59 protein-coding genes (1 of these 59 running past the window's edge) are annotated in these 56,897 nt (G+C 50.9%); 20 read left to right on the top strand and 39 right to left on the bottom strand.

The features are described 5' to 3' along the window. Positions 1–327 precede the first annotated feature (327 nt). On the bottom strand, positions 328–1,284 hold the full coding sequence (gene ytfQ, locus H9644_RS01670) for a galactofuranose ABC transporter substrate-binding protein YtfQ (protein WP_064525873.1): 957 nt from the start codon (positions 1,282–1,284) through the stop codon (positions 328–330). Positions 1,285–1,592: 308 nt separating this feature from the next. Between ytfQ and ppa the strand changes: the two genes are divergently transcribed. Continuing rightward, complete coding sequence (gene ppa / locus H9644_RS01675; protein WP_064525871.1) at positions 1,593–2,123, top strand: inorganic diphosphatase; 531 nt, start codon at positions 1,593–1,595, stop codon at positions 2,121–2,123. Positions 2,124–2,200: 77 nt separating this feature from the next. Here ppa and chpB read toward each other — a convergent pair whose 3' ends face one another. From chpB to tamA, 5 genes are all read right to left on the bottom strand, one after another. Further along, positions 2,201–2,551: an endoribonuclease toxin ChpB gene (gene chpB, locus H9644_RS01680; RefSeq protein ID WP_064525869.1), complete on the bottom strand. Its 351-nt coding sequence runs from the start codon at positions 2,549–2,551 to the stop codon at positions 2,201–2,203. Beyond that, entirely contained in the window at positions 2,545–2,796 is a 252-nt protein-coding gene (gene chpS, locus H9644_RS01685) for a type II toxin-antitoxin system antitoxin ChpS (protein ID WP_064525867.1), read from the bottom strand. Before chpS ends, chpB begins: the two co-directional genes overlap by 7 nt. A 207-nt stretch (positions 2,797–3,003) precedes the next feature. Further along, positions 3,004–3,348, bottom strand: a complete 345-nt coding sequence (locus H9644_RS01690) for a gamma-glutamylcyclotransferase family protein (RefSeq protein WP_064525865.1) — start codon at positions 3,346–3,348, stop codon at positions 3,004–3,006. Between the two features lie 2 nt (positions 3,349–3,350). Beyond that, a complete protein-coding gene (tamB, locus tag H9644_RS01695; RefSeq protein WP_191772836.1) occupies positions 3,351–7,127 on the bottom strand; it encodes an autotransporter assembly complex protein TamB in 3,777 nt (1,258 codons plus the stop codon). Continuing rightward, positions 7,124–8,857, bottom strand: coding sequence for an autotransporter assembly complex protein TamA (gene tamA / locus H9644_RS01700; RefSeq protein ID WP_191772845.1), 1,734 nt, complete (start codon positions 8,855–8,857; stop codon positions 7,124–7,126). Before tamA ends, tamB begins: the two co-directional genes overlap by 4 nt. Before the next feature lie 205 nt (positions 8,858–9,062). On the opposite strand from tamA, the gene msrA reads away from it, so the two are divergent. Further along, on the top strand, positions 9,063–9,701 hold the full coding sequence (msrA, locus tag H9644_RS01705; protein WP_064525858.1) for a peptide-methionine (S)-S-oxide reductase MsrA: 639 nt from the start codon (positions 9,063–9,065) through the stop codon (positions 9,699–9,701). 187 nt (positions 9,702–9,888) lie between these two features. Then, entirely contained in the window at positions 9,889–11,232 is a 1,344-nt protein-coding gene (locus tag H9644_RS01710) for a hemolysin family protein (RefSeq protein WP_064525856.1), read from the top strand. Positions 11,233–11,292: 60 nt separating this feature from the next. Here H9644_RS01710 and H9644_RS01715 read toward each other — a convergent pair whose 3' ends face one another. Next, positions 11,293–11,499 carry a DUF1107 domain-containing protein gene (locus H9644_RS01715; protein ID WP_064525854.1) on the bottom strand — a complete coding sequence of 69 codons (207 nt, stop codon included), beginning with the start codon at positions 11,497–11,499 and terminating at the stop codon, positions 11,293–11,295. A 324-nt stretch (positions 11,500–11,823) separates the two neighbouring features. On the opposite strand from H9644_RS01715, the gene H9644_RS01720 reads away from it, so the two are divergent. After that, positions 11,824–12,381 carry a YtfJ family protein gene (locus H9644_RS01720; RefSeq protein WP_064525852.1) on the top strand — a complete coding sequence of 186 codons (558 nt, stop codon included), beginning with the start codon at positions 11,824–11,826 and terminating at the stop codon, positions 12,379–12,381. Here the strand turns inward: H9644_RS01720 and cysQ are convergent. Beyond that, a complete protein-coding gene (gene cysQ, locus H9644_RS01725) occupies positions 12,371–13,111 on the bottom strand; it encodes a 3'(2'),5'-bisphosphate nucleotidase CysQ (protein WP_064525851.1) in 741 nt (246 codons plus the stop codon). The genes H9644_RS01720 and cysQ overlap by 11 nt on opposite strands. 171 nt (positions 13,112–13,282) lie before the next feature. Here cysQ and cpdB point away from each other — a divergent pair, with 171 nt between their 5' ends. Further along, positions 13,283–15,226 (top strand): 2',3'-cyclic-nucleotide 2'-phosphodiesterase, encoded by a 1,944-nt coding sequence (gene cpdB, locus H9644_RS01730; protein ID WP_191772847.1) that lies wholly within the window; start codon positions 13,283–13,285, stop codon positions 15,224–15,226. Positions 15,227–15,355: 129 nt separating this feature from the next. Here the strand turns inward: cpdB and H9644_RS01735 are convergent, their stop codons facing one another. After that, positions 15,356–15,736, bottom strand: coding sequence for a winged helix-turn-helix transcriptional regulator (locus H9644_RS01735; RefSeq protein ID WP_191772849.1), 381 nt, complete (start codon positions 15,734–15,736; stop codon positions 15,356–15,358). An 88-nt stretch (positions 15,737–15,824) separates the two neighbouring features. Between H9644_RS01735 and qorB the strand changes: the two genes are divergently transcribed. The 3 genes from qorB to ytfE all read left to right on the top strand — a co-directional run bounded on the left by qorB (position 15,825) and on the right by ytfE (position 18,529). Beyond that, entirely contained in the window at positions 15,825–16,685 is an 861-nt protein-coding gene (gene qorB, locus H9644_RS01740) for an NAD(P)H:quinone oxidoreductase (protein ID WP_191772851.1), read from the top strand. Between the two features lie 108 nt (positions 16,686–16,793). Further along, positions 16,794–17,759, top strand: a complete 966-nt coding sequence (locus H9644_RS01745) for a DMT family transporter (RefSeq protein ID WP_191773007.1) — start codon at positions 16,794–16,796, stop codon at positions 17,757–17,759. Positions 17,760–17,866: 107 nt separating this feature from the next. Further along, entirely contained in the window at positions 17,867–18,529 is a 663-nt protein-coding gene (ytfE, locus tag H9644_RS01750) for an iron-sulfur cluster repair protein YtfE (protein ID WP_046082059.1), read from the top strand. 58 nt (positions 18,530–18,587) lie between these two features. On the opposite strand, the gene H9644_RS01755 is transcribed toward ytfE, so the two are convergent. From H9644_RS01755 to fklB, 4 genes are all read right to left on the bottom strand, one after another. Next, on the bottom strand, positions 18,588–20,108 hold the full coding sequence (locus H9644_RS01755; protein WP_191772853.1) for a hypothetical protein: 1,521 nt from the start codon (positions 20,106–20,108) through the stop codon (positions 18,588–18,590). Between the two features lie 32 nt (positions 20,109–20,140). Further along, the gene (locus H9644_RS01760) at positions 20,141–21,298 is read right to left on the bottom strand and encodes a hypothetical protein (protein ID WP_191773009.1); all 1,158 of its coding nucleotides are present in this window, start codon (positions 21,296–21,298) and stop codon (positions 20,141–20,143) included. Positions 21,299–21,554: 256 nt separating this feature from the next. Next, the gene (gene cycA / locus H9644_RS01765; RefSeq protein WP_191772855.1) at positions 21,555–22,958 is read right to left on the bottom strand and encodes a D-serine/D-alanine/glycine transporter; all 1,404 of its coding nucleotides are present in this window, start codon (positions 22,956–22,958) and stop codon (positions 21,555–21,557) included. A 301-nt stretch (positions 22,959–23,259) separates the two neighbouring features. Then, positions 23,260–23,880 (bottom strand): FKBP-type peptidyl-prolyl cis-trans isomerase, encoded by a 621-nt coding sequence (gene fklB / locus H9644_RS01770; RefSeq protein WP_064525832.1) that lies wholly within the window; start codon positions 23,878–23,880, stop codon positions 23,260–23,262. Positions 23,881–24,097: 217 nt separating this feature from the next. Here fklB and ytfB point away from each other — a divergent pair, with 217 nt between their 5' ends. Further along, a complete protein-coding gene (gene ytfB / locus H9644_RS01775; RefSeq protein ID WP_064525830.1) occupies positions 24,098–24,736 on the top strand; it encodes a cell division protein YtfB in 639 nt (212 codons plus the stop codon). Here the strand turns inward: ytfB and H9644_RS01780 are convergent. Beyond that, a complete protein-coding gene (locus H9644_RS01780) occupies positions 24,720–25,367 on the bottom strand; it encodes a TetR/AcrR family transcriptional regulator (protein WP_191773011.1) in 648 nt (215 codons plus the stop codon). The genes ytfB and H9644_RS01780 overlap by 17 nt on opposite strands. Positions 25,368–25,577: 210 nt before the next feature. Between H9644_RS01780 and H9644_RS01785 the strand changes: the two genes are divergently transcribed. The 6 genes from H9644_RS01785 (at position 25,578) to H9644_RS01810 (ending at position 32,997) form a co-directional block, all read left to right on the top strand. Beyond that, on the top strand, positions 25,578–26,369 hold the full coding sequence (locus H9644_RS01785; protein ID WP_064525826.1) for a 3-ketoacyl-ACP reductase: 792 nt from the start codon (positions 25,578–25,580) through the stop codon (positions 26,367–26,369). A 9-nt stretch (positions 26,370–26,378) separates the two neighbouring features. Continuing rightward, positions 26,379–27,221 carry a sugar phosphate isomerase/epimerase family protein gene (locus H9644_RS01790; RefSeq protein ID WP_191772857.1) on the top strand — a complete coding sequence of 281 codons (843 nt, stop codon included), beginning with the start codon at positions 26,379–26,381 and terminating at the stop codon, positions 27,219–27,221. Positions 27,222–27,230: 9 nt separating this feature from the next. Next, positions 27,231–28,007: an enoyl-CoA hydratase/isomerase family protein gene (locus H9644_RS01795; protein ID WP_105289493.1), complete on the top strand. Its 777-nt coding sequence runs from the start codon at positions 27,231–27,233 to the stop codon at positions 28,005–28,007. A 9-nt stretch (positions 28,008–28,016) separates the two neighbouring features. Further along, positions 28,017–29,558, top strand: a complete 1,542-nt coding sequence (locus H9644_RS01800; RefSeq protein WP_191772859.1) for an acyl CoA:acetate/3-ketoacid CoA transferase — start codon at positions 28,017–28,019, stop codon at positions 29,556–29,558. After that, on the top strand, positions 29,555–31,627 hold the full coding sequence (locus tag H9644_RS01805; RefSeq protein ID WP_191772861.1) for an FAD-dependent oxidoreductase: 2,073 nt from the start codon (positions 29,555–29,557) through the stop codon (positions 31,625–31,627). The genes H9644_RS01800 and H9644_RS01805 overlap by 4 nt, the downstream gene beginning before the upstream one ends. A 92-nt stretch (positions 31,628–31,719) precedes the next feature. Then, positions 31,720–32,997: an MFS transporter gene (locus H9644_RS01810; protein ID WP_191772863.1), complete on the top strand. Its 1,278-nt coding sequence runs from the start codon at positions 31,720–31,722 to the stop codon at positions 32,995–32,997. 102 nt (positions 32,998–33,099) lie between these two features. On the opposite strand, the gene rplI is transcribed toward H9644_RS01810, so the two are convergent. The 4 genes from rplI to rpsF are packed head-to-tail and all read right to left on the bottom strand — an operon-like array spanning position 33,100 to position 34,539. Beyond that, the gene (rplI, locus tag H9644_RS01815) at positions 33,100–33,549 is read right to left on the bottom strand and encodes a 50S ribosomal protein L9 (RefSeq protein WP_001196062.1); all 450 of its coding nucleotides are present in this window, start codon (positions 33,547–33,549) and stop codon (positions 33,100–33,102) included. 41 nt (positions 33,550–33,590) lie between these two features. Beyond that, positions 33,591–33,818: a 30S ribosomal protein S18 gene (gene rpsR / locus H9644_RS01820; protein WP_000135199.1), complete on the bottom strand. Its 228-nt coding sequence runs from the start codon at positions 33,816–33,818 to the stop codon at positions 33,591–33,593. A gap of 4 nt (positions 33,819–33,822) precedes the next feature. Continuing rightward, the gene (priB, locus tag H9644_RS01825; RefSeq protein ID WP_064525818.1) at positions 33,823–34,137 is read right to left on the bottom strand and encodes a primosomal replication protein N; all 315 of its coding nucleotides are present in this window, start codon (positions 34,135–34,137) and stop codon (positions 33,823–33,825) included. 6 nt (positions 34,138–34,143) lie between these two features. After that, positions 34,144–34,539: a 30S ribosomal protein S6 gene (gene rpsF / locus H9644_RS01830; RefSeq protein WP_001216676.1), complete on the bottom strand. Its 396-nt coding sequence runs from the start codon at positions 34,537–34,539 to the stop codon at positions 34,144–34,146. 326 nt (positions 34,540–34,865) lie between these two features. On the opposite strand from rpsF, the gene yjfY reads away from it, so the two are divergent. Further along, positions 34,866–35,141 carry a DUF1471 family protein YjfY gene (gene yjfY / locus H9644_RS01835; RefSeq protein ID WP_000492914.1) on the top strand — a complete coding sequence of 92 codons (276 nt, stop codon included), beginning with the start codon at positions 34,866–34,868 and terminating at the stop codon, positions 35,139–35,141. A 73-nt stretch (positions 35,142–35,214) separates the two neighbouring features. On the opposite strand, the gene H9644_RS01840 is transcribed toward yjfY, so the two are convergent. From H9644_RS01840 to ulaA, 7 genes are all read right to left on the bottom strand, one after another. Continuing rightward, positions 35,215–35,766: a YagU family protein gene (locus tag H9644_RS01840; RefSeq protein WP_191772865.1), complete on the bottom strand. Its 552-nt coding sequence runs from the start codon at positions 35,764–35,766 to the stop codon at positions 35,215–35,217. 96 nt (positions 35,767–35,862) lie between these two features. Further along, complete coding sequence (gene ulaF / locus H9644_RS01845) at positions 35,863–36,549, bottom strand: L-ribulose-5-phosphate 4-epimerase UlaF (RefSeq protein ID WP_064525814.1); 687 nt, start codon at positions 36,547–36,549, stop codon at positions 35,863–35,865. After that, complete coding sequence (ulaE, locus tag H9644_RS01850) at positions 36,549–37,403, bottom strand: L-ribulose-5-phosphate 3-epimerase UlaE (RefSeq protein WP_064525813.1); 855 nt, start codon at positions 37,401–37,403, stop codon at positions 36,549–36,551. Before ulaE ends, ulaF begins: the two co-directional genes overlap by 1 nt. Positions 37,404–37,412: 9 nt before the next feature. Then, positions 37,413–38,063 carry a 3-keto-L-gulonate-6-phosphate decarboxylase UlaD gene (gene ulaD, locus H9644_RS01855; RefSeq protein ID WP_064525811.1) on the bottom strand — a complete coding sequence of 217 codons (651 nt, stop codon included), beginning with the start codon at positions 38,061–38,063 and terminating at the stop codon, positions 37,413–37,415. A gap of 13 nt (positions 38,064–38,076) precedes the next feature. Next, positions 38,077–38,541, bottom strand: coding sequence for a PTS ascorbate transporter subunit IIA (gene ulaC, locus H9644_RS01860; RefSeq protein WP_191772867.1), 465 nt, complete (start codon positions 38,539–38,541; stop codon positions 38,077–38,079). A gap of 9 nt (positions 38,542–38,550) precedes the next feature. Continuing rightward, positions 38,551–38,856: a PTS ascorbate transporter subunit IIB gene (gene ulaB, locus H9644_RS01865; protein WP_000218362.1), complete on the bottom strand. Its 306-nt coding sequence runs from the start codon at positions 38,854–38,856 to the stop codon at positions 38,551–38,553. A 15-nt stretch (positions 38,857–38,871) separates the two neighbouring features. Then, on the bottom strand, positions 38,872–40,269 hold the full coding sequence (gene ulaA, locus H9644_RS01870; RefSeq protein WP_001355100.1) for a PTS ascorbate transporter subunit IIC: 1,398 nt from the start codon (positions 40,267–40,269) through the stop codon (positions 38,872–38,874). A gap of 354 nt (positions 40,270–40,623) precedes the next feature. Here ulaA and ulaG point away from each other — a divergent pair, with 354 nt between their 5' ends. Together ulaG and ulaR are read left to right on the top strand one after the other, a co-directional pair. Further along, positions 40,624–41,688 carry an L-ascorbate 6-phosphate lactonase gene (ulaG, locus tag H9644_RS01875; protein ID WP_001295191.1) on the top strand — a complete coding sequence of 355 codons (1,065 nt, stop codon included), beginning with the start codon at positions 40,624–40,626 and terminating at the stop codon, positions 41,686–41,688. A 107-nt stretch (positions 41,689–41,795) separates the two neighbouring features. Then, complete coding sequence (ulaR, locus tag H9644_RS01880; protein ID WP_000133631.1) at positions 41,796–42,551, top strand: HTH-type transcriptional regulator UlaR; 756 nt, start codon at positions 41,796–41,798, stop codon at positions 42,549–42,551. On the opposite strand, the gene yjfP is transcribed toward ulaR, so the two are convergent. Continuing rightward, a complete protein-coding gene (yjfP, locus tag H9644_RS01885; RefSeq protein ID WP_191772869.1) occupies positions 42,548–43,297 on the bottom strand; it encodes an esterase in 750 nt (249 codons plus the stop codon). The two genes, ulaR and yjfP, sit on opposite strands and share 4 nt — an antisense overlap. Positions 43,298–43,478: 181 nt before the next feature. Here yjfP and bsmA point away from each other — a divergent pair, with 181 nt between their 5' ends. Together bsmA and yjfN are read left to right on the top strand one after the other, a co-directional pair. Then, positions 43,479–43,808 (top strand): biofilm peroxide resistance protein BsmA, encoded by a 330-nt coding sequence (bsmA, locus tag H9644_RS01890; RefSeq protein ID WP_064525807.1) that lies wholly within the window; start codon positions 43,479–43,481, stop codon positions 43,806–43,808. A 341-nt stretch (positions 43,809–44,149) separates the two neighbouring features. Continuing rightward, a complete protein-coding gene (gene yjfN / locus H9644_RS01895) occupies positions 44,150–44,425 on the top strand; it encodes a DUF1471 family protease activator YjfN (protein WP_001517630.1) in 276 nt (91 codons plus the stop codon). Between the two features lie 116 nt (positions 44,426–44,541). Here the strand turns inward: yjfN and H9644_RS01900 are convergent, their stop codons facing one another. The 13 genes from H9644_RS01900 to hflC all read right to left on the bottom strand — a co-directional run. Then, positions 44,542–46,167, bottom strand: a complete 1,626-nt coding sequence (locus tag H9644_RS01900) for an isovaleryl-CoA dehydrogenase (protein WP_191772872.1) — start codon at positions 46,165–46,167, stop codon at positions 44,542–44,544. An 83-nt stretch (positions 46,168–46,250) separates the two neighbouring features. Then, positions 46,251–47,414: a glutathionylspermidine synthase family protein gene (locus tag H9644_RS01905; protein WP_191772874.1), complete on the bottom strand. Its 1,164-nt coding sequence runs from the start codon at positions 47,412–47,414 to the stop codon at positions 46,251–46,253. Positions 47,415–47,416: 2 nt separating this feature from the next. Then, entirely contained in the window at positions 47,417–48,055 is a 639-nt protein-coding gene (locus H9644_RS01910; protein ID WP_064525802.1) for a DUF1190 domain-containing protein, read from the bottom strand. Between the two features lie 9 nt (positions 48,056–48,064). Then, entirely contained in the window at positions 48,065–48,463 is a 399-nt protein-coding gene (locus tag H9644_RS01915) for a DUF350 domain-containing protein (RefSeq protein WP_064525800.1), read from the bottom strand. Positions 48,464–48,480: 17 nt separating this feature from the next. Further along, positions 48,481–49,140, bottom strand: coding sequence for a YjfK family protein (locus H9644_RS01920; protein ID WP_191772875.1), 660 nt, complete (start codon positions 49,138–49,140; stop codon positions 48,481–48,483). 50 nt (positions 49,141–49,190) lie between these two features. After that, complete coding sequence (locus H9644_RS01925) at positions 49,191–49,889, bottom strand: PspA/IM30 family protein (RefSeq protein ID WP_064525796.1); 699 nt, start codon at positions 49,887–49,889, stop codon at positions 49,191–49,193. A gap of 18 nt (positions 49,890–49,907) precedes the next feature. After that, positions 49,908–50,309: a YjfI family protein gene (locus tag H9644_RS01930; RefSeq protein ID WP_064525794.1), complete on the bottom strand. Its 402-nt coding sequence runs from the start codon at positions 50,307–50,309 to the stop codon at positions 49,908–49,910. A gap of 126 nt (positions 50,310–50,435) precedes the next feature. Then, complete coding sequence (rlmB, locus tag H9644_RS01935) at positions 50,436–51,167, bottom strand: 23S rRNA (guanosine(2251)-2'-O)-methyltransferase RlmB (RefSeq protein WP_001293282.1); 732 nt, start codon at positions 51,165–51,167, stop codon at positions 50,436–50,438. Between the two features lie 180 nt (positions 51,168–51,347). Continuing rightward, positions 51,348–53,789, bottom strand: coding sequence for a ribonuclease R (gene rnr, locus H9644_RS01940; RefSeq protein ID WP_064525793.1), 2,442 nt, complete (start codon positions 53,787–53,789; stop codon positions 51,348–51,350). A 38-nt stretch (positions 53,790–53,827) separates the two neighbouring features. Further along, the gene (nsrR, locus tag H9644_RS01945) at positions 53,828–54,253 is read right to left on the bottom strand and encodes a nitric oxide-sensing transcriptional repressor NsrR (protein WP_001177639.1); all 426 of its coding nucleotides are present in this window, start codon (positions 54,251–54,253) and stop codon (positions 53,828–53,830) included. 206 nt (positions 54,254–54,459) lie between these two features. Then, positions 54,460–55,758 carry an adenylosuccinate synthase gene (gene purA, locus H9644_RS01950; protein WP_064525791.1) on the bottom strand — a complete coding sequence of 433 codons (1,299 nt, stop codon included), beginning with the start codon at positions 55,756–55,758 and terminating at the stop codon, positions 54,460–54,462. A gap of 103 nt (positions 55,759–55,861) precedes the next feature. After that, entirely contained in the window at positions 55,862–56,059 is a 198-nt protein-coding gene (locus H9644_RS01955) for a DUF2065 domain-containing protein (RefSeq protein ID WP_001089300.1), read from the bottom strand. Positions 56,060–56,140: 81 nt separating this feature from the next. Further along, a protein-coding gene (gene hflC / locus H9644_RS01960; RefSeq protein WP_064525789.1) for a protease modulator HflC crosses the window boundary here: on the bottom strand, positions 56,141–56,897 show its 3' portion. The gene runs 248 nt beyond the window's last position; only the last 757 of its 1,005 coding nucleotides appear in the window; its start codon lies beyond the right edge, outside the window — the gene reads right to left on this strand; it ends in the stop codon at positions 56,141–56,143.

Raw genomic sequence — 56,897 nt, forward strand, 5'->3', positions numbered from 1 at the left:
TCAGCATCGGTTTGTAGGCCTGATAAGACGCGCCAGCGTCGCATCAGGCATCAGCACACAATCGCCGGATGCGGCGTGAACGCCTTATCCGGCCTACACAAATCAGCATCGGTTTGTAGGCCTGATAAGACGCGCCAGCGTCGCATCAGGCATCAGCACACAATCGCCGGATGCGGCGTGAACGCCTTATCCGGCCTACACAAATCAGCATCGGTTTGTAGGCCTGATAAGACGCGCCAGCGTCGCATCAGGCATCAGCACACAATCGCCGGATGCGGCGTAAACGCCTTATCCGGCCCACGAATCGGAATCAGACATTGGTATCCCTCAATACCCCATGTTTTTCTTCTTCTCTAACTCTTCTTTTGCGGTATCAGGCAGGTAAAGGGTGGACTTGGTCAGCGTCAGCTTTTCAGGCATGGTGCCGTCTTTTTTATATTTCTCCAGCGCGTCAAATGCCGGACCGGCCATGTTTGGCGTCAGTTCAACGCTGGCATTCGCTTCGCCATCAATCATTGCTTTATAGATGTCCGGCACGCCGTCGATAGAGCCTGTCAGGATGTCCTTACCCGGTTTCAGACCCGCTTCTTTAATTGCCTGAATCGCGCCAATGACCATGTCGTCGTTATGGGCGTATACCATGCAGATGTTTTTGCCGTTGTTTTCCGCTTTGATAAAGCTCTCCATCACTTCTTTGCCTTTACTACGGGTGAAGTCACCGGACTGTGAGCGGATAATTTTGATATTTGGCGCATTCTTAATGGCTTCGGCAAAGCCTTTCTTACGGTCTATGGCAACGCTGGCCCCAACGGTACCCTGTAACTCAACCACGTTACATGGTTTGCCGTTAACCTCTTTCACCAACCAATCACCAATCAACTTACCTTCAAGAATATTGTCGGCTGTGACGGTGGTCATATAGAGAGATTTGTCTTTCACGTCGATGGAACGGTCAAGCAAAAAGACCGGAATTTCGGCTTCCTTTGCCTCTTTCAAAACGGGTTCCCAACCAGTTGCAACCACCGGGGCGATAAAGATGGCATCTACCCCCTGCGCGACAAAGGAACGTACTGCTTTAATCTGGTTTTCCTGCTTTTGCTGACCATCAGCAATTTTCAGTGTGATACCGCGTTTTTCGGCCTCACTTTTCGCCACATTAGTTTCTGCTGCGCGCCAGCCGGATTCGGAGCCGACCTGCGAAAATCCTACGGTTAAAGGAGCGGCCAACGCCATAGACGACATGGCTGCCGAGACTGCAGAGACTACAAGTAAGCGTTTCCACATAGGGTTGTCCTCGTCGGGGTGATTATTATTGGTGAAAAGATGTTCGCGAAAAAACTATAGACAATTGGTTATGTAACAGATTGCGTTACATCACACTTCAAAAAAGTAAATACATCGTTAATCACAAGTTTGTAATCGCTTTCATATCACTATGAAAAATGCAGCTACGGTTATGGATTTTCCGGCTCTGTGAACCGTCTTAAAACTGGCGAAAAAGGAAAATGAGGGCGAAAACAAGCGAAGACATTCGGCGCGAGTTGGCTATAATACTCGGCACTTGTTTGCCACATATTTTAAAGGAAACAGACATGAGCTTACTCAACGTCCCTGCGGGTAAAGATCTGCCGGAAGACATCTACGTTGTTATCGAAATCCCGGCTAACGCTGATCCGATCAAATACGAAATCGACAAAGAAAGCGGCGCACTGTTCGTTGACCGCTTCATGTCCACCGCGATGTTCTATCCGTGCAACTACGGCTACATCAACCACACCCTGTCTCTGGACGGTGACCCGGTTGACGTACTGGTCCCGACTCCGTACCCGCTGCAGCCAGGTTCTGTGATCCGCTGCCGTCCGGTTGGCGTTCTGAAAATGACCGACGAAGCCGGTGAAGATGCGAAACTGGTTGCTGTTCCGCATACCAAACTGAGCAAAGAATACGATCACATCAAAGACGTTAACGATCTGCCGGAGCTGCTGAAAGCTCAGATCGCTCACTTCTTCGAACACTACAAAGACCTCGAAAAAGGCAAGTGGGTGAAAGTTGAAGGTTGGGAAAACGCTGAAGCCGCTAAAGCTGAAATCGTTGCTTCCTTCGAGCGCGCAAAGAATAAATAAGTTCTTCTAGCGCAAAACCCTGAACGCCGGGCTTCGGTTAGTAGGGGTTTTTTATGCCCGCGATAAATAAACACGCCTTATTCCACCACCGCCTGCAAACGTAATAACGCCTCTTCCACGACCTCGTCCGCAGCCAGACCAATACGCTTTGCCTGACAGGCGCGTAAATCCATCATTCGTACCTGATTCACCAATACCACGCCATACACATCGCCTTCTTCGCAATGCAACGGAACGCTAAATCCGGCATAACGGGCAAAATTTCCGCCCTGGGTAATGGGGGCCACCAACGTCATTCCCAGTTGATTAAAGGCTTGAACGGAGAGCACAAGCGCAGGTCGACCAGCACCTTGCTGTTCATGGCCGCTTGCTGGATCAAAGCCGACCAGCACAATGTCTCCCCGTTCAAATTCACTTTTCTTTACCATATTTCGTTACCCGCAGGGGTGGATTTACCCCAGACATCCTGCTCGCTCAATTCCGGTGCGTTCATGTCGCATTGCGCCAACAGTTCATCAAGCGAGTAGCGTCTGGAGATAGGTGTAAGAATCAGTTGATTGTTGCTCACCTGTGCCTCAACGCTCTGCCCCGGCTGTAAGTTAAGTTCTTTCATTACGATATTGGGAATGACCATACCTGCACTGTTCCCCCATCTTTTTATGGTAATACGCATCTGCACCTCCTCAAGTTATACAAAGTATAACTCACGGTGCTACAGGAAACGTTTTACCCCTGCGCATTTGTGAACGCCAGCAGAGTTTTTTATGCGTTAATAGATATGGAAAGCGGCTCGGAAGGAAAAGCAAAAGGAGGGGAAGTTACAAAAAAGAATGCGTGTCGTCTCGCAAAAACAACGCCACCCGAAGGTGGCGTGTTTATATTATGACTTATCCCTGTCTAACCAGTCGCCGCTTGCAATCAGCTTTAATCCATCGACGGGTCGTTGATATACGTACATCCATGCACTCCCATACGGCGTCTGAATCAACTGGCGCGCGTATTCACCGCCCCTGGTGCGCAAGGCATCAAGTTCGGCCAGCGTGGCGTTGTCAATACGATAAACTTCACCGTGTACCGTTCCGTTCCCCGGAACTGCGCCTGGATAGTGGCCCAGGCTATACAGTTGATAGTTATCGATACTGAAATCGCCCAGCAACTGGGCATTAGTCATCCAGTGGCTGTTGCCTTGTTTGTGACGTAAACTGCCGTAGACAAATATTCGCATCGCTAAAACTCGAACTGATAGAGCAAATCCAGTGCCTGATCTACACCAGACACGGCTTCCAGATATAGCTTTGGCATCAGGCGATAACGTAACGTGAGTGTTGCTATAGAGTCAAATATCCCCACGCCGTATTTCACTTGCAGACCTGGTAGTACATAGCCGCTGACCACCACCTGGGAGGAGTCGCCTACCCCCTCGGTGTCGAGAGCTAAATTACTTACGCCAAATGTCTCGCCGATTTTACCCACAATCTGACCACTTTGTGCAACCCCCAGACCAATCAGCATCGAGGTCATCGCTGCGCTGTCGCTCTGATCGCTCTCCAGCCCTTGTCCACGCAACAAGTAAGACAATGCAGCCTGTTGTGACATCGCCGGGTCAGAGAAGATCTCCGCTTTCGGCTCATCCGCCAGTCCGGTTACGCGAACACCGGCGATCACGTCGTCTTCTGTTGCATCCGGGTTACGAATAGCTTCGATATTGAGATACGGTTGATCCGGTGGACCAGAGAACAGCAACTCGCCCTTACGCACAATCAGATCCTGGCCATAAGCATGGAAGCGCCCTTCAGGGATGTTGATCTGCCCGTTCAGGCCCAGACCTTGTTTGTCCTGTACGACGTTGAGATCGCCCGTCAGCCGTGCTTTCAGGCCAAAGGCATCAATGCGCACGTTGTTGCCGACGTGGACAATCAGGTTGCTGTTAATCGGAATCGACGCAGTTTTCTGCTCTTCCGGTTGCAGATTATCGTTGAGCATCACGACATCGCTGGAAACACCCACCGCACTTTCCGGCAGATCGTGCACCACAATGCGCGCCCACGGTACATCCACGCGACCATCGAGGGTAAACAGGCTTGGTGTCGCTTCGAACACCACGTCAGGCGACACGTCCATTCGCACCATCGGCGGTACGGTTATCCGTACCTTACTGCCTTTCGCCGTTACCCGCGCCCGCCAGTTTTCAATCTGACTCCAGTCAGCATCTCCGTTCAGGTAGATGTCACCCTGCTGCGTCCTCACGGTCCCCGCAAGCGTCGAGCGCATACCGTTAAAATTGACCGCAAGCTGGCTTGGCTGCATATCAAATGGCATAAAGTTGCCGTCGATATCCACGCCCGTGACCTGTAGCTGACCAAACAATTGTGGGCTTTGCACATCACCGCCCAGACGTAGGTTAGCGCTCACCATCCCCGCCGCTTTTTCACCACGCGTAAAGACAGGGTTCACCATCGCGAGGTTAAAGTTACGGATGTTGACGTTGCCGCCAAGATTACGGCGGCCCTGCGGATCGGTCACCTGCACCTGGCCATCAAACTGGCCGTTATTGGTCAGACGGATGGTCCAGCCCAACTCAGCGCGGTTGTTACGCAGCTCTGCCGATAGATTCAGTGTCTGAAACGCCACCGGTAGCGCCGCATCGTTGACGGTTTGCGTCACCTGAACGTTACGCCCAGAAAGGGTGATACTGCCCTGTGGCAGCCCCTCTTTAGTGGTGTCCCAGGCAACGTCCGCTTTACCCGTGAAGATACCGCTTGCCTGGGTCGTTTCCGGCATAAACGGTTTCAGCATTGCAAGGTCGAAGCGGTTGAGATTGACCACCGCACGCCCTTCTGCCCCGGCATCAATGGTTTGCGGCACGCACAGTTCCGCATTCGGGTTAAGCCAACAGTGTGGCCCGATGCTGATTTTTTGCTCCTGATTGCGGTAGTCCAGTGCGATATCGCGCGTCAGCGACCACGGTCCGACCGGCGTCTGGAAGCGCGTATTGCTAAGTGTTCCCTTCCAGCGTTCTTCTTTGCGATCAAAGCTACCCGCCAGGTTCAGTTGACCGGAAACCGGCTCGCCCTGAATCCGCAGTTGCAACTCGTGCTGCTTTTCGCTGCCTTTCGCATTCAGAGTGACAAGGTTGATATTCACATCTGGTTGCGAGATTTGCTCAACGCGCACGTCGAGTTTACCCGCAATCTGATCGGTGGATTTGATGTCGCCTTCCACGCGAACCTGCGACACAGAGAGCTCCTGCCAGCGCAAGCCGCGCGCGGTGATATCCGCCAGCAACTGCGGCGCTTCCACCGTACCGCGAACTTTCACCAGCCCTTTCGCTGTACCGCCAAGCCCTGGCAGCGCGTTATCCAGCCCCGGTGCGTTGATAGTGGCGTCAAGATTGAGATCTTTCACCCCAAGCTCGCCTTTCACTTCGGCACTGTTTGGTCCCAGTTCCAGATGCAGACCCGGGATCATCCACTGCATATAACTGTTGCCCTTCAGCGTTCCCTCAACGTTCACTTTGTTCTGTTTGACGTTGCCGGTCAGCTTCAACTCCGGCACATCCATCTGCCAGGTGCCGCCGTACAGGCTACCGCGCGTTTTGATCAAACCATTAAGTTTCGATGGCCAATCCGGGAACTCTTTCGCCGTATTAATGCCGTTGAACGTCAATTCGCCGCGCCAGCTAATGGCCTGCTGCCAGTCGAGCAGCGCCTTCAGCTCGGTTTTCCCTTCCAGCGCTGCGACGGTGAGTTTGTCGAGATTTACCTGCTGTTCATTACCTTTGGCATCAAGGGTAATGGTCGCTGGCGGGATCTCCTGCCCTTTCACCGCCGTACGCATAGACAGCGTGTAATCGGTCATTTTGCCGGTGAGTTTCAGTTTCAGGTCATCCGCCTGATATTGCTTCTCGCCAGTGAACGGCCAGTAAAGCTGTTTGCTGTTCACTTCCACGTTGAGCGGTAATCCAGCTTCCGCCAGCCGCGTCTGGGCGCGTAAATCCATATCCACCGGACCGGAAAGGTTAACGCCTATCTCCAGTTGTTCGCGCAGCGCACCGCCCACTTTCAGCTTCACTTTTTCACCTTTCAACGGCTCCACGTTCAGCGTGCTGTTGAGAGTGATATCCACCGGCCAGTTGTTGGACAGTTGTGCCGTACCGCTGGCATTGACGATCCCCTGGTTAGAATCAATATCCAGTGCATCCAGTTTGGTATTGCCGTCAATGCTGCTCACTTTCAGCAACATGGTGCTCACGGTAATATCCGTATCGCCTGTCACGCGCAGTTGCTCGCCTTTAAACTCTTCAATGTTCAGGTTGAGCGGCAAATGCACGTCGGTCATTTCCGGCAACACCGGGCGAGAAAAGAGATCTTTCAGCGTTTCGCCGAGTGGTTTTTCATCAGGCTGCGGATTTTCAATCTTCGGTTCGACCACTTCTTCCTGCGCCACGTCCGCCACTTTCGGCAAGGCAATCAGCAAACCTTTCAGCAACGTCGGTTTCAGGGTCAGGGTTTTCTCCTGCCAGTTCAGGCCGGAAGCGAAGTCCAATACCGACACAGTAGTGTCATCAATCTTGATGTTGACGTTATCCAGCGCCACGCGCGTCAGGGTGATGGGATACGGCGTGGAGAGATCCAGCGGCCCATTGTCCTCTTCTTCTACCTGTTCAGAAGGGGGCATTTTTTTACTGTCGATATTGACCTGAATGTCTTTCAACGCCAGATCGTTGATGCAAACGCTGCTGTTCCACAGACAATCCAGCCCAACAGCCAGGTGTAGATTGCCCGCTTTTACCGCCACGCCTGGCTGCTCATAACGAACGTCAGACAGGGTAAGATCGCGCCAGCCGCCAGTGACCTTGCCAATGTCCAGCCCTGGCACCCAGCGGTCCGCCGCTTTAAATACCAGATGCAGGCCGCTGGTGGTGCCAACCAGAAATGCCACCGAGCCCAGCAGTAGCAAGATGACGATAACCGCGCCGAGGCTGATTTTTTTCCATAAACTCATAATTCTGGCCCCAGACCGATGTAAAACTGTAACCCATGCTCGTCTTTATCCCCGACCGGTACGGCGAAATCGAGCTTGATCGGCCCGACCGGAGATTCCCAGCGCACGCCGACCCCGGTGCCGGTTTTGAAGTCACTGCGGCGGATATCACTCACCGCTTCACCGCTATCAACAAACACCGCGCCCCACCATTTTCCGGTCACGTTGTACTGGTACTCCAGTGACCCGGTTATCAGTTTTGATGCCCCTTTCAGGTCACCATTGTCATATTTCGGCGCAATAGATTTGTATTTATAGCCGCGAATACTGCGGTCGCCCCCGGCGAAGAAACGCAGATCCGGCGGTACTTTGTCGAAGTCACCGGTTTCAATCCAGCCCAGCGTGCCGCGCGTAACAAAGCGATGGCGATCGTACAGTGTGCGGATCCAGACGTTCTGCGCCTGGAAAACGGAGAAATCGACATCCGATCCCCAGGCCGTGTTGGAATAGTCGATAGAGTAACGTTGCGAGTCGCCCCAGGTCGGCATCAGGCCGCCACGTGATCGCGTCCGGCTAATCATCACACCTGGATAAAACAGCATTGTGGTGTTAGTAATTTCACCCTGAGTAAAGTGGTCGAGACTCCAACGCAGGTTAATAGCGCGCTGCCAGCCGCTGGAGAGATCCCAGTACCGGGAAGCGACCAGAGTAGTGGAATCCGATTCGGTATCGTTCAGGTCAGTACGCTTAAAGCCACCCTGCACCAGATAATATTGCTCCAGCGGGTTTTTCAGCAGCGGCATTTTATAGCTGAAGTCGAGGGTTTGTTCTGGCGCAGAAATACTGGTACTGGTGGTCAGGCTGTGGCCATACGAGTTCATCCACGGCTTTTTCCACGTTGCTTTAACGCGTGGCCCAACGTCCGTTGAGTACCCCACACCTGTTTCAATGGTGTTTTCCGTGCGTGGCGAAACGCCCCCCGTCAGCGGCAATACTTTTGTTTCTCGCGCTTTATCAAATTGCGGCGCCACCACCACCGAATTAAACCAGCCGGTGGCGGAAAGGCGACGGTTTAGTTCCGCCAGATCTTTTGACTCGTATTCATCGCCTTCTTTGAACGGTACCAGGTTTTGCAGGTACTCGTCGCGAATTTGCGAACCTTCAAAAGTGACATGCCCAAAGCGGTAACGTTCGCCACTGTTGTAATCAATATCCCAGTAAGCTTTATGCAGGCCGAGCGCAATGCCTAACTGGGCTTTGGTAAATTCGCTATCGAAATAGCCTTTACGCAGCGCAATACTGGTTAAGGACTTTTTGAAATTTTCATAATCGCCCTGGTTTAGCACCGTACCTATAGCCGGACGAGTATCCAGCAACTTCAAATAGTCTTTATCGGTTCGCGCACCGCCGCGCAAGACGACATCGGTGCCGCCAATCAACACGGGTACACCCGGTGTAACTTTAGCAACCAGCACCTGCCGTCCTTTCTTTGGCGGTGGCTGGAGATCAAATTCAATTGTTGGCTGGTAATAGCCCAGTGCTTTTAGACCTTCCCGGATGGCATCATCAACACGTGCGCGAAAGCGCCGGTCTGGCGTTACTTCATCACTTTGAATCGTAGAAAGCTGTGCACGAACGTTTTTTTCCAGCTGTCCCGATAACCCTTCCACCTGTAGACGGACATTCGCGGCGATGGCAGAACCACTAAAGCAGAGTAAGCTTACACAGCATAACTGTCGGATATAGCGCACATTTTCTCCTGAATATCCTTTATTCCTGCCCCTGGAACTCCGTTAAACGGCTTAACAATAATCCAGCAATATGGATTAAAAAGCAGACTAAACCCAAAATATTACTTATGTTTTACTTTAGACCCATTCACGGTGGTTATTGTGTGCAAATACGTCTCTTGTTACAACCTAAACCCCTATGACCGATTTTCGGGAGAGCGACACCATGAGTTTATTTGATAAAAAGCATCTGGTTTCCCCCGCCGATGCCCTTCCTGGACGTAATACCCCGATGCCCGTAGCTACGCTGCATGCGGTCAATGGTCACTCAATGACAAATGTGCCTGACGGAATGGAGATCGCCATTTTTGCGATGGGCTGTTTCTGGGGCGTTGAACGCCTTTTCTGGCAACTTCCCGGTGTTTACAGTACTGCCGCAGGCTACACCGGCGGTTACACGCCAAACCCGACTTATCGGGAAGTGTGTTCCGGTGATACTGGCCACGCCGAAGCGGTGCGCGTGGTTTACGATCCGTCGGTAATCAGCTATGAACAACTGTTGCAGGTTTTCTGGGAAAACCACGATCCGGCACAAGGGATGCGTCAAGGTAATGATCACGGCACACAGTACCGTTCCGCGATATACCCGCTGACGCCAGAACAGGATGCCGCCGCCCGCGCCAGTCTGGAACGTTTTCAGGCCGCAATGCTCACCGCCGATGACGATCGCCAGATAACCACCGAGATTGCTAACGCCACACCGTTCTATTATGCCGAAGATGACCACCAACAGTATCTACATAAAAACCCTTATGGCTACTGCGGAATTGGCGGAATAGGCGTTTGTCTGCCGCCTGAAGTGTAGTATTAAAAGGTAGAGCCAAAGTGAAATGAGACAAAAATTTAACCCTCTGGCGACTTTACAGTGCCTTACGCTATACTAGCCACTGAAAATGCCGGTTCACTCTCTTCGAATCGGCTTTCAATGTGTATTTCACACAAATTAATCAACTTCCCCTTCCGAGGATCTGACCTGAACGGTTAGATAAGATATGTTAAACAGTATTTTAGTCATACTCTGCTTGATCGCTGTAAGTGCGTTCTTCTCGATGTCCGAGATCTCGCTTGCCGCTTCACGCAAAATCAAACTTAAACTGCTGGCTGATGAAGGCAATATCAATGCCCAACGCGTTCTGAATATGCAGGAAAATCCCGGCATGTTCTTTACCGTGGTGCAAATTGGTCTGAACGCGGTGGCGATTCTCGGCGGTATCGTCGGTGATGCAGCGTTCTCCCCGGCTTTTAACAGCCTGTTCTCCCGCTATATGTCGGCAGAACTCTCTGAGCAACTGAGCTTTATTCTCTCTTTCTCGTTAGTGACTGGCATGTTTATCCTGTTTGCGGATTTAACCCCGAAACGCATCGGTATGATTGCGCCAGAAGCTGTGGCTTTGCGTATCATCAACCCGATGCGCTTCTGCCTGTATGTTTGCACCCCGTTGGTGTGGTTCTTCAACGGCCTGGCAAATATGATTTTCCGCCTCTTTAAACTGCCGATGGTGCGCAAGGATGACATCACTTCCGATGATATTTACGCGGTAGTAGAAGCAGGGGCGCTGGCGGGAGTATTACGTAAACAAGAGCATGAACTGATTGAAAACGTGTTCGAGCTTGAATCCCGTACTGTCCCGTCTTCTATGACTCCGCGTGAAAACGTCATCTGGTTCGATCTCCACGAAGACGAGCAAAGTCTGAAGAATAAAGTGGCGGAACATCCGCACTCAAAATTCCTCGTTTGTACTGAAGATATCGACCACATCATCGGCTATGTGGATTCGAAAGATCTGCTTAACCGCGTCCTGGCCAATCAAAGCCTGGCGCTGAACAGTGGCGTACAAATTCGCAACACGCTGATCGTGCCAGATACGCTGACCCTTTCTGAGGCGCTGGAAAGTTTTAAAACTGCGGGTGAAGACTTTGCAGTAATCATGAATGAATACGCGCTGGTTGTAGGGATCATCACCCTCAACGACGTGATGACCACACTGATGGGCGATCTGGTTGGTCAGGGTCTGGAAGAGCAGATTGTGGCGCGTGATGAGAACTCATGGTTAATCGATGGTGGAACACCGATTGATGACGTGATGCGTGTACTGGATATTGACGAGTTCCCGCAGTCAGGCAATTACGAAACCATTGGCGGCTTTATGATGTTTATGTTGCGTAAGATCCCCAAACGCACTGATTCGGTGAAGTTCTCCGGCTACAAATTTGAAGTGGTGGATATTGATAACTACCGTATCGACCAGTTACTGGTAACGCGGATCGATAGCAAAGCCACCATCCTTTCACCAAAGTTATCTGACACTAAAGATAAAGAAGAAAGCGTCGCATAACCTCGGAAACATCAACGGCTCCTGAATCAGGAGCCGTCTTATTACTGCATAGCACTTTGGTTAAGCCATATCTGTTTGCAGACGCATAACCTGACGGTTAACTTCGGACATCACTGACAAATGCAGTTTATCCTTCACTTTTGGGATAAGAATCTTACCCTTATCAAATTCAAAAGCGCCAACGTCCTTGATGTATAACCGTCCACGGAACAGGATCTTCACGTACTTCGCCACTTGCAGTGGGTTGTACCGTTGGAAAATTTTCATTGTTGTCTCCTGCTGAGTATTACGCCTTTGCGGTACCACAATCGGTCCAACTATTATGAGGCGCAAATTTTAATGCCTAATGACTATAGACTACTGCGGTAATGTTTCCAGTCTGTATGAGTTTTTTTACCGTAACGTTACAATTATTCAGAATTATCTTTTCGCATAATCAGAATCTTTAGTATAAGCATTCATTTTTCATATGATTTGTGCGCTTGTCCGCAAACTGGCATCACACTTGCGGGATTTTCGATAAATAGCACATATGATTAAAAGTCAGACCCAAGTGGTCGGATCACCTGCATATCATAAGAAGGAAACACCATGACTCTACGCAAGATTCTGGCCCTCACCTGCCTGCTGCTGCCGATGATGGCCTCCGCACATCAGTTCGAAACCGGCCAGCGAGTACCGCCGATTGGCATTACCGATCGTGGCGAGTTGGTGCTTGATAAAGATCAGTTTAGCTACAAAACCTGGAACAGCGCGCAGTTAGCGGGAAAAGTACGAGTGCTACAACATATTGCCGGTCGCACGTCAGCCAAAGAGAAAAACGCGACGCTGATAGAAGCGATTAAATCGGCGAAGTTGCCGCACGATCGCTACCAGACCACCACCATTGTCAATACTGATGACGCCATTCCGGGTTCCGGCATGTTTGTACGCAGCAGTCTGGAAAGCAATAAAAAGCTTTATCCATGGTCACAGTTTATTGTCGATAGCAACGGCGTCGCGCGCGGCGCCTGGCAGTTGGATGAAGAGAGTTCTGCCATAGCAGTGCTCGATAAAGACGGCCGCGTGCAATGGGCGAAGGACGGGGCGCTCACCCAGGAAGAGGTGCAGCAAGTAATGGACTTGCTGCATAAGTTGCTCAATAAATAGAAACTCTGAATCCTGGATTCAGGAACGATTCACGCGGGGTATAATCCAGCGGTTTACCCTGCCAATCGTGAACGTGCGCTCCGGCTGCGGCAGCAACAGCGTGGCCGGCGGCAGTGTCCCAAATATTGGTGGGTCCGAAACGCGGGTAGAGCTGCGCCTGCCCTTCCGCCACCAGACAGAATTTCAGCGAAGAGCCAATGGACGTCGTCTGATGTTCGCCAAGCTGTTGCAGATACTCTTTCAGCTCTGCATCCGCATGGGAACGGCTGATAACCACCAGTGGCGGGCGAGCATCGCGAACCTGAATCTGCTTGCGCACGCCGTACTCTTCTTTCCAGGCTTTGCCTTCTGCCGCGCTGTACATTACGTTCATGACTGGCGCATACACCACACCTAAAATCGGTTTGCCGTGGTCAATAAGCGCAATATTAACGGTGAATTCGCCGTTACGTTTAATAAACTCTTTAGTGCCATCCAGCGGGTCCACCAGCCAGTAACGCTGCCAGTGTTGACGGATTTCCCAGCCGGGAGGATCTTCTTCAGACAGAACCGGAATATCCGGCGTCAGCGTACGTAAACCGTCCATGATGACGGTATGCGCGGCAATGTCCGCCGCCGTCACCGGTGAGTTATCCGCTTTGTTGACGACGTCCATCGGCTTTGTCCCGTCGTAGACCTGCATAATGGCATCGCCCGCAATCCGAGCGAGTTGACATACTTGTTCTAACATTCTCCACCTCTTTTGTTTCAGTGGTGTTAACTCGTTGTTTTACTTATACCCTATCGTTAAAGAATCCGCCAACTGTGATGGCGTCATCGTTTCCTGATTTATTATTTATGGCATCCTTCAACGCTCTGTATGAAAGACGTTTCATCTACTCGTTCATAAAAGGATGCCCAGATGGTTAAGTTTAGTGCAACGCTCCTTGCTACGCTGATTGCCGCCAGCGTGAATGCGGCGACAGTCGATCTCCGCATAATGGAAACCTCTGATTTGCATAGCAATATGATGGATTTCGATTACTACAAAGATTCCGCCACAGAAAAATTCGGACTGGTTCGTACTGCAAGTTTGATTAACGATGCTCGCAATGAAGTAAAAAACAGCGTGCTGGTCGATAACGGCGATTTGATTCAGGGGAGTCCGCTGGCAGATTACATGTCAGCGAAAGGCTTAAAAGCAGGTGAAATCCATCCGGTCTATAAGGCGTTGAATACGCTGGATTATACGGTTGGCACGCTTGGCAACCATGAATTTAACTATGGCCTGGATTACCTGAAAAATGCGCTGGCAGGGGCGAAATTCCCTTATATAAACGCCAACGTCATTGATGCTAAAACCAAACAGCCGATGCTTACGCCGTATTTAATTAAAGACACCGAAGTGGTCGATAAAGACGGGAACAAACAGACGCTGAAGATTGGCTACATCGGCGTCGTGCCTCCGCAGATTATGAGCTGGGATAAAGCCAATTTATCCGGCAAAGTCACCGTTAACGATATTACTGAAACAGTGCGCAAGTACGTTCCAGAAATGCACGAGAAAGGGGCCGATGTTGTTGTCGTTCTGGCTCATTCTGGTTTGTCTGCCGATCCGTATAAAGTGATGGCGGAAAACTCGGTTTATTATCTCAGTGAAATTCCGGGCGTTGACGCCATTATGTTTGGCCATGCTCACGCTGTCTTCCCGAGTAAAGATTTTGCCGATATTAAAGGCGCGGATATTACCAAAGGTACGCTGAACGGCGTTCCGGCGGTAATGCCTGGCATGTGGGGCGATCATCTCGGCGTGGTCGATCTGCAACTCAATAATGACAGCGGGAAATGGCAGGTAACGCAGGCGAAAGCGGAAGCACGGCCTATTTACGATATCGCCAATAAAAAATCCCTCGCAGCGGAAGACAGCAAGCTGGTAGAAACGCTAAAGGCCGATCACGATGCCACACGCCAGTTTGTCAGCAAACCGATCGGGAAATCTGCCGACAACATGTATAGCTATCTGGCGCTGGTACAGGACGATCCGACCGTGCAGGTGGTGAACAACGCACAAAAAGCGTATGTCGAACATTACATCCAGGGCGATCCGAATCTGGTAAAACTGCCCGTGCTCTCTGCTGCCGCACCGTTTAAAGTCGGAGGGCGTAAGAACGACCCTGCCAGCTATGTCGAAGTGGAAAAAGGCCAGTTGACCTTCCGCAATGCCGCCGATCTCTATCTCTATCCCAATACGCTTATCGTGGTGAAAGCCAGCGGTAAAGAGGTGAAAGAGTGGCTGGAGTGCTCCGCCGGGCAGTTTAATCAGATAGACCCCAATAGCACTCAACCACAGTCGTTGATCAACTGGGATGGTTTCCGCACCTATAACTTTGACGTTATTGATGGTGTGAGTTATCAGATTGATGTTACCCAGCCAGCCCGCTATGACGGCGAATGTCAGGTGGTTAATGCCAATGCGGAAAGGATTAAGAACCTGACCTTTAACGGTAAACCGATTGATCCGAACGCGATGTTCCTCGTTGCCACCAATAACTATCGTGCCTACGGTGGCAAATTTGCCGGTACGGGCGACAGCCATATCGCTTTTGCTTCACCGGATGAGAACCGCTCGGTACTGGCAGCGTGGATTGCTGAAGAGTCGAAGCGTGCGGGGGAAATCCACCCGGCGGCAGATAACAACTGGCGTTTAGCACCGATTGCTGGCGATAAGAAACTGGATATCCGTTTCGAAACATCTCCGTCAGATAAAGCCGCTACGTTTATTAAAGAGAAAGGGCAGTATCCGATGAATAAAGTCGCGACCGATGATATCGGGTTTGCGATTTATCAGGTGGATTTGAGTAAGTAATATATTTCTTTTTCAGCCTACAAATCATCAACCGCGTCCGGCACTTATTGTCGGATGCGATGCTGTCGCATCTTATCCGACCTACAGGCCATAAACCGTAGGTCGGATAAGCGCAGCGCATCCGGCAAGTTACGCCGCACGTTCATCCCGCACCGCCAGCACCTCTGGCAAATTCAACTCAATCCAGTCCGCCAGTGCAGCAACCTTTTCGCTCACCTGCTCACCCAGCGGGGTAAGACTATATTCCACATGCGGCGGCACCACCGGATACGCGATACGGTTAACAAAACCATCCTGCTCCAGCGCCTGTAATGACTGCGCAAGCATCTTTTCGCTCACTCCGCCCATTTTACGCCGTAGGTCGCTAAAGCGATGAGTGCCTTCGCGCAGCGCCACCAAAATCAATACTCCCCAACGGCTGGTGACGTGTTTCAACACCTCGCGCGACGGACACTGTTCAGCGAAGAGATTTCCCTCTTTCAGCTGTTGCGACAGACTTACCTGACTCATTTCATACTTACCTTTTTGTGCGTACTTACTAAAAGTAAGTTTAGGTGGTAGCGTATTTAAACACAAGACAAATCGATGGAGACTTCCCATGATCGCTATTACCGGCGCAACCGGCCAACTTGGTCACTATGTAATTGAATCCCTGGTGAAAACCGTTCCTGCCAGCCAAATAGTGGCTATCGCACGTAATCCGGAAAAAGCCCATGCTTTGAGCGCACAAGGCATTAACGTGCGTCAGGCTGACTACGGCGATGAAGCCGCACTGACATCTGCGCTACAGGGCGTGGAAAAACTGCTGCTGATCTCTTCCAGCGAAGTGGGACAGCGTGCCCCACAGCATCGTAATGTGATTAATGCAGCAAAGGCGGCTGGCGTGAAATTTATCGCCTACACCAGCCTGTTACATGCGGACACCTCCCCGCTCGGCCTGGCTGCTGAACATATCGAGACGGAGAAAATGCTGGCTGATTCTGGCATCGCTTACACCCTGCTGCGCAACGGCTGGTACACCGAAAACTACCTCGCCAGCGCCCCGGCAGCACTGGAGCACGGTGTATTTATTGGTGCGGCGGGCGATGGCAAAATTGCCTCAGCGACACGTGCAGATTATGCCGCCGCTGCCGCGCGCGTGATTAGCGAGGCAGGCCACGAAGGTAAAGTCTATGAGCTGGCGGGCGACAACGCCTGGACGCTGACACATTTAGCGGCAGAGCTGACCAAACAGAGCGGCAAACCAGTTACCTATCAAAACCTGAGCGAAGCCGATTTCGCCGCAGCGCTGAAAAGCGTCGGACTGCCTGCCGGGCTGGCGGAAATGTTGGCTGATTCTGACGTTGGCGCCTCGAAAGGCGGTCTGTTTGATGACAGCAAAACACTCAGTACGCTTATTGGTCGCCCAACAACAACGTTAGCCGAAAGCGTAAGCAATCTTTTTAATGTTAATAACTAGTTAATTAAAGTGGCATCCTCCCGCATCCTCTCTGATAATGACGGGATGCCGGGAGCAACCATGTCTGCTTCCTGAATATTTCTTCTGACAGACCAATGGATGCCAGTGATGATTAGCGGCGTGCTGTACGCCCTGTTAGCAGGGTTGATGTGGGGGCTTATTTTTGTCGGGCCGTTGATCGTCCCGGAATACCCGGCAATGTTGCAGTCGATGGGGCGCTATCTGGCGTTAGGTCTAATCGCTCTGCCAATTGCATGGCTGGGACGTGTGCGTCTGCGTCAGTTGGCACGCCGCGACTGGTATACCGCCTTGATACTCACCATGATGGGCAACCTGATTTATTATTTTTGCCTTGCCAGTGCCATTCAGCGTACCGGCGCGCCTGTTTCCACGATGATTATCGGCACCCTGCCAGTGGTTATCCCCGTCTTCGCCAATCTGCTGTATAGCCAGCGTGACGGCAAACTCGCATGGGGAAAACTCGCCCCGGCGCTGGTTTGTATTGGCATCGGCCTGGCGTGTGTGAATATTGCTGAGTTAAACCACGGACTCCCCAACTTTGACTGGGCGCATTACACCTCGGGGATCGTGCTGGCATTAGTTTCCGTAGTCTGCTGGGCGTGGTATGCCCTGCGCAACGCCCGCTGGCTGCGGGAAAACCCAGACAAACATCCAATGATGTGGGCGACGGCCCAGGCGCTGGTCACGCTGCCGGTTTCGCTTCTCGGCTATCTCGTCGCTTGTTACTGGCTGAATACGCAAACGGCGGACTTCTCTCTACCTTTTGGCCCCCGTCCGCTGGTATTTATTAGCCTGATGATTGCTATCGCCGTGCTTTGCTCATGGGTCGGCGCACTTTGCTGGAACATCGCCAGCCAGCGATTACCGACGGTGATTCTCGGGCCACTGATTGTTTTCGAAACGCTGGCAGGTTTGCTGTACACCTTTTTACTCCGCCAGCAAATGCCGCCGTTGATGACGCTGGGCGGTATCGCACTGTTAGTGGTCGGCGTGGTCATTGCGGTCAGAGCAAAACCGGAAAAACCTTTAATTGAACCTGTCTCTGAAAGTTGACACGCTGGCAGTGAATTAAATAATCCTCTGCTACGTAAGGGTTATAGCTTTTGCCTTAAAGATGCATTTAAAATACATCTTATCTTATTAAGAATGAGGTATCAGCTATGGCTTATCGCGACCAACCTTTAGGTGAACTGGCGCTCTCTATTCCTCGCGCTTCGGCTCTGTTTCGTCAATATGATATGGATTACTGCTGCGGCGGTAAGCAGACGCTGGCGCGCGCAGCGGCACGTAAAGAGCTGGATGTTGAGGTCATTGAAGCCGAACTGGCAAAGCTTGCTGAACAGCCGATTGAGAAAGACTGGCGTAGCGCGCCGCTGGCAGAAATCATCGACCATATCATCGTGCGCTACCACGATCGTCACCGCGAACAACTGCCGGAACTGATTCTGCAAGCCACCAAAGTCGAGCGCGTTCACGCCGACAAACCGAGCGTGCCAAAAGGGCTGACAAAATACCTGACCATGCTGCATGAAGAGCTTTCCAGCCACATGATGAAAGAAGAGCAAATTCTCTTCCCGATGATTAAACAAGGCATGGGTAGCCAGGCAATGGGGCCAATCAGCGTGATGGAAAGCGAGCACGATGAAGCGGGCGAACTATTGGAAGTGATTAAACACACTACCAATAATGTCACACCGCCGCCGGAAGCCTGCACCACCTGGAAAGCGATGTATAACGGCATTAATGAACTGATTGATGACCTGATGGAGCACATCAGTCTGGAAAACAATGTACTATTCCCGCGCGCGCTGGCGGGTGAGTGATTTGTTCGACCAACGCACCTGGTTTACACAATCAGGTGCGTTTTCATATTACATTGCGTTATTCACCACTCTGGAGCAATCTTTTATATCTACTGGTCTGGAAAAATTCATTATTCAGCCAATAATAAGTTCCTTCAACGGTCATTAAGTCGCCATGCTCACTAATATAAGCCTTATTCATATCCCGGGTTTCATTACGCCGCCGCCCACCATTTACCAAAGCATCATCAAGAAAATAGATATATTTATCATCATGTGCAAAAGTATCAGATACCTTCCCTCCGGGCGTTTTAAACCATGTTAATTTTCCTTTAAGTTCAAAGGTTGTAATCGTACCACCACCGATAAAATACATATATTTATCGTCATACGCTAAACGTTTCGACAATTCACCGTCAGCATTTTTAAACCACATCCAATGTCCATTAATATCAAAAATAGTCACATCATCGCGCGCGATGAAATAAACTTTATTACCTATAATATTAACGCCTTCCTGTAATTCTTGTTGCGGGTCCGGTAAATGAATAACCGACAGTGTTTTTTCGACTGCAGAAACATACTTCACCAGATAGAGCGAATCTTGATATTGCGCCACATTCCCCGTCAGCGGGCGAAAATATTCCGGATCAACATCAGGAATGGTCGCTACCCGGCAGTCATTGCCGCGCCGGGAAGCATCTCGCGTCAACCATGTTACTTTATCCCGCTGTAGGTCAAACGTACTCCGGCAATCTTTACCGAACGCATAACGTTTCTCCCCGTCTTTATCGCGATAAATCAGCAGTGATCCGGCTATCCAGCGCACAATATGAAAGGTATCCGGATCGGCGTTAATGGCATCTCCGTTCACAAAGACCTGCGATTTTGTCCGCCAGATTGTATCCCAGGGTCCCGGACTACTTTCGCTTTCGCAGCTATTAGGTGAATAAATAATGGGACGACGGGTCCAGGGTTTAATGTCAAGAATAGAATACCCTTGCGCACTACCTAACCAGCGCCCCTGAAAGTAAAGATTGCGACGATCTTTCAGCACATCCGCGGAATCAATTGAATTCATCCTCCCCCCCACCTGTTGCAGCGAATCCATATCGACCTGCTTTTCGCCGTAATTATCATCCGTGCGTTCGCCATCAAAATAGAGGCTGTCTTTATCGGCAGCAAAACGCCCCCATGCGCGGAATGTTGCGGCATCGACTTTCGGTGTTCCCTGCGGGTTCTGAACTATTTTCCCTGCCCATAAAATATGGCGGCCATCAGTCAACCAGTCGAAACGCCAGCCACCGTTGGTTCTGATATAAGCGCCACCATCCACCCGCACAAAATCATTATTGATATCATCAGGAGAATCATATTCATCATCAGTGCCGTTGGGTACGCGGCGAAGTTGCTTAAACTTCACCTGCGGTAAATGAATATCCGGGAAATAGAGTCCGTAACCGTCACTATCTTCAACGATATATTTTGTTCCTTGCCCCCACGGTTGGTAGTAAAACGCAGCAGTAGGCACACCAGAGCAGGCTAGTGAGGTGGTTGAAAATAAAGCCAGTGCGAGACAAACGGGTTTAATTGGCAACATAGCGTCATCCTGAAGCTGTTAGTGTGAAGAGGTTATTTAAATAAGGGTTTAAGCCCGCTCGGGGGTTGCTTCACCGATGACCATCCTCCCACACCCAGGTTATAACGCAGCCATTCACCTTGTTGGGTATGCTTTTCCTCTCTTTCCATCGATTGTTGAGCGTAAAGCTGCCCGTCTGGAGATATATACGTTTTATTTAATCTCCAGCTGCCACCTGCTTCAAGTGAGTCGGAGAGGTCCTCCGGCTTGAGATGAATCAACTCCCCTTCTCCCAGGGCGTTGGCTGTGACTTTATAAATTTGGTTTTTATATAAACCGATATTCCGAACAAACAGATAAAAATATTCCGGATCAACTCCCGCCAGTGTTTCATAAATACACTCACTGCCCGCTGGAGTGGCTTCATGTTTGAGCCAGGAAACGTTATTCAGACCAATATTAAAAGGTGCACAGCGATAGCCAACATCTTCAAGCTCATAGTCATGCTCGCCGCTTTTATCGCGATAAATCAACCGTTCGCCAGGCATCCAACGTTTAATCTGAAAGGTTTTGCGATCGGCAGACAGTGGCTTGCCATTAACAATCACCTGCGAATTTGTCAGCACAACAAATTGCAGGGCTGAATCATGCCGCAGGATTTGAAATCCATCGGCATGGCCCAGCCAGCGACCTTTATGCCAGAGGCTATTTTTATCACGCAGTAAATTCCAGATTTCTGTCTCTTCCAGCGTAGACATATCCACCTGCTTATCACCGCTATTATCATCGGTACGCTGGCCATCAAAATAGATACTGCGTTTATCGGCAGCGAAAGCGCCAAATGCCTGAAAAGTGGCGGCATCGACATTAGGTTTACCGGATGGATTTTTCAGGACTTTGCCAGCCCAAAGAACAGAGCGTCCATCGGTGAGCCAGGTATGCTGGCAATCCCCCTCATCATCGCAGTCGAACTTATCGGGATTAAAATCGGACAGTAACCGGGTTTCGTTTTTATTAGCTAAATTGGCAATGCGCCAAAGGCGGGAAAAATTAATATCCGGTAATTTGGAGAGGATCTCATCTTTTTTCCCCTTCTGTTCGGCAACGTAAACCGTGCCTTTATTCTGCTGGCGGTAATAAAAATCTGCGCCCCAGGAAGGTGAAATGGAGAGCGGTAATGCGGCGATTAATAACCAACTGCGCTTAACCATAGTGAACTCTGCAATAAGCGGCAAAGATTCACAGTAAGCCCGCGCCTGAAGGCTGTCTATGACGGTAGGTTTTTTTAGGAATGTATAAAGACAAAGGAGATGCTGACAACGTGGGCTTTGTTCATGCCGGATGCGGCGTAAACGCCTTATCCGGCCTACAAAAACACGCAAATTCAATATATTGCAGAGCTCCCGTAGGCCTGATAAGCATAGCACATCAGGCAATTTTGCAGCCTGAAAGGCCCCCGTAGGTGCCTTACTTCGCCATGCGTTTTTTACCAATAAACAACCAGCCCAGCCCCAGTACAATAAACCACAACGGGGTAACCAGCAGCGCCTGGCGGGTGTCATCTTCCAGCGTCAACAACACCAGAACAAACACAAAGAACGCCATACATACCCAGCACATCAGCTTGCCGAGCGGCATCTTATAGATCGATTTTTCATGCAGGTGCGGACGCTGTTTGCGGTACACCAGGTACGAACAAAGGATAATCGTCCAGACGAACATAAACAGAATCGCGGAAACAGTCGTGATCATCGTGAACGCGCCAATCACGCTTGGATTCACATACAACATCACCACGCCGCCGAGCAGACAGATACAAGAGAAGGTCAGTCCTTTCGCCGGAACCGCGCGCTTAGAGAGTTTAGCGAACGCTTTCGGCGCCACACCTTCCTGCGCCAGACCAAACAGCATACGGCTGGTAGAGAAGACGCCACTGTTAGCGGAAGAAGCGGCAGAGGTCAGTACCACAAAGTTAATCACGCTTGCCGCCGCAGGCAGCCCCACCAGCACAAACAGTTCAACAAATGGGCTTTTCTCCGCAACCACCGAACTCCACGGCGTCACGGACATAATCACAATCAGCGCAAAGACATAGAACATAATGATGCGGATCGGAATGGAGTTAATTGCGCGCGGCAGTGATTTCTCCGGATCTTTCGTTTCCGCAGCAGTAGTACCTACCAGCTCAATCCCCACGAAAGCGAAAACCGCTATCTGGAATCCGGCAAAGAAGCCGCTTAAGCCTTTCGGGAACCAGCCGCCGTCATTCCACAAATGGGCAAATGACGCTTCAACACCAGTCGGTGACTGGAAGTGCATCATCACCATGATCAGACCGACAACAATCAGCGACACGATGGCGACGATTTTGATCATCGCGAACCAGAACTCCATCTCACCGAACATTTTCACGGTAGCGAGGTTTAGAACCAGCAACAGTATGATCACCGACAGCGACGCCACCCAGTCGGAAAGCCCCGGGAACCAGAACTGCGCGTAAGCGGTAATAGCGACAACATCCGCCATACCGGTAACTACCCAACAGAACCAATAAGTCCAGCCGGTGAAATATCCTGCCCACGGACCCAGCAGATCGGAAGCGAAGTCACTAAAAGATTTGTATTCCAGATTCGAAAGCAGCAATTCCCCCATTGCCCGCATCACGAAAAAGAGCATAAAACCGATGATCATATAAACGAAAATGATCGACGGCCCAGCAAGACTGATTGTTTTACCGGATCCCATAAACAACCCTGTACCAATGGCGCCGCCAATGGCAATAAGCTGAATATGTCGGTTTGTGAGATTGCGCCGTAGCGACTGTTCAGCCGGAGCCTGATCATCGGCAACGACTTTTACCTGATCTACCATGTTTTTTCTTCCTGTCTGTGTTGTTCAGGCTCTGCGGCCTTTTGTCAGTCTATGATACGACGAATCCGTATCGGGACTCATCGATATTAGGTAACAATACGCGGGATGAATACTAAGATTTAGATCTAATGTTAATTTTATGTTTAAACTGAGTGTCATATCACGGTGATAACGCGAAACAGTTCACAAAAATACACGCTTACGGGGTGTTTGCAACACAAAATATCGCCGATTGGCAAACTGAAGGGTTTATTGCTAAATGCCTGCTCCCCTCTGGCTCGAGGGGAACAGAATACGCTGCTTAGAGGATTTCCAGCAGCTCGACTTCAAACACCAGGGTGCTGAACGGAGGAATGGACGCGCCAGCGCCGCGCTCGCCATAGGCCAGTTCCTGCGGGATAGTCAGTTCCCACTTAGAACCTACCGGCATCAGAGTCAGTGCTTCAATCCAGCCTGGGATCACGCCGTTCACCGGGAATTCAGCCGGTTCGCCACGGGCAACAGAGCTGTCAAATACAGTGCCGTCGATCAATTTACCGGTGTAATGGACGCGAACGCGGTCGGTACGGGCAGGAATTGCGCCTTCGCCCTGGTTAATCACGCGGAATTGCAGGCCGGACTCGGTGCTGTTCACGCCCTCTTTTTTAGCGTTTTCTTCAAGATATTTAACACCTTCAGCAGCCATCGACTGGAAACGCTGACGACGAACAGCATCGGCACGTTCATGGATTTCACGCAGCGCGCGGTGCACCACATCAACCGGAACAGCCGGATGTTTGCCTTCCAGCGCGTCGGCAATACCTGCAACCAGCGCTTCTGGCAGCAGTCCTTCCAGGCCAGATTCACTCAGTTGCTGCCCTACCTGCAAACCAATGCCGTAGCTAGCTTGCGCTTCGATGGTGTCAAAAGTTGGGGTGGTCATCTTATTTCCTTCCTCAGGGTATAAAGTAACGGGCAGCATATCAGCCACACTTCCTTGGGTAAAACTTTGTCGCGAGAGTGATGACAAATCCCGGGGAAAAAGAAACAATAGCAATATCCCGTATGAATATAATAAAGGCGGGTTTACCACGGACATCATAGCGTTAGCTTATTCATAGGCTATGATTGAGGAACAAGACGCGGAGCAGGAGGAAACCATGCCCGGGCGCTTTGAACTAAAACCAACCCTGGAGAAGGTCTGGCACGCGCCGGACAACTTTCGCTTCATGGATCCGCTACCGCCGATGCATCGTCGGGGGATTATTATTGCCGCCATTATTTTGGTGGTCGGTTTTCTGCTTCCGTCTGAGGATGCTACCGACTCCCCCGTCGTGACGCGTGAAGCGCAGCTGGATATTCAGTCGCAATCTCAGCCGCCAACGGAAGAACAACTGCGGGCGCAATTAGTTACCCCACAAAATGATCCTGATCAGGTGGCTCCGGTCGCCCCTGAACCGATACAGGAAGGCCAGCCGGAAGATCAGCCACAAACTTCTCAAACGCAACCTTTCCAGCCAGATAGCGGAATTGATAATCAGTGGCGCTCTTATCGTGTCGAACCGGGTAAAACGATGGCGCAGCTGTTCCGCGACCACGGACTCCCCGCTACCGATGTCTATGCGATGGCGCAGGTAGAAGGCGCGGGCAAGCCGCTAAGTAATTTGCAAAATGGGCAATTAGTACAAATCCGCCAGAACGCCAGCGGCGTAGTGACGGGCTTAACCATTGATACGGGGAATAACCAACAGGTTCTGTTTACCCGCCAGCCAGATGGCAGTTTTATCCGCGCGCGGTAGATGAAGGGTCAACGAGAAGCCAGCTAAGGATCGTCTCTTTGATGACCTTACGTCTGGCTTCCAGCGCCTGCGGTGAAACCATACTGATGTGATAAACCAGGCCAAGCGTATGCTGGTTAATCAAATAATATCCTCCAAGCGCGGCAATATTGATATTCACCTGCAACGGGTCGATATCTGGCTTAAAAATATTACGTTTCTTCCCTTCAGCCAATAACGATTCCATTAACTGCAAGTGCGCGTGGTTAATTTCCTGAAGATGCTGTGATTTTGCATAGTGCACACCTTTGCTTTGGTTTTCACTATGCACAACTTTTAAAAACCAGGGGTTAGAAATATAATAATCCCAGGTAAAGTCGATGATTTTTTCAATTGCTTTTTGTGGAGGAAGACCTGAAACATCAAGGGATTTTTCTTTTTGTCGAATATCGTTCCAGGTGTATTCTAGCACTTCGATAAATAAATTTTCTTTATTACCAAAATGGTGATAAACCGTCTGTTTACTACACCCCGCAGCCTTCACAATATTATCGACTCTGGCCCCTTCATAACCATATTCGGCAAATTCATTAACCGCGCATAATAATAGTTTTTCCTTCAGGCTTTGTACGTTGCTGGTATCAAGATACATAACGCTTCCCCATCTCCTCTTCATGAGGTCTATCATAACCTGATTTGATTTCAGCTCCAGAAAAAAGGGCAAAAACTCGTACTTTCATCAGGTTATCAAATGTCCTGTGATCATTATCGCAAATCAACCAACCAGATGGTTGATCTTTCTTTCCGCACGTCGCAAGCTAATCGTCACTTAGGGAAATAATATTCAAAAGAGGGTTATTGTATGAAGTCCACTCGTTCTGTTGCCGTCATCACCGGAGCCGCACGTGGTATTGGAAAGGGCTGTGCGCTGGAGCTTGCTCGTAGTGGGTTTAACCTGCTGATTAACGATCGCCCCGATGCCGACAGCGTAGAAAAATTACATGCCACGCAACAGGAATGTATGGCGGAAGGCGTGGAAGTCATTTGCTTCCCTGCCGATGTTGGCGATCTATCCCTGCATGAAGAGATGCTCGATGCAGCGCAAAACCAGTGGGGACGTCTGGACTGCCTGCTCAATAACGCCGGAATTTCGGTGAAAAAGCGTGGTGATATTCTCGACCTGGAGCCAGACAGCTTCGACGACAACATTGCCATCAATACCCGCGCGCCATTCTTCCTCGCCCAGGCATTCAGTAAACGTCTGCTCGCACAACCAAAACCGGAAGCGGAGCTACCACACCGCTCGATTATTTTTGTCAGCTCAATCAACGCCATCATGCTGGCGATGAATCGCGGCGAATACACCATTGCCAAAACGGCAGTATCTGCTGCCGCCCGTCTGTTTGCCGCTCGCCTGTGCAACGAACAAATTGGCGTTTATGAAATCCGCCCAGGTTTAATCAAAACCGATATGACTATTCCGGCAACCGCCTATTACGATGAATTGATTGCCAAAGGGTTGGTACCGTGGGGCCGTTGGGGCTTTCCACAGGATATCGCCTCCACCGTACGCGCAATGGCGGAAGGTAAGCTGATTTATACCTGTGGTCAGGCGGTCGCTATCGACGGCGGCTTAAGTATGCCGCGCTTCTGAGGCTGAACCATGAGAGATCTGTTACAACGCCCTGATTTATTAAGCATTAATACCGCGACGCTAGGTTATAAAACGCCGCTGCCCGCCATTATTGATGCCTGTGCCGCACGCGGTATCGGCGCGATCGCCCCCTGGCGCAGAGAGTTGCAGGGCGAAGATCTCCAGCAGATCGCCCGCCAACTCACCGCCAGTAACATGCGTGTTTCGGGTTTGTGCCGCAGTACGTACTACACCGCGCCAACACTGGCGGAGCGCAAGCTGGCGGTTGACGATAACCGCCGGGCGCTGGACGGTGCCGCCGAGCTTAACGCCGCCTGTTATATGCAGGTGGTCGGCGGACTGCCAACGGGTACAAAAGATCTGTATGAGGCGCGAGAACAGGTGAAACAAGGGATCCGCCAGTTGCTGCCACATTCGAAAGAAGTTGGCGTGCCGATTGCACTGGAGCCGCTGCACCCGATGACCGCCGCCGATCGATCCTGTCTGTGCACGTTACGCCAGGCGCTGGACTGGTGCGATGAACTCGATCCCGATGGCGAATTTGGCCTCGGCGTCGCGGTAGATGTCTACCATGTCTGGTGGGATCCGGATCTGGCCAGCCAGATCCTGCGCGCCGGAAAACGTATTCTCGCGTTTCATGTTTCCGACTGGCTGGTGCCGACCACCGATTTAGTCAATGACCGGGGAATGCCGGGAGATGGTGTAATCAATATTCCGTCAATTCGTCGACTGGTTGAAAACGCCGGATTTAATGGTGCTATTGAACTGGAAATATTCTCACCGTACTGGTGGCAGCAAGATATTAACAGCACGCTGGATATTAGCGTCGATCGCATTGCGCATTATTGTTAAGGAATAATCATGAGTGACCAACCCGTTCTGTTCAGCAGAGCGGCGGCTTCTTGCCGCCTGACATTGAACCGTGAAGATAAATGTCATGCTATTAACGAAGAGATGATTGAATCTCTCGACCATTATTTAAATGAAATTGAAAACGACACGGCATTACGATTAGTCGAATTAACCGCTACTGGTGATAAATTCTTTTGTGCAGGCGGCGATATTAAATCGTGGTCAGCCTATTCGCCATTAGATATGGGCAGAAAATGGATTAAACGCGGTAACGAGGTTTTTAATCGTCTGCGCAACTTACCCCAATTAACGGTTGCGAATCTCAACGGTCATACCATCGGCGGCGGTATTGAACTTGCCTTGTGCTGCGATATTCGTATCGCTCGCCCCCACGCGAAATTCTCTAATCCTGAAGTAATCCTCGGCATGGTGCCTGGCTGGATGGGCATTGAACGCGTGCTTAATCAGGTTGGCCCGGTGGTCGGTCGTCAGATGCTGATGCTGGGTAAACGCCTGACGGCGCAGGAAGCTCAGGCAGCGAATTTAATTGATGAAGTGGTGGAAAAAGAACAGGTGGAAAGCTGGATGGCGAACCAGTTCACCCAGCTGGAAAAATGTGGTCCAGTGGCGCTGGCGCACATTAAACAACTGATTCTGGCGCTGGAAAATAAACACGCCGATTACTCACACCAGTTACTGGCAGGGTTAATGTCTGCTACTCAGGATTGCCAGCAGGCGACACGCGCATTTGCCGAAAAAGGTAGTGTTAGCTTTCATAATCAATAAGGAAATTGTATGCGTAAGATATCAACCGCCGAGGCACTGGCGGCGCAAATTCAGGACGGGGCAACCATTGCTATTAGCGGTAACGGCGGCGGAATGGTGGAAGCCGACCATATTATGGCTGCCATTGAAGCGCGTTTCCTGCAAACCGGACACCCTCGCGACCTGACGCTAATCCACTCTCTGGGCATTGGCGATCGCGACAGTAAAGGCACAAACCGCTTCGCTCATGCAGATATGCTCAAACGCATAATTGCCGGACACTTTACCTGGTCGCCCAAAATGCAGGCGCTGGTAAAAAATAACACTATTGAAGCCTACTGCTTTCCTGGTGGCGTAATTCAGGCATTGCTGCGGGAAATCGGTGCCGGACGTCCGGGGCTTTTTACCCACGTTGGGCTGGGATCGTTTGTTGATCCACGCAATGGCGGCGGTAAGTCGAACGAATGCACCACCGAGGATCTGGTAGAACTGATTGAAATTGATGGCGAAACCAAACTCCGCTATCGCCCTTTCAAAGTGGACTATGCCATTTTGCGCGGCACCTATGCCGATCCGCGTGGCAACGTCAGCCTCGAAGAAGAAGCGATTGATATGGATAGCTATTCGATGGCGCTGGCAGCACACAACAGCGGCGGCAAAGTGTTTGTACAGGTGCGCGATGTACTGGAAGCTGGCGCCATTGAACCTCGCAAGGTCAAGCTGCCGGGGATTCTGGTCGATGGTATCGTTGAACACCGCGAACAACCACAAACCTATCTTGGCGGTTACGACCTGACCATCAGCGGTCAGCATCGCCGTCTGAGTTCTAACGACGCTATTGAACTGGTTAGCCATCCGGTACGTCGCCTGATTGCTCGCCGGGCAGCACGCGAACTGGTTGCCGGAGCTTCAACCAACTTTGGCTTTGGTATTCCGGGCGGTATTCCTGGAGTTGCGCTGCGCGAAGGCGTGCCTTACCAAAGTTTATGGCTAAGTGTTGAACAAGGCGTACATAACGGAATGATGCTGGATGATGCGTTTTTCGGCTGCGCCCGCAACGCCGATGCCATTATTCCATCACTCGATCAATTTGAGTTCTACAGTGGCGGTGGCATCGATATTACCTTCCTCGGCATGGGTGAGATGGATCAGCACGGCAACGTCAACGTTTCGCATCTCAACGGAAATCTGATCGGCCCCGGCGGCTTCCTCGAAATTGCACAAAACGCCCGTAAAGTGGTGTTCTGCGGTACGTTTGATGCCAAAGGCAGCAAGATTGATGTAACGCCAGATGGCTTGCATATCGCCCAGTCAGGTCAAATCCCTAAACTGGTTACCCAAGTGGAAAAAATCACTTTTAGCGCCGCCTACGCACAGCAAAGCGGTCAGGAAGTGCTGTACATCACCGAACGTGCGGTATTCCAGTTAACGGCAGAAGGCGTTGAATTAATTGAGATTGCTCCGGGCGTGGAGATTGACCGCGACATTCTGCCATATATGGCCTTCCGTCCGATTATCAGGCAACCACGTCTGATGGAAAGCAGCCTGTTTACGCCGATGGAGGGTGCATGAGCCAGCTTGATGACGCCATCCTCGAGGCGCTAACGCACGTCACTTTCCCGAAGGGTTTTGCGCAGGCAGAGCCAACCGTGGTTGTTGCGGTGGACGGTGTAGATTATCCACTCTGGCAAGTTGATGCACTGGTCGTTGGTAGCGGCGCGGCTGGACTGCGCGCTGCAGTAGAACTAAAGCGTCGTCAGCAAAATGTGCTGATTGCGACCGCCGGGTTATATATGGGAACGTCAGCGTGTTCTGGTTCCGATAAACAAACACTGTTTACCGCCGCTACTGCGGGCAACGGCGACAACTTCGCCAAACTGGCGGAAGCACTGGCGAGCGGCGGCGCGATGGATCACGACACCGCTTATGTCGAGGCGGTCGGTTCCCTGCACACCCTTGGCGGTCTGCAATATCTTGGTCTGGAATTACCAGAGGACCGCTATGGCGCAATTCTCCGTTATCAGACCGATCATGACGAAGCCGGACGCGCAACCTCGTGTGGGCCGCGTACTTCTCGTCTGATGGTGAAAGTATTGCTGGAGGAAGTGCAGCGTCTTGCAATTCCACTACTGACCAGTGCAACAGTAATTAAGCTGCTGCATCAACGCGGTGAGAATGGCGAAGATCGCGTTGCGGGGGCTATCCTCGCAACCGGTTCCCGCGCCCATAACCCGTGGGGGCTGGCAATTGTGACTGCGCCCAATGTAGTACTGGCAACGGGCGGACCGGGCGAGCTTTATCGCGACAGTGTTTATCCGCATAAATGCTTTGGCTCGCTGGGGCTGGCGCTGGAAGAAGGTTTGACGCTAACCAATCTGACCGAAAGCCAGTTTGGTATTGGCACGCCGCGCAGCACCTTTCCGTGGAATTTATCCGGCACCTATGTGCAGGTGATCCCGTATATCTATTCTGTGGATACAGAAGGCAACGAGTATAACTTCCTTGCGGATTACTATCGCACTACCCAGGAACTGGCTTCAAACATCTTCCGTAAGGGCTATCAGTGGCCGTTCCATGCCACGCGGGTGATGGATTTTGGCTCCAGCTTGTTAGATATGGCGGTGGCGCAGGAACAACAAGGTGGTCGCCAGGTTTTTATGGATTTCAAACGCAATCCTGAAGCAGTGCCTGGTGATTTGCCGTTCTCATTAGAGCGACTGGATGCCGACGTTCACGCGTATCTGGAAAATAACAGCGCCCTGGCGCCATCGCCCATCGAACGCCTGCAACGGATGAATCCGCTGTCTATCTCGCTGTATAAGATGCACGGTTACGATCTCACTGCGCAGCCTCTGCAGTTCGCCATGAACAATCAGCATATGAATGGCGGTATTGAAGTGGATGTCTGGGGGCAAACCTCCCTGCCCGGTTGCTTTGCGGTGGGAGAAGTAGCCGGAACTCACGGCGTTACCCGACCTGGCGGCGCGGCACTGAATGCCGGACAGGTTTTTGCAGTGCGTCTGGCGCGTTTTATTGGCTGCACACAAAAGCGGTCTGTTGATGGAGATATTGCAAAGCTGGCAGCCTCGCCGTTGTCTACCGTCAGAGAGATCATCACTCAGGCGCTGGCAAACGAAAATGGAATGGCGCTGGTAACGGTGAAAGAAAAAATTCAGGCGCGAATGTCTGATTACGCCGGATTTATTTGTCATGCCGATAAAGTTCGTCACGCCGCCCGTGACGCCCTGCTGTTAAGTGAGTTTGTGCAACAACACGGTTTGACCATCAACCATGTTGGCGAAATTGCCGAGCTATTTATGTGGCGGCATATGGCGCTAACGTCTGCAGCCGTTTTAACTCAACTCACACATTATATTGACGCAGGCGGTGGTAGCCGTGGGGCGCGGATGGTTATTGATCCACAAGGCGAATATCTACCACAAACTCGTCGCGGCGCAAAAGAAGAATGGCGTTTTCGCTCTGAACTCGCTGACGATAAAAATCACAAATTAACGATTCATTATTCACAAGACTCTTTTATTACTGAAGTGAAGTCTTTACGTGTGCTACCGCGTATTAATGGTATTTACTTTGAAAAAAACTGGCCAGATTTTCTAAAGGGAGAGATTTACACACAATAATTTTTAATATGTTCTCTGTGCCTAATTTTTATTAACTATTACACGGAATTACCAACAACCAGGGTTTATTAATATAATTAAAAGGTTTAAACATGAATAAAATAAAGAATTACCGGTGGCATATGATTGCCCTCGTATGCTTTATCACTGTAATCAATTATCTGGACAGAACGGCGTTAGGTATTGCGGCTCCAACTATTATGGAGACAACCGGAATAACTAAAGAGCAATATTCATGGATTGTCAGTGCATTCCAGTTGGCCTATACATTGGGTCAACCGATAATGGGTTTCTTTATTGATACCGTGGGTCTGAAGTTAAGTTTTGCGATATGTGCAGCAATCTGGGGCCTGGCGACAATGGGTCATGCACTTACCGGAACATGGTCAGGTCTGGCATTTATGCGCGCCCTGATGGGTTTCAGCGAAGCGTCGGCGATTCCGGCGGGTGTAAAAACCGCATCAACATGGTTCCCAGCAAAAGAACGTGGCGTGGCGACAGGTGTTTTCAATATGGGCACCTCACTTGGCGCGATGCTTGCACCACCGCTGATTGCCTGGTGCATTATGTTTCATAGCTGGCAATTTGCGTTTATTGTCTCTGGTAGCCTTGCTATGCTCGCGGCTTTATTTTGGTTCTTTTGTTATAAAGATCCAAAAGATGCCAAACGCCTTTCTGATGAAGAGCGCCACTATATTGAATCAGGACAAGAACAGCATCTTAAAACAGATAAGAAAGAAAAAACGTCAATCAAGCATATCCTCAGCCAACGTAATTTCTGGGGGATTGGCATCGCGCGTTTTCTCGCTGACCCGGCATGGGGAACAATTAACTTCTGGGTGCCGATTTTCTTTGTTGAAACGCTGCATTTTAGCCTGAAAGAAATCGCCATGTTCGTCTGGCTACCTTTCCTGCTGGGCGACCTTGGCTGTTTAGCCAGCGGTTTTGTGGCGAAGTTCTTCCACGATCGCGGCGTGAGTTTAATTAACTCGCGAAGAATTACCTTCACTATCGCTGCCGTCATTATGATGACGATTGGTCTGGTGAGTATTGTCGAAAATCCCTACATTGCCGTGTTACTGATTAGTATTGGCGCGTTCTCGCATCAATGCCTTTCTACTGTGGCAGCAACTCTGGGCGGCGATCTGTTCAAAAAAGACGAAGTGGCTACCGCAGTGGGTATGGCAGGGGCATGTGCGTGGAGCGGTCAGTTGATTTTCAACCTGTTCATCGGGGCATTCGTTCACATTATCGGCTTCGCGCCGTTCTTTATTGCCCTGGCTTTCTTTGACATTATTGGCGCCATTGCGTTGTGGACGCTTATCAAAGTAAAAGATGAAGAACCGCAAGTACAGTTAGCGACAAGCTAATTAATAGATATCAGAGCGTTATACTACCAGTTGTAACGCTTTCGCTATAAAAGCAAAACGCCGACCAATGGTCGGCGTTTTTACGTCTCGTTGAATAACGAATTATTCAGCTACTACGTTTACGATCACTTTCGCGAATACTTCGCTGTGAACCTGGAAGCTCACTTCGTGTTCGCCAGTGGTACGCAGAACGCCGTTCGGCAGACGAACTTCGCTCTTAGCCACTTCAACGCCAGCTGCAGTTACAGCGTCAGCGATGTCGCGAGTACCGATGGAACCGAACAGTTTACCTTCGTCGCCAGCTTTGGACGCGATGGTAACAGTTTCCAGTGCATTGATTTTCTCAGCGCGAGCGTTAGCTGCTGCCAGAACTTCAGCCAGTTTAGCTTCCAGTTCGGCGCGACGTGCTTCGAAGAATTCAATGTTTTTCTTGGTAGCTGGAACAGCTTTACCCTGCGGTACCAGGAAGTTACGAGCATAGCCCGCTTTAACGTTTACCTGATCACCCAGGCTACCCAGGTTTGCTACTTTATCAAGCAGAATAACTTGCATTACCTTATCCTCTCAAAGTCGTATTAATGGACCGTGACCGATTACTGATGGCGATCAGTGTACGGCAGCAGGGACAGGTAGCGAGCGCGTTTGATAGCGCGAGCCAGCTGACGCTGGTATTTTGCACGGGTACCGGTGATACGGCTTGGGACAATCTTACCGCTTTCGGTGATGTAGTTTTTCAGCGTAGCGATATCTTTATAGTCGATCTCTTGAACGCCTTCCGCGGTGAAACGGCAGAACTTGCGACGACGGAAATAACGTGCCATATGGCTAGTCTCCAGAATCTATCAATTCAATCTGCTCGGCATGCAAAACCATTTTGCTCAGACCGTTCTTTGCCTTGTGGCATGAAATGAACCCCTGAACGGTTATGCGACTGCCGACCGTTATACTGTGAGTAATGGCCTGGTTTTCGTGTCCGCTAACAATAACGGGCATTTGGCACCACGCCTGCCGGTGAAAACCGGCTTCCTCCTGCACAGAACGATGCTCAAGCACGAACTGGCAGTGAGGAATTCCTGATGGACTGACCTTTCGAAGGGGCATCCTGCACACGGTGCCGGACAACACCAGACGGTTGGTCATCAGAAATTACTCTTCAGAATCCCCAGCTTCAGCATCATCAGCGGTTTCGTTTGCGAAATCATCGCGACGCTCACGGCGCTCGTCTTTCGCTTTAACCATCGGAGATGCTTCGGTAACGGCGTGCTTAGTACGCATTACCATGCTACGGATAACGGCGTCGTTGAAGCGGAAGGTAGTTTCCAGCTCATCGATCACTTCCTGCGGCGCTTCAACGTTCATCAGAACGTAGTGAGCTTTGTGCAGTTTGTTGATCGGGTAAGCCAGCTGACGGCGGCCCCAGTCTTCCAGACGGTGGATCTTGCCTTCTGCACCAGTGATGGCAGCAGTGTAGCGCTCGATCATGCCCGGAACCTGTTCGCTCTGGTCAGGATGGACCATAAAAACGATTTCGTAATGACGCATCGAATTGCTCCTTACGGATTATTCAGCCTCCTGTCTGGGTCAACCGCAGCCCATGGAGGCAAGGAACGTGTTAAAGGGCGGCTGAAAAATGACGCGTTATAGTACTGGTATACCCCGCTAAACTCAAGGCCAGCCGACAAATAAATCTCATTTTTCGCCAAATCGTACTAACCCGCTGATTTGAAGTTCATCACATTCCATCACGATGTTTTTTTGAACAACTGCATCAGAAATGGTCACCATCAACTTCTTTATCATTGATTAAAATTAAAGCAGAAGATCATCACAGAGGAGAGCACACAAAGTCAGCCGTTGAGGAGGTATCTATGTTCAGCCGTGTTTTAGCCCTTCTGGCTGTGCTTTTGCTAAGTGCAAATACATGGGCAGCCATTGAAATTAATAACCACCAGGCCAGAAATATGGACGACGTACAGAGCTTAGGCGTGATTTATATCAATCATAACTTCGCCACCGAAAGTGAAGCTCGTCAGGCATTAAATGAAGAGACTGATGCGCAGGGCGCAACGTACTATCACGTGATTCTGATGCGGGAACCAGGGAGTAACGGCAACATGCACGCCAGCGCGGATATTTATCGCTAGCACCAGTATAACCAACGAAACATTGCCATAGTTAGCTTTGCCCCCTTCGCAGGGGGCTTTTTTACGCGGACATTCAACGAATAGCGACTTCCGGGTCCGGCTCATGAGTAATGCGATTACGTAAGTCGCGGCGCATTATTTCTATTATCCAGAACCAGAAAATATGCCCAAGAATTTCAGAGGCATATTCGTCAAAAGGCAATTGAGTGAGCGGCGGCGTTAAATTCAGCGTCGGACAAAATATGCCGTGAACTGCCACTGTCACAATAAGCCCTGCTAATATTCCCTGCCATAATTTCACTTTCGGGAAAATTTCCGCGACAACACAATACCCTATCGCAAAAACCAGTGAGAAGATGATGTGCGTTACCATTACCGGGTTGATGATATGTTCCGAAAATGTATACACCGTTTGTGTTGGGTCGATGCCTAAATAATCCCGTAAAAAGATATACGGCGGATTAAATTCATCACGACCACCGGAAAATGTGCGTGGCGGCAACGGAACTTCCGCACCCCATTTAACAAATGCTGAAATAATTCCTGAAAGTACACCCACAAGTAACGCCACGCCATAGCGGCGACGTTGCGGATCCGTTCTGAAAAACAATCCGTTGATAGCCATAAAAACACCTGCTGTTTATACGATTTTTTAACTGAAGCGGCCCCGGAATCAGACCAATTACATCCCGCAGGAGGTAATAATTCCGGGGCGCACTGCTTACTTCTGCCCGTAATAGGCGTTGGGCCCGTGCTTACGCATGAAGTGTTTATTCATCAGGTAGCTGTCGATGGGATTTAGCTGCGGGTTAATGCCGCGAGCAATCCACGCCATTTTCGCCACTTCTTCCATCACCACCGCGTTATGCACCGCGTCGTGGGCATCTTTACCCCAGGCAAATGGCCCGTGCTGGTACACCACAATACCCGGTGTATGTAGCGGCTCGGCATCACCCAGCGTTTCGATAATCACTTTGCCAGTGTTCAGTTCATACTCGCCCTGTACCTCTTCTTCGCTTAATCCGCGAGTACACGGAATATCGCCAAAGAAGTAGTCGGCGTGCGTGGTGCCTAACGCCGGGATCGCCAGCCCCGCCTGCGCCCATGCGGTGGCATGAGTAGAGTGGGTATGGACAATGCCGCCAAGCGACGGGTAACGACGGTAGAGTTCGAGATGCGTCGCAGTGTCGGAAGACGGACGATACTCCCCTTCCACCACCTTGCCGCTCATATCGACCACCACCATATCGTCTGCTTTCATGGTTTCGTAGGCGACGCCGCTGGGCTTGATCACCACCAGCCCGCGTTCGCGGTCAATGGCGCTGACGTTGCCCCAGGTAAAGGTCACCAGCCCGTAGCGCGGCAGATCCATGTTGGCTTCAAATACCTGCTGTTTCAGCTTTTGCATTATGCCGCCTCCACCATGCCTGCTTTAGCCATGCGCGCTTTCACCCAATCACGCGCTTTCGCCACTTCCGCCGCCGGGTCTTCCGCCGTTTCGCTCCACATCTCAATCAGGTAAGGCCCGCAATAGCCACTCTGTTTGAGCGTTTCGAAGCAACGTTCGAAATCCACCACACCTTCGCCAAACGGTACGTTTTTGAAGACGCCCGGTTTGGTGTCTTTCACATGCACCGCGACGATGTGCCCTATTCCGGCCTGCAATTCCATCTGCACGTCGTTGTCCCACGCCGACAGGTTGCCAATATCCGGGTAGAGCTGGAACCACGGGTTGTTGAGATAGTGCGCGTAACCCAGCGCCTTGCTGATAGAGTTCATCAACGGATAGTCCATGATCTCCATCGCCAGCGTGACCTGCGCCCGGCTTGCCATCTCAACGCTCTCTTTCAGCCCGTCACGGAAACGACGACGCGTTTCGTTATTGGCTTCCTGATAGTAAACGTCATAGCCCGCCAGTTGGATCACGCGAATGCCGACGTCCTGCGCGAACTGGATAGCTTTACGCATGATCTCCAGCCCCTGCGCCCGCACTGCGTCATCTTCACTCCCCAGAGGAAAACGACGATGAGCTGAAAGGCACATGGACGGCACGCGCACACCCGTTTCAACAATCGCGTTGACCAGCGCCAGACGTTGTTCACGGCTCCAGTCAAGGCGCGACAGGCGAGCGTCCGTTTCATCCACCGACATCTCGACAAAATCAAAACCCAACTCTTTCGCCAGTTGCAGCCGTTTCAACCAGCACTCCCCGGCAGGGAGTGCTTTTTCATAAATGCCGAGCGGGATCTGTTTGGACAGCATATCCGCTCCTTAGCCCCACAGTTGGGCGATGGAACGTTTGAACTGACGCGCGGCTTCAACCGGAGACGCGGCGTCACGGATGCTGCGGCCAGCGATGAAGACATGAATCGGAATGCCTTTGAACAGCGGCAGATCTTCCAGCGCCAGGCCCCCGGTTACGGTCACTTTGAAGCCCATATCGGAAAGACGTTTAATTGCGGTGATATCCGCGTCGCCCCACGCCACGCCAGCGGCCTGCGCGTCACGGCTGCGGTGATAAACCACCTGCCCAATGCCTGCGTCACGCCACTGCTGCGCCTGTTCCCAGGTCCAGTAACCGGTCAGTTCGATCTGCACGTCGCCGTTAAACTCTTTTGCCACGTCCAGCGCACCTTTGGCGGTGTTGATATCCGCACAGCAAATCACGGTCACCCAGTCAGCGTTGGCTTCGAAGCACATACGAGAAAGGATTTTGCCCGCATCGGCAATTTTGGCGTCTGCCAGCACGATTTTGTGCGGGTAAAGCGCTTTCAGGTCACGAACCGCACGCACGCCTTCGCCCACGCACAGAATGGTACCCACTTCGATAATGTCGACTTCTTCGGCAATCAGGCGAGTGGTTTCGTAGGCGCTATCCATAGTCTGGTTGTCCAGCGCGACCTGCAACATCGGTAATGACATGTTCAATTCCTTCTTAAGCTGCCGCGTTGGTGCGGTCAATTAAATCCAGTACTTCCTGCTCGGTACGGCAGGCGCGTAAACGGTCGAAATTCTCTTCATCTTCAAACAGGTTGACTATCTGCATGATGCCCACTTCCTGGTGAGTGTTGGCATCGACCGCCGCCATGGTGATGAGGATATCCACCGGATCGTTGTCGTCGTGGTTAAATTCCAGCGGCTTTTTCAGCGTTACCAGAGAGAAACCTGTTTTCTTAACGCCCTCTTCCGGCCGCCCGTGCAGCATCGCCAGCCCCGGAGCGATAACGAAATAGGGGCCAAACTGTTCAACGCCATCCAGAATCGCCTGGTAGTAACGCGGTTCGACAACGTCCGCCGCCACCAGCAGGTCAACGCCGATTTTCACCGCTTCCTGCCAGGTATTTGCTTCGGCCTGCAGACGGATGGATTTATTTTCAGCCAGCGAATCACGTAATTTCATGGCGCGCCCTTACTTCACGTCCTGCGGGAAATGCTCTTTGATCACTTCCAGCAGTTTCGGGCCAAAGTCGGCAGGTGAGAGCATGTTGCGCACGCCAACCACATATTTGTTGCCGGTTACGGTGATTTCGCCCGCGATATGGGTAGAAGCGATGATGATATCCGCGCCGCTCAACTCACTTTTGTACTCGCCAACCGCGCAGCTGTTTACCGTGTGGTCGATGTTCGACTGGGTTAAAAACTGGTCCACTTTCATTTTCATGATCATGGAACTGCCTTGTCCGTTGCCACACACAGCCAGAATACGTACGGTCATAATCAAAACTCCTTATTAAGCAGACTGTTCTGCCAGTTGTTTTTCTGCATCTTCTTCTGCGCGCAGCGCGCGGCCAGCGAAGAACATATAAGCCAGTGCAATTACAATGATGACGGCCATAAAGGCGATACCGATGGAGAAGAAGCCCTGCATCATCGGCGGTGCCAGAATCGACCAGTCCGCCATGCCCATCCAGGCACTCATACCGGTGAGTTTCACCGCCCAGACGCAGCCGAAGATTTCAATCATCCCCATCACCAGACAAATTTTGAGTGCCGCACGCCAGCCGCCGAAGTGGTTAGCGAATACGCCAATAGTGGCGTTGGAGAAGAACATCGGAATAAAGCCTGGAATAATCAGAATGGAAGAGCCGCAGGCGACCAGAATGCCAACCGCAATCAGCTGACCGATGGTGCCCCACATAAAGCCCCAGACCACGGCGTTCGGCGCGAAGCTATAGATAGCCGCACAGTCAATCGCCAGAACCGCACCCGGGATCAGGCGCTGGGAGATACCGTTAAACGCTTCAGAGAGTTCCGCCACAAACATGCGCACGCCCTGAGTGATGATGAAAATCGCCACCGCAAAGGAGAAACCGGTTTGCAGGATGTAGACCGTCCAGTGCACTTTGCCCGCCATCGCCTGCACGGTGTCGATACCGAAGGAGAGCAGAATGGCGCCAAAGAAGATGGTCATTACAATCGCCGTGGAGACGATGTTGTCGTGGAAAATGTTCAGCCAGCCTGGCAGTTTGAGATCTTCAACGCTCTCCTCTTTTTTGCCGAGGAACGGCGCGACTTTATAGGCAATCCAGGATGCAAACTGTTGCTGGTGACCGATGGAGAAACCGCAGCCGTCCGTCACTTCCTGAGTTGGCTTGTACATCATGTTGGAGGTGATGCCCCAATAGAGCGAAACCAGAATCGCGGTGCAGATAATGGTGGTCCACATGGAGTAGCCGAAAATAAACAACGTAACGGCAATCAGCCCCGCCTGCTGGAACATAATGTGGCCGGTCAGCATGATGGTGCGAATGCCGGTAATGCGACGCAACAGCACGTAACAGATGTTCAGCGCCAGAGCCAGCAGTACCGCGTACCCCACCCAGCTATAGGCGTCACCCATGCGCTCGATAGTGGCCATCATGGAAGCGTAAGTATCTGAAATCGCACCGTTGATGCCGTAGACTTCAGACATTTTCGCCACCACCGGTTTGAAGGTGCTGGTCAGGATGCCGGACCCTGCCTGCAACAACATGAAACCAATAATGGTTTTTATCGTACCTTTGATAATTACACTGACACTTTTGCGCAGCAGGATGTAGCCCAGACAGGTCACAATACCCAACAACAACGGGGCATTGGTCATGACCTGGTTAAAAAACACGGTAAAGATGTTGTAGAGGATCTCCATAACGATCTCCTGAAGAAGAGGTAACCGAGTATTCCGCACACCCGGAATGTTGTGCACTCACTCTAATTTTCAAAAGTAATCACAACAAGATTATTTATGATTAAATGTGACGCGGCACGCAAATAATTCCATAACGAAAATACGGGATTCACGCCACGAAACACTTACTCATTTAAATTCATATAGTTAATTGAATTACACATTCCATTAAGTCTTTCCATACTCAAAATTCACAACAACTCCCCTGGCAAAAAGTCAAAAAATGGTCATTGCCTTCCTGAAAAAATAGTGTCAGGATTAATCAAAACCAATCACATGTTGATTCGAATTGAACTATCATGAAGGTAAATGGCGATGAGTAAAGTGAAAAGTATCACCCGTGAATCCTGGATCCTGAGCACTTTCCCGGAATGGGGTAGCTGGCTGAATGAAGAAATTGAACAAGAGCAGGTCGCTCCTGGCACATTTGCGATGTGGTGGCTCGGCTGTACTGGGATCTGGCTGAAATCGGAAGGCGGCACCAACGTCTGCGTCGATTTTTGGTGCGGTACTGGCAAACAAAGTCACGGTAACCCACTGATGAAACAGGGTCACCAGATGCAGCGCATGGCTGGCGTGAAAAAACTGCAGCCAAACCTGCGCACCACTCCGTTTGTCCTTGATCCATTTGCTATTCGCCAGATCGACGCCGTACTGGCAACTCACGATCACAACGATCATATCGACGTCAACGTCGCTGCTGCCGTGATGCAGAACTGCGCTGATGACGTACCGTTTATCGGACCGAAAACCTGCGTGGATTTATGGATCGGCTGGGGCGTACCGAAAGAACGCTGCATCGTGGTCAAACCGGGCGACGTGGTGAAAGTAAAAGATATCGAAATTCATGCACTTGACGCCTTCGACCGTACTGCACTGATTACCCTGCCTGCGGATCAAAAAGCGGCAGGCGTGCTGCCAGACGGCATGGACGATCGTGCGGTGAACTATCTGTTCAAAACGCCGGGCGGTTCGCTGTATCACAGCGGCGATTCCCACTACTCCAACTACTATGCAAAACATGGTAACGAGCATCAGATTGACGTGGCTTTAGGATCGTATGGTGAGAACCCGCGCGGTATTACCGACAAAATGACCAGCGCCGATATGCTGCGTATGGGTGAAGCCCTGAATGCGAAAGTGGTTATCCCGTTCCACCATGATATCTGGTCAAACTTCCAGGCCGATCCGCAGGAGATCCGCGTGCTATGGGAGATGAAAAAAGATCGTCTGAAATATGGCTTTAAGCCGTTTATCTGGCAGGTGGGCGGCAAGTTCACCTGGCCTCTGGATAAAGACAACTTCGAGTATCACTATCCGCGTGGTTTTGACGATTGCTTCACCATTGAACCGGATCTGCCGTTCAAATCGTTCCTGTAATCTGTCGTTGATACCGGATAGCGTGAAGATGTTCGCGCTATCCGGCGTAGTATTTCCTGGCTATTTCAAATATCATCTAAAAAAATCAAATTTTATCGGAATAGCTCATGACTGAAGCACAAAGACATCAAATCCTCCTGGAAATGCTCGCACAATTGGGCTTTGTGACCGTGGAGAAAGTCGTTGAGCGCCTGGGAATTTCACCTGCTACCGCGCGACGCGATATCAATAAACTCGACGAAAGCGGCAAACTGAAAAAAGTGCGTAATGGCGCAGAAGCTATTACCCAACAGCGCCCACGCTGGACGCCAATGAATCTGCACCAGGCACAAAATCACGATGAAAAAGTACGTATCGCCAAAGCGGCTTCACAGCTGGTCAACCCGGGCGAGAGCGTAGTCATCAACTGCGGCTCCACCGCGTTTCTGCTCGGGCGGGAAATGTGTGGCAAACCGGTGCAAATCATCACTAATTACCTGCCGTTGGCAAATTACCTGATCGATCAGGAACATGACAGCGTGATCATCATGGGCGGGCAGTACAACAAAAGTCAGTCCATCACCTTAAGCCCACAGGGCAGCGAAAATAGTCTCTATGCCGGACACTGGATGTTTACCAGCGGTAAAGGGCTGACGGCGGAAGGTTTGTATAAAACCGATATGCTGACGGCGATGGCAGAGCAGAAGATGCTGAGTGTGGTGGGGAAACTGGTAGTGCTGGTCGATAGCAGTAAGATTGGTGAACGCGCGGGTATGCTCTTTAGCCGCGCGGATCAAATCGATATGCTGATCACCGGCAAAAATGCTAACCCGGAGATTCTGCAACAGCTGGAAGCACAAGGGGTCAGCATTCTGCGTGTTTAAAGATGCTGGCGGAAAAACGCCACTGCGGCATCTAACGCCTCGGGCGTAATGCGGTGGCGCACACCTGGCTGCCATGAACAGGTTAATTGTTTATCCAGTCCCGCCTGTATTAATGCCTGCTGTAAACGAAGAGATTCATCGGCAGGCACTACGTCGTCATCAAGGCCATGCCACAGCAATAAAGGTCTGTCTCCAAGTTGTTCCACTTGCTTTGTCACTTCCCATTCCGCCAGCGGGGCGATAATGTTATTAAATTCGTTTTGCTGTGCTGCGGTTTCAGGTATTAGCGGTGGAAACAGTGAACGGGCAAGCGATGTGAAATAGCCCGATCCCATCATGCTGGCGGTACATTTCACCGTTGAGTGGAGAGCGGTAATCCCCAGCGCCGTCATCGCGCCCATCGACGCGCCACCAACCGCCAGACGGTCATCAAGCAGCCAGTTTTCTTCAGCTATTGCAGCACGTAAAGTAGTGAATTCCTGCATACTTTGTAGCAAGATTTGCCAGAATTGATTTAACCGCCGCGCTGCGTCGCCACTAAAACGACTACCGTGTTCGGGCGCATCCGGCATGATCACCCGTAAACCAGCCTGCGCCAGCGCGACGGCAAAATAGCTATAAACCAGGCTGGATGAAGTAAAGCCGTGATAAAAAATCACGCACGGTAACGGGATATCTTTTTGCCCTACGGGGTAAGCGTGAAGAACGGGAATATCTGCCAGCACGCACGATTCTATTTCAATCATTTGTCACTCCTTTTTGTCTGGTATGACATGAAGAAATCCTTAGCACAAGTTTCTGCTGGCGGTATTAGTTCATAATGTTGAGATATGGATTACGCTTTCGTCACGTTTTCATTCGAAAATCGCGTACCAGGTAACAATTCGGGAACATTCCCCTCAAGTTAAATTAATAAGGCACTACACTATGGTTAGCAGGAAACGTAATAGCGTTATTTACCGGTTTGCCAGTTTATTATTGGTGCTGATGTTAAGCGCCTGTAGCGCACTGCAAGGTACGCCACAGCCAGCACCGCCAGTAACGGACCATCCGCAAGAGATTCGCCGCGACCAGACCCAAGGGTTACAGCGAATAGGTAGCGTAAGCACGATGGTACGGGGTTCTCCGGATGACGCATTAGCAGAAATCAGAGCGAAAGCTGTCGCTGCAAAAGCTGATTATTACGTTGTCGTAATGGTGGATGAAACCATCGTGACAGGACAGTGGTATTCACAAGCCATTTTATACTCTAAATAATTCGAGTTGCAGGACAAAACGGCAGGGGCGTTTTGAACAACGCTTGCGTTGGCCCTGAAAGGGCGAGGCCTCAGGCCGAGTAACGCGACAAGCGAGTGAATCCCCAGGAGCTTACATAAGTAAGTGACTGGGGTGAGTGAACGCAGACGCAGCACATGCAACTTGAAGTATGACGAGTATATACCGTAAATAAATCAGACAACTTATACAGCCAGCTTTACATTGCTTTGCGTCCCTATGCGTTTACCTGTGCACAATAAATTACCGGCGGGAAGCTCGGGCGTTTATTACCGCGATGGAATGCCCTGCCACATGTGGGGAAACGAAAAATGGAGCTGACGATGAAACAATTACTTGCCTCACCCTCGCTGCAATTAGTGACTTGTCCTGCGAGCGCCACGGCACAGTCTGCAGAATTCGCCAGTGCTGACTGCGTGACGGGCCTGAATGAAATAGGTCAGATCTCGGTTAGCAATATTTCAGGGGATCCGCAGGACGTGGAACGTATCGTGGCGTTAAAGGCCGATGAACAAGGGGCGTCATGGTATCGCATTATTACCATGTATGAAGACCAGCAGCCCGATAACTGGCGCGTACAGGCGATACTGTATGCGTGAGTGGCATCAACAGCGAATGAACAATGCCGGATGCGGCGCGAGCGCCTTGTCCGGCCTACAATTTTCATATATTTCATTTAGTTAACCGAAACCAGCGTCGCATCAGGCGTATACGCTTACAAACACACACCGCCCGTCGCCCGCAGCAATAAATCATTCTGGATCTGCTCTGACAACCGCACGCTGCCGCGCGTATCTAACATCACCTGACACCACGCCTGCGCCATTGGCGGAGAAGCATATTTCAACATTTGCGCGCCGCAGCCCAGCAAAAATAATTGATGTGTTATCTCCCGTCCCAATTCTTCAGCTGGTTTGCGCAGTTGCTGTTGTAAGCGACGAACCGCACGGTCAAAATAACGATCTTGCCCTTTCACTTCCACAAACGCTTCTGTCAGCAAATCGTATACCCCAGCCTGCTTATTGAGAACGCGCAGCACATCGAGGCACATAATATTGCCAGAGCCTTCCCAGATGCTGTTTACCGGCATCTCCCGGTAAAGACGCGGTAGCTCGCTCTCCTCGCAATAGCCAATGCCGCCCAGCACCTCCATCGCTTCAGCCACAAACGGCATGCCTCGTTTGCAGATCACAAATTTAGCCGCAGGCGTAAATAAACGCGCCCACAGGGCTTCTTTGGCATCGGCACGTCGATCCCACGCCCGCGCCAGACGAAACAACAAAGCTGTTTGCCCTTCAAGCTGGAGCGCCATGCGGCTTAAGACATGGCGCATAAGAGGCTGTTGGATCAATGGATTACCAAATACATGGCGTTGATGAGCGTGATAAATCGCCAGCGAGAACGCACGACGCATCATAGCGTGGCTGCCCAGAGCACAATCAAAACGCGTCATCCCGCCCATTTTCAGGATCAGGCGAATCCCTTCCCCTTCCTGACCCAACAACCAGCCAATGGCATCCTGAAACTCCACTTCGCAACTGGCATTGGAACGATTACCCAGTTTATCTTTCAGACGCTCCAGGCGAATCGCGTTGCGTTGCCCGTCGGGCAAAAATCGCGGCACAAAAAAGCAGGACAAACCGCCCGCGGTCTGCGCCAGCACCAGATGCGCGTCACTTTGTGGCACCGAGAAAAACCATTTATGCCCCACCAACCGATAAGACCCATCGTCCAGACGTTCTGCGCGAGTGGTGTTGCTCATCACGTCGGAACCGCCCTGCTTTTCCGTCATTCCCATGCCAATCAACAAGCCGCGTTTTTGCCCGCCTGGCAATAAGTGGGAATCGTAGCGATCGCTCAACAGCGGCGTGGTCCAGTCCTGAAACGGCGCTGGCAACATCTGTAACAGCAATGGAGTAGCGGCAAAGGTCATGGTTATCGGGCATAACGATCCGGCCTCAACCTGCGCGTGCAGCATAAAACGCGCCGCCCGCGCCACAAATGCGCCAGAACGAGCATCTTCTTCCCAGGCCAGGTTGTGCACCCGATTGGTACATAACGCCTGCATCAGCAGGTGCCATGCAGGATGAAAACGGACATCGTCCAGACGACGCCCCTGGGCATCGTAGCGCAATAATTCAGGCGGGTTTACATTCGCCAGCCGCCCCAGTTCAAGGGATTCAGCTGTTCCGAGTTGCTGACCAATACTGGCGAGAAAATCGCTATCCCAGCCAGCGCCTTCGCGCGTTACCGCTTCGCAGAGCGCGCCATCAGAAAGGTATAAGTTGCTGTTATTTAAGGGTATAGGTTGATTAAAAACAGTGTGAGTTTGCCAGTGCACTGTGTCTCCCTCCATCAATGGCAGTCACCATTAGTATGGTCACTGCCACGGATTCCTGACAGAAAGAGATTGCTAAAACATTCTTAACCCGCAATGTAGTGCGGAACAAAACGCGAAGTGTCCTTAGTGATCAGCGTGTTATCTTCGCGGATGCCCATACCGCACGCTTCATCATCGACAATCCAGCTACCAATCAGCGTGTAACTATCGCCAAATCGCGGTAGCGGTTGAAACGCCTGATAGATCATCGGTTCATCGGCGTAATCGCCATCTGCATGGTCAACGACATTATTCTTGCCGTCAAAAATGGTGACGTTACCACCTTCACGCGAATAGATCGGTTTACGTACGTAGCTTTCGCCAGCGGCAATCTGCGGTGTCTCGCCATCGAACCAGGACGCCAGAAGATTAGGATGACCAGGAAAGAAGCGCCAAAGCAGCGGCATTAACCCTTTGTTGCTCAAAATACTTTTCCATAACGGTTCCACCCACTGCTCACGACGTTTGCGCAGAAGAGGACCGTTATCATCACGCATCATCCACTCCAGCGGATAAAGCTTAAATGCGCGCTGGATGACGTTATCATCAAGATCGGTCAGCACGCCGCCGACGCCCAAACCGAGATCTTCAATGTAGATAAACCGAGACTCCTGCCCTGCCTGCTGGGCGCAGTCCTGCAAATACAACACGGTTGTCCTGTCTTCGTCAGTATCCTGACAACAGCAAAAATAAAACGGCTCCCGACTATAAAGCTCACTAAAGCGCGAGATCAGGCATTCCTGAATGGCATTGTATTGATCGGCATCACGCGGAATAACGCCGTTTCGCCGGGCATCTTCCAGCCACAACCACTGGAAATAAGCCGACTCGTACAATGAAGTTGGCGTATCGGCGTTGTACTCCAGCAGCTTAACCGGCGCATTACCACACCAGGCAAAATCCATACGGCCATACAGCGAAGGATCGCGTGCGCGCCAGCTTTCAGCAATCACATCCCAGTACAGCGGTGGGATCGCCAGTTGCGTCAGGATCTGTTCATCTTTAACCGCGCGCTCCACCACATCGAGGCACATCTGGTGCAGTTCCGCAGTGGGCTTTTCGATCAGCTCTTCAATCTGGCGCAGGGTAAATCGGTAGGCCCGACTCTCATCCCAATAGATTTCATTATCGATGATATGAAAGTCGAAACCGTTATTGGCGGCGATCTGGTCAAGATCCCGCCGCACAGGAACATTGTGTCTCAGCATGATTAGCCTCCCCAATGCCCGCGGGCACTGGACGAGCGACCATAGCCGCCGCGAGAAACAGTCGAGGCTTTTTTGGTGGTAAAACCACCAGTAGAGTAAGACTCTTTTTTACCAGAGCCGGAGCGCCAGGAGTAATCACCGGAAGTATTGCGCCAGACGGGTCGCGAAGCAAATGAGGATCCGCCGCTGTTATAGACGAACTGCTCATCGCGATCTTTACGAATAACCCGGCTTAACAAAAATCCAGAAACGACCGGGATCCAACTCTGTTCGATATTGTCGTAATAGCAATTTTGATACTTAGACTGACAATTTTGCTGAGTCATATTCTTCGGTACATCGGCATAAAATGCCGCTTTGGCGTTGTTCCAGCCACGCGCGCAAATGTCTGCATTATTACCGTCATCAATACAATCCTGCACTGTCGAATAAAACGTTCCGTCACCGTCGTTATCGACATCGCTACTTTCACTCCATCCTTTGATCACTAAAAAAACTGCGCCGCCCATAATCGCCAGCGTGAGATATTTTTGTGCGTAGCGATTGCGACGTGGCTCAAAAGGATTATTGGGTCTACCAATGCGACTGATCGCTCCGTGACCAATTTTACTGTTATTTCTTGATTTGCGTTTTCTGGCCATGATCGTCCATTACCATGTCATACAAGCTGCGTTAAAAATACCGCCAGCCAGCGCGGCGGTTCCCATAAACATTCCTGCCGCAGTGTTGTGATTAATAATTTTATCGCTTAATGCCGGCATATAAAGTCTGACGCCAGCAAAAACGAGTAACTGAATCACCAGAGCGATACCCCCCCAGGCGAAATAATCCGGGATGCTCACCGCGTTAATTGCCGCACTGGATAACGGGATCACGTAGCCCAACAATGTACCGCTGAACGCCAGCGACGCCGCAGTGTTATTATTCTTGATCAACTGCCATTCATTATGCGGAGTAATTTTGGAATAGATAAAAAGAAAAACGATTACCATCGCCACGCCGATAAAAAAATAGGCGCTAAAAGCAAGGAGTGAATCCAGTATATGCATTATAAACGTCCCTGTAATTAACCAATAATATGAAGTGATGTCAGTGGGATATCGACACCCAGAGCGCGCGAAAATAGCCACTCCGGCTCGCCGAGATCGTTAAAAGATTCCTCACCATTTAAAAGCAAATATTCGTAAGTATCTTCGGTCACTTGCCGTTGGTAGCCCATGGTAAAATTATGCACTTCCCATTTGGCATGGTTTTGATTTTCTACTTTTTCCAGCATGTAGACGGGTTCAATATTTCCCGGTTCTTCGCTGTTAAAAAATCTCTGCCAGCATTTTTCCTGCCAGTTTAAGGTTATCGCCCCCATCGCTTTGGCGTTGATCGCCTCGCGCCAGTAACTCTCTTTGCTGATGCCGTAGCTCTCTTCGTAGACAAAGAGCTTGATATCATCAATGTCATCAATATCTTCGCCGCCAGTAGTATTGATTTGCAGAAATTCATCGCCCGAAGTGTAGTAGCGGAAAATCTGGCTACCACCGCCCAGATCGATGTGGCTGACGGCGGCCACTGTGTATTCTTCCCCCGGCAACGCAATCAGCAATTCATCTTCCAGTAAACGAAACGCTAATGTGTCGAGCGTAAAGCCACTATTGAGATGGAGTCCCAGCGGACCGCGAGTAATAGCAGGCTTATCATCCTTGCCAAACAGGCGCTGGAAAAAACCAGACATATTTTATCCTTAAAATAGTTGCCAGTCTTTTAGTAAGGCTGGCAAAAAAATTACTCGCCCTGTTGGCGTTGCAGTCTTGCCAGCACATCCTGGGCGCTGCTTTTATTGGTGCCGCCAATTCCGGCTTCCGCCAGCTTTTCGTCAAGGTCGCGACCGTCTGCGACTTTTTCCAGCTGTGCGGCGGCATCCAGTCGAGCCTGACGTTCAGCCTGACGCGTTTGCAGGCGTTTTAATGACTCTGCCGCTGTCGAAACGCTGGAAGAGGCGCCAACGGTCGAGGTCGTTACGGCCTGCTGCGCACGCTGCATGGCTTCAGTCGCTTTAACGACTTCCATTTGTTGCTCAAATTGGGCAATACGCTGTGCCGTCGCCGCAACGGCTTTTTCCACGCCATCGCGGGAGACTTCCAGATTCGACAATACTTGTTCTTCAGCGGTAATGAGATTCTCAAGGCGGGCGATTTCTTCAGCGACTTCGTTAATCAACGACGGATTAACGTTCTTATTTAACGCTTCCAGCGCACGGGCTTCCAGACCAGCTTTACGTTCGCGTAAATCTTTCAGTTTGTCGTTGCTTAATTTCACTCGCGCCAGCAGATCGACGCGCGATTTTCCAGCTTTATCCAGTTCAGCTTTAGCGTCGCGAATATGTTGCTCCAGCATCCGTACACCCTGAGTTTCTTCAATGGATTCTTCTGCCTGAGAGATAAAAGATTTACCCAGCGTAAATAAACTTTTTAAAATCCCCATAAATACTTTTCCTTGTAATTAGTGTGAATATTCTTCAGTAATTTCAGCCAGATCCAATGCGTTATCCACCAGCGTGGTTATCTCCAGCAGGATGTCTTCAAGGGAAGATTTAAGCGATAACGCCCCGAAAACGATGTAATACTCTTCCTGTTGCACACTGGAGATCCCCACCGATGACAGCGGCATAATCTTCTGATTTCTTAATAAAAAGGTATTAAATTCATCCGGATTGCTGATACAACTTACCGGGCAAATAAAAGTTTCGATAATCATCTGGCGGGAAGTAAAAAGAATATTGATCTGCAAATCGCCATAATCATTCATTTTAATAATTAATGCGTTTTCGCTATTCGTTATATCAATATTTTGTTCAGGTACAGTTTGCAGCGCCGTCGCCAGCGCCAACGGATTCCATGTCATATATTATTCCATATAGATTAAAGTTAATTATTAATAAAATGAATATTTGTAGAGCGTAATTATCTTACCAGCTATAGATAAAAAAAAACCATCCAAATCTGGATGGTTTTTCTTAAATCAGAGGGATTAGCTGCGCTGACGCACCGCTTCAAATAAGCAAATTCCGGTCGCAACCGAAACGTTCAGCGAAGAAACGCTTCCGGCCATCGGGATGCTGATCAACTCATCGCAATGTTCACGGGTCAGGCGACGCATACCTTCACCTTCTGCGCCCATTACCAGCGCCAGGCGCCCGGTCATTTTGCTCTGATAGAGCGTGTGATCCGCTTCACCTGCCGTACCGACGATCCAGATATTCTCTTCCTGCAACATACGCATAGTGCGCGCCAGGTTGGTCACCCGAATTAGCGGAACACTTTCTGCCGCGCCGCAGGCCACTTTTTTCGCCGTGGCGTTGAGCTGTGCAGAGCGATCTTTCGGCACAATTACCGCATGAACGCCAGCAGCATCCGCGCTACGCAGGCACGCACCGAGATTATGCGGATCGGTTACACCGTCGAGGATCAGCAGGAACGGTTGATCGAGCGAAGCGATCAGATCCGGCAGATCGTTTTCCTGATACTGCCGTCCAGGCTTCACGCGGGCGATAATGCCCTGATGCACGGCACCGTCGCTTTTCTCGTCGAGATATTGCCGATTTGCCAACTGGATAACCACGCCCTGAGACTCAAGGGCGTGAATCAGCGGTAACAGACGTTTATCTTCACGGCCTTTTAAAATAAAGACTTCCTGAAAACGTTCAGGGGCGCGCTCCAGCAGGGCCTGCACTGCGTGGATGCCGTAAATCATTTCGCTCATTAATGTACTCGTTGTTTACGTTTTGCCTGATGCGCTACGCTTATCAGGCCTACATGATCCCTGCAATATATTGAATTTGCGTGATTATGTAGGCCGGATAAGGCGTTCACGCCGCATCCGGCATGAACAAAGCGCATTTTGTCAGCAATCTGACCCTCTTCTGTTTGAAGAGGGTATTGATCACTCTGCCACTTTTTTCTTCGCCGCACGCTTCGCTTTGGTCGCAGCGGCTATTTTTTGTGTTTTAGCCGATGGCTTTTTCGCTTTTTTCGCGTCTTTCTTCACCGCTTTCGGCTTCGCTTTTTTCTCACCACGGAAGGCGCTATCTGGCTCAAAGTTTACCTTTTTGCCTACCTGACGACGCTTACCGCCTTTTTTGCCGGCATCGCCTTTTTTCGCTTTCTCGCGCGCGGTTTTACCAACGTTACGTGGTGCGCGTTCACTGGAGATCAGACTAAAGTCGATTTTGCGCTCGTCCATATTAACCGCTTCGACGCGAACTTCCACGCGGTCGCCCAGGCGGTAAGTCTGACCACTGGATTCGCCCATCAGACGTTGACCCACCTGGTCAAAGCGATAGTAGTCGTTGTCCAACGAAGAGACGTGGACCAGACCATCAATGAACAGGTCATCCAGGCGGACAAAGAAGCCGAAGCCAGTAACGCTGGCAATCACGCCTTTAAAGACGTTACCTACCTGGTCGAGCATGAAGTCACACTTCAGCCAGTCAGCCACATCGCGCGTTGCTTCATCGGCACGACGTTCTGCCATCGAACAGTGCTGGCCCAGTTGCAGCATCTCTTCCATCGAATAATGGTAGCCACCGGTTTCAGTGGTGTTGCCCTGATGCCCCTGCTCTTTCGCCAGCAGATACTTAATGGCGCGGTGCAGCGTAAGGTCAGGATAACGACGAATCGGCGAGGTAAAGTGCGCATAGGACTGCAATGCCAGACCGAAGTGACCGCGGTTTTCCGGATCGTAAATCGCCTGTTTCATCGAGCGCAGCAGCATAGTTTGCAGCATCTCTGCGTCAGGACGGTCGGCAACAGACTCCAGCAGTTCCGCGTAGTCACGCGGTTCCGGCTTATTACCCCCCGGCAGTTCCAGCCCCAGCTCCGCCAGCACTGAACGGAAAGAGGTAATCGCTTCGGTGCTCGGCTTGTCGTGAATACGGAACAGTGCCGGTTCTTTAGCTTTCTCAACGAAACGCGCCGCCGAGATATTCGCCAGAATCATGCACTCTTCAATTAACTTGTGTGCGTCGTTACGCTGAGTCTGTTCGATACGCTCAATACGGCGTTCAGCGTTGAAAATAAACTTCGCTTCTTCGCTCTCAAACGAGATCCCACCGCGTTCTTCACGGGCTTTATCCAGCACTTTATAGAGGTTATGCAGCTCTTCGAGATGCTTAACCAGCGGCGCGTACTGCTCGCGCAGATCCTGATCGCCCTGCAGAATATGCCAGACTTTGGTGTAGGTCAGACGCGCGTGAGAGCTCATCACCGCTTCGTAGAATTTGTAGCCAGTCAGGCGACCTTTCGACGAAATCGTCATCTCGCACACCATACACAGGCGATCTACCTGCGGGTTGAGCGAGCACAGGCCGTTAGAGAGCACTTCCGGCAGCATCGGGATAACCTGTGACGGGAAGTAGACCGAAGTACCACGGTTACGCGCTTCGCTGTCCAGCGGTGTTGGCGGACGCACATAGTAACTGACGTCGGCAATTGCGACCCACAAACGCCAACCGCCGCCGCGTTTTTTCTCGCAGTAAACCGCATCGTCAAAGTCACGGGCGTCTTCGCCATCAATGGTGACCAGCGGTAAATCGCGCAGATCAACACGGCCAGCTTTTGCTTCTTCCGGCACTTCTTCTTTCAGCCCGGCAACCTGTTGCTCAACAGCCTGCGGCCAGATGTACGGAATTTCATGGGTGCGCAGAGCGATATCGACCGCCATGCCAGTACCCATGTTATCGCCAAGCACTTCGACGATTTTACCCACCGCTTTGGTACGGCGAGTCGGGCGTTGAGTCAGTTCGACAACGACCACAAAGCCCATCCGCGCGCCCATGATCTGATCGGGCGGGATTAAAATATCGAAGCTCAGACGGCTATCATCAGGAACCACAAAGCCGACGCCCGCTTCGGTAAAATAGCGGCCAACAATCTGGCTGTTTTTTGGCACCAGTACGCGGACTATTCGCGCTTCACGGCGGCCTTTACGGTCAGCACCCAGCGGTTGCGCCAGCACCTGATCGCCATGAATGCAGGTTTTCATCTGCTCGCTGGAGAGATACAAATCATCTTTACGTCCTTCAACCCGTAGAAAGCCGTAGCCATCACGGTGGCCAATAACGGTACCTTTCACCAGGTCGAGGCGTTCCGGCAGCGCATAGCACTGACGGCGGGTGAAGACCAGTTGACCGTCGCGCTCCATCGCGCGCAGGCGGCGACGCAGGCCTTCAAGCTGCTCTTCGCCTTCAATGTGCAGTTCTACTGCCAGCTCATCACGGCTGGCCGGTTTTTCACGCTTGGTTAAATGTTCGAGGATAAATTCCCGACTAGGGATGGGATTCGCGTATTTTTCAGCTTCGCGTTCCTGGAAAGGATCTTGTGACATCTCGGTTCCTCCGTTGTCATCTCTGATGAAGATTTTCGTCACTCCACCAGCAATAATTTATAAAGCGGTTGATTCTCTTCAACCAAATCGGCAAGCGTGTAGTTATCCAGTTCCGTAAGAAAACTTTGCACGGCCTTAGAAAGTGCCTGCTTCAACCGACAGGCAGGTGTAATGTGGCAAAACTCACTGCTGCAATTCACCAGAGATAAGGGTTCCAGCTCGCGCACCACATCACCAATACGTATCGCACTCGCCGGTTTACCAAGACGAATGCCGCCATTTTTTCCACGAACAGCAGTCACGTAGCCGGCACGACTAAGTTGATTGATTATTTTGACCATATGATTACGGGAGACGCCGTAGACGTCAGTCACTTCAGAAATACTGGTCATCCGCCCTTCTGGCAATGATGCCATATAGATCAGCGCGCGTAATCCGTAATCAGTGAAACTCGTTAACTGCACATCAACCTCAAAAAAGGGAAATCGGGAAAAAATACATTTATATTGATGATAAACCAGCCACAAGCTGTGTCGCTAATTTATTTCAGTTTGGGGAAGGAAAAAAGCGAGGATTTAACACTGTGTCGGATAGCGTAATAGCTTACCCGACACAGCAATGTATCACACTGTTAGCCCAGCAGGCAAAATATCTGCCGGGCGTACCAGAATTACGCGTCGAACGGGTCGCGCAGAATCATGGTTTCAGTACGATCCGGGCCGGTAGAGATGATATCGATCGGCACACCGGTCAGCTCTTCAATGCGCTTGATGTAGTTCAGCGCCGCCTGCGGCAGGCCGTTACGATCTTTCACGCCGAAGGTGGATTCAGACCAGCCCGGCATGGTTTCGTAAATCGGCTCTACACCTTTCCAGTCGTCAGCTGCCAGCGGAGTGGTAGTCACTTCGCGGCCATCCGGCATACGGTAAGCCACGCAGAGTTTCACCTCTTTCAGGCCATCCAGAACGTCCAGTTTGGTCAGGCAGAAGCCAGACAGGGAGTTCAGCTGTACTGCACGACGAACAGCAACGGTGTCCAGCCAGCCGGTACGACGACGACGACCCGTAGTTGCGCCGAATTCGTTACCCTGCTTGCAGAGGAACTCGCCAGTTTCATCAAACAGCTCGGTCGGGAACGGACCTGCACCTACACGAGTGGAGTAAGCTTTGAGGATACCCAGAACGTAATCAACATAACGCGGGCCCAGGCCGGAACCGGTCGCCACGCCACCTGCAGTGGTGTTGGAAGAAGTTACGTACGGATAAGTACCGTGGTCGATATCCAGCAGCGTACCCTGCGCACCTTCGAACATGACGAAATCGCCACGCTGACGCGCCTGGTCGAGCAGGTCAGAAACGTCAACCACCATAGAAGTCAGGATGTCAGCAACAGCCATCGTATCATCCAGAACTTTCTGGTAATCAACCGCTTCAACTTTGTAGTAGTTAACCAACTGGAAGTTGTGATATTCCATCACTTCTTTCAGTTTTTCAGCGAAGGTTTCTTTGTCGAAAAGGTCGCCAACACGCAGACCGCGACGTGCCACTTTATCTTCATAAGCAGGCCCGATACCACGACCCGTGGTGCCGATCGCTTTCGCACCACGTGCTTTCTCACGCGCGTTATCCAGCGCAACGTGATAATCAAGGATCAGCGGACATGCTTCAGACAGCAGCAGACGCTCACGAACGGGGATGCCACGGTCTTCCAGTTCTTTCATCTCTTTCATCAGCGCAGCCGGAGACAGCACAACACCGTTACCGATGATGCTGGTTACATTCTCACGGAGAATACCTGATGGAATAAGATGGAGAACGGTTTTTTCACCGTTGATTACGAGAGTATGGCCTGCGTTGTGACCGCCCTGGTAGCGTACAACATATTTAGCCCGTTCAGTCAGAAGATCGACGATCTTACCTTTACCTTCGTCACCCCATTGGGTGCCCAGTACGACGACGTTGTTACCCATTTTTCAAAATCACCGTTTGCTTAAAAATGGATTCTACCATCGCTTTTTCAGAGTTACAGCACTTTTTGCATCCAAAAATGACCTTAGTCAGTCTATTTTTTGTTCAGCCAATCGTTTTCCTCAACATGTAGTAGACCACAACGCCCGCAACCACAAGTCCACCACCAAAACGACGTAAAATATTATCGGGTAAATTAGTCATTGCGGAAATCATCTTTTTCCACGCCTGTGGGTAAAGCATCGGCCCTAAACCTTCCAGCACCAAAACCAGAGCAAGCGCCAGCCAGATTGTCGAATTCATTCATTATCCTTATAGAAAAAGAAAACCACCGACATCCCTGAGGATGCGGTGGTTTTATTCACCTGTACCGCGGTCGTTATCTTAACGCGTCGTGGAGCTCGGCGTCTTCATGTAGCGGAAGAAATCGCTGTCCGGGCTCATGACCATCACGTCCTGATTGCCAGAGAAGCTGTTCTCATAAGCACGCAGGCTACGAATGAACGCATAGAAGTCCGGATCTTTGCTGAATGCGTCTGCAAACAGCTTGGCAGCTTCAGCATCGCCTTCACCGCGCATGATACGGCCCTGACGCTCTGCTTCTGCCAGCGTTCTGGTGACTTCATAGTCAGCAGTCGCACGCAGTTTTTCTGCTTCTTCCTGACCTTGTGAACGATGACGACGTGCTACCGCTTCACGCTCGGCGCGCATACGGTTGTAGATCGCTTCAGACACTTCGGTCGGCAGGTTGATCTGCTTAATACGCACATCGACAACTTCAATACCCAGCGCCGCCATACTGTTCGGGTTGATGACCGGAACTTTGCCCTTCGTCTCAGCCGTCACGCGCTCTGCCGCTTCAGCAATGGCGTTATCTGCCGCAGGGGTAGTAACTTCATCTTCTGTACCCGCAGAACCGGAGTTCAGCGCGTCACGCACTTCCAGGGTCAGGCGACCACGGGAGTCGGTGACGATGTCTTTCACGTCCAGGCGACCAATTTCAGAACGCAGACGGTCAGAGAACTTACGTTTCAACAGCACTTCCGCTTGCGAAATGTCGCCACCGCCCGTTGCCAGGTAGTAACGACTGAAATCGCTGATGCGCCATTTGATGTAAGAATCGACGATCAGGTCTTTCTTC

The organism is Escherichia whittamii (assembly GCF_014836715.1).
Classification (GTDB): domain Bacteria; phylum Pseudomonadota; class Gammaproteobacteria; order Enterobacterales; family Enterobacteriaceae; genus Escherichia; species Escherichia whittamii.

Bases quoted from the DNA above. Each gene is read 5' to 3' on its own strand.
- ytfQ (WP_064525873.1), bottom strand. From the start codon at position 1,284: ATGTGGAAACGCTTACTTGTAGTCTCTGCAGTCTCGGCAGCCATGTCG.
- ppa (WP_064525871.1), top strand. From the start codon at position 1,593: ATGAGCTTACTCAACGTCCCTGCGGGTAAAGATCTGCCGGAAGACATC.
- chpB (WP_064525869.1), bottom strand. From the start codon at position 2,551: ATGGTAAAGAAAAGTGAATTTGAACGGGGAGACATTGTGCTGGTCGGC.
- chpS (WP_064525867.1), bottom strand. From the start codon at position 2,796: ATGCGTATTACCATAAAAAGATGGGGGAACAGTGCAGGTATGGTCATT.
- H9644_RS01690 (WP_064525865.1), bottom strand. From the start codon at position 3,348: ATGCGAATATTTGTCTACGGCAGTTTACGTCACAAACAAGGCAACAGC.
- tamB (WP_191772836.1), bottom strand. From the start codon at position 7,127: ATGAGTTTATGGAAAAAAATCAGCCTCGGCGCGGTTATCGTCATCTTG.
- msrA (WP_064525858.1), top strand. From the start codon at position 9,063: ATGAGTTTATTTGATAAAAAGCATCTGGTTTCCCCCGCCGATGCCCTT.
- H9644_RS01710 (WP_064525856.1), top strand. From the start codon at position 9,889: ATGTTAAACAGTATTTTAGTCATACTCTGCTTGATCGCTGTAAGTGCG.
- H9644_RS01715 (WP_064525854.1), bottom strand. From the start codon at position 11,499: ATGAAAATTTTCCAACGGTACAACCCACTGCAAGTGGCGAAGTACGTG.
- H9644_RS01720 (WP_064525852.1), top strand. From the start codon at position 11,824: ATGACTCTACGCAAGATTCTGGCCCTCACCTGCCTGCTGCTGCCGATG.
- cysQ (WP_064525851.1), bottom strand. From the start codon at position 13,111: ATGTTAGAACAAGTATGTCAACTCGCTCGGATTGCGGGCGATGCCATT.
- cpdB (WP_191772847.1), top strand. From the start codon at position 13,283: ATGGTTAAGTTTAGTGCAACGCTCCTTGCTACGCTGATTGCCGCCAGC.
- H9644_RS01735 (WP_191772849.1), bottom strand. From the start codon at position 15,736: ATGAGTCAGGTAAGTCTGTCGCAACAGCTGAAAGAGGGAAATCTCTTC.
- qorB (WP_191772851.1), top strand. From the start codon at position 15,825: ATGATCGCTATTACCGGCGCAACCGGCCAACTTGGTCACTATGTAATT.
- H9644_RS01745 (WP_191773007.1), top strand. From the start codon at position 16,794: ATGATTAGCGGCGTGCTGTACGCCCTGTTAGCAGGGTTGATGTGGGGG.
- ytfE (WP_046082059.1), top strand. From the start codon at position 17,867: ATGGCTTATCGCGACCAACCTTTAGGTGAACTGGCGCTCTCTATTCCT.
- H9644_RS01755 (WP_191772853.1), bottom strand. From the start codon at position 20,108: ATGTTGCCAATTAAACCCGTTTGTCTCGCACTGGCTTTATTTTCAACC.
- H9644_RS01760 (WP_191773009.1), bottom strand. From the start codon at position 21,298: ATGGTTAAGCGCAGTTGGTTATTAATCGCCGCATTACCGCTCTCCATT.
- cycA (WP_191772855.1), bottom strand. From the start codon at position 22,958: ATGGTAGATCAGGTAAAAGTCGTTGCCGATGATCAGGCTCCGGCTGAA.
- fklB (WP_064525832.1), bottom strand. From the start codon at position 23,880: ATGACCACCCCAACTTTTGACACCATCGAAGCGCAAGCTAGCTACGGC.
- ytfB (WP_064525830.1), top strand. From the start codon at position 24,098: ATGCCCGGGCGCTTTGAACTAAAACCAACCCTGGAGAAGGTCTGGCAC.
- H9644_RS01780 (WP_191773011.1), bottom strand. From the start codon at position 25,367: ATGTATCTTGATACCAGCAACGTACAAAGCCTGAAGGAAAAACTATTA.
- H9644_RS01785 (WP_064525826.1), top strand. From the start codon at position 25,578: ATGAAGTCCACTCGTTCTGTTGCCGTCATCACCGGAGCCGCACGTGGT.
- H9644_RS01790 (WP_191772857.1), top strand. From the start codon at position 26,379: ATGAGAGATCTGTTACAACGCCCTGATTTATTAAGCATTAATACCGCG.
- H9644_RS01795 (WP_105289493.1), top strand. From the start codon at position 27,231: ATGAGTGACCAACCCGTTCTGTTCAGCAGAGCGGCGGCTTCTTGCCGC.
- H9644_RS01800 (WP_191772859.1), top strand. From the start codon at position 28,017: ATGCGTAAGATATCAACCGCCGAGGCACTGGCGGCGCAAATTCAGGAC.
- H9644_RS01805 (WP_191772861.1), top strand. From the start codon at position 29,555: ATGAGCCAGCTTGATGACGCCATCCTCGAGGCGCTAACGCACGTCACT.
- H9644_RS01810 (WP_191772863.1), top strand. From the start codon at position 31,720: ATGAATAAAATAAAGAATTACCGGTGGCATATGATTGCCCTCGTATGC.
- rplI (WP_001196062.1), bottom strand. From the start codon at position 33,549: ATGCAAGTTATTCTGCTTGATAAAGTAGCAAACCTGGGTAGCCTGGGT.
- rpsR (WP_000135199.1), bottom strand. From the start codon at position 33,818: ATGGCACGTTATTTCCGTCGTCGCAAGTTCTGCCGTTTCACCGCGGAA.
- priB (WP_064525818.1), bottom strand. From the start codon at position 34,137: ATGACCAACCGTCTGGTGTTGTCCGGCACCGTGTGCAGGATGCCCCTT.
- rpsF (WP_001216676.1), bottom strand. From the start codon at position 34,539: ATGCGTCATTACGAAATCGTTTTTATGGTCCATCCTGACCAGAGCGAA.
- yjfY (WP_000492914.1), top strand. From the start codon at position 34,866: ATGTTCAGCCGTGTTTTAGCCCTTCTGGCTGTGCTTTTGCTAAGTGCA.
- H9644_RS01840 (WP_191772865.1), bottom strand. From the start codon at position 35,766: ATGGCTATCAACGGATTGTTTTTCAGAACGGATCCGCAACGTCGCCGC.
- ulaF (WP_064525814.1), bottom strand. From the start codon at position 36,549: ATGCAAAAGCTGAAACAGCAGGTATTTGAAGCCAACATGGATCTGCCG.
- ulaE (WP_064525813.1), bottom strand. From the start codon at position 37,403: ATGCTGTCCAAACAGATCCCGCTCGGCATTTATGAAAAAGCACTCCCT.
- ulaD (WP_064525811.1), bottom strand. From the start codon at position 38,063: ATGTCATTACCGATGTTGCAGGTCGCGCTGGACAACCAGACTATGGAT.
- ulaC (WP_191772867.1), bottom strand. From the start codon at position 38,541: ATGAAATTACGTGATTCGCTGGCTGAAAATAAATCCATCCGTCTGCAG.
- ulaB (WP_000218362.1), bottom strand. From the start codon at position 38,856: ATGACCGTACGTATTCTGGCTGTGTGTGGCAACGGACAAGGCAGTTCC.
- ulaA (WP_001355100.1), bottom strand. From the start codon at position 40,269: ATGGAGATCCTCTACAACATCTTTACCGTGTTTTTTAACCAGGTCATG.
- ulaG (WP_001295191.1), top strand. From the start codon at position 40,624: ATGAGTAAAGTGAAAAGTATCACCCGTGAATCCTGGATCCTGAGCACT.
- ulaR (WP_000133631.1), top strand. From the start codon at position 41,796: ATGACTGAAGCACAAAGACATCAAATCCTCCTGGAAATGCTCGCACAA.
- yjfP (WP_191772869.1), bottom strand. From the start codon at position 43,297: ATGATTGAAATAGAATCGTGCGTGCTGGCAGATATTCCCGTTCTTCAC.
- bsmA (WP_064525807.1), top strand. From the start codon at position 43,479: ATGGTTAGCAGGAAACGTAATAGCGTTATTTACCGGTTTGCCAGTTTA.
- yjfN (WP_001517630.1), top strand. From the start codon at position 44,150: ATGAAACAATTACTTGCCTCACCCTCGCTGCAATTAGTGACTTGTCCT.
- H9644_RS01905 (WP_191772874.1), bottom strand. From the start codon at position 47,414: ATGCTGAGACACAATGTTCCTGTGCGGCGGGATCTTGACCAGATCGCC.
- H9644_RS01910 (WP_064525802.1), bottom strand. From the start codon at position 48,055: ATGGCCAGAAAACGCAAATCAAGAAATAACAGTAAAATTGGTCACGGA.
- H9644_RS01915 (WP_064525800.1), bottom strand. From the start codon at position 48,463: ATGCATATACTGGATTCACTCCTTGCTTTTAGCGCCTATTTTTTTATC.
- H9644_RS01920 (WP_191772875.1), bottom strand. From the start codon at position 49,140: ATGTCTGGTTTTTTCCAGCGCCTGTTTGGCAAGGATGATAAGCCTGCT.
- H9644_RS01925 (WP_064525796.1), bottom strand. From the start codon at position 49,889: ATGGGGATTTTAAAAAGTTTATTTACGCTGGGTAAATCTTTTATCTCT.
- H9644_RS01930 (WP_064525794.1), bottom strand. From the start codon at position 50,309: ATGACATGGAATCCGTTGGCGCTGGCGACGGCGCTGCAAACTGTACCT.
- rlmB (WP_001293282.1), bottom strand. From the start codon at position 51,167: ATGAGCGAAATGATTTACGGCATCCACGCAGTGCAGGCCCTGCTGGAG.
- rnr (WP_064525793.1), bottom strand. From the start codon at position 53,789: ATGTCACAAGATCCTTTCCAGGAACGCGAAGCTGAAAAATACGCGAAT.
- purA (WP_064525791.1), bottom strand. From the start codon at position 55,758: ATGGGTAACAACGTCGTCGTACTGGGCACCCAATGGGGTGACGAAGGT.
- H9644_RS01955 (WP_001089300.1), bottom strand. From the start codon at position 56,059: ATGAATTCGACAATCTGGCTGGCGCTTGCTCTGGTTTTGGTGCTGGAA.